The sequence below is a fragment of the Chloroflexota bacterium genome (genome assembly GCA_020161265.1).
Classification (GTDB): domain Bacteria; phylum Chloroflexota; class Chloroflexia; order Chloroflexales; family Herpetosiphonaceae; genus Herpetosiphon.
The window spans coordinates 288,357-346,027 of record JAIUOC010000008.1 but is presented as its reverse complement, the minus strand read 5'-3'; the positions used below and the strand labels follow the sequence as shown (position 1 = coordinate 346,027).

At 50.9% G+C, this 57,671-nt stretch carries 51 protein-coding genes (2 of these 51 cut by a window edge); 24 read left to right on the top strand and 27 right to left on the bottom strand.

The window, feature by feature from the left end; translation table 11 throughout:
- From LCH85_19250 to LCH85_19220, 7 genes are all read right to left on the bottom strand, one after another.
- Nucleotides 1–263, bottom strand: the 5' portion of a protein-coding gene (locus LCH85_19250; protein ID MCA0354139.1) for a response regulator. Its footprint begins 109 nt before the window's first position; only the first 263 of its 372 coding nucleotides appear in the window; its start codon is at nucleotides 261–263; its stop codon lies off the left edge, out of view.
- Nucleotides 264–640: 377 nt separating this feature from the next.
- The gene (locus LCH85_19245) at nucleotides 641–1,708 is read right to left on the bottom strand and encodes a glycosyltransferase family 4 protein (protein MCA0354138.1); all 1,068 of its coding nucleotides are present in this window, start codon (nucleotides 1,706–1,708) and stop codon (nucleotides 641–643) included.
- Between the two features lie 30 nt (nucleotides 1,709–1,738).
- Nucleotides 1,739–2,149, bottom strand: coding sequence for a cytochrome c (locus LCH85_19240; protein ID MCA0354137.1), 411 nt, complete (start codon nucleotides 2,147–2,149; stop codon nucleotides 1,739–1,741).
- On the bottom strand, nucleotides 2,149–3,549 hold the full coding sequence (locus LCH85_19235) for a PQQ-dependent sugar dehydrogenase (GenBank protein ID MCA0354136.1): 1,401 nt from the start codon (nucleotides 3,547–3,549) through the stop codon (nucleotides 2,149–2,151). The genes LCH85_19240 and LCH85_19235 overlap by 1 nt, the downstream gene beginning before the upstream one ends.
- Before the next feature lie 109 nt (nucleotides 3,550–3,658).
- Entirely contained in the window at nucleotides 3,659–5,494 is a 1,836-nt protein-coding gene (lanM, locus tag LCH85_19230) for a type 2 lantipeptide synthetase LanM (protein MCA0354135.1), read from the bottom strand.
- The gene (locus LCH85_19225) at nucleotides 5,491–8,223 is read right to left on the bottom strand and encodes a tetratricopeptide repeat protein (GenBank protein MCA0354134.1); all 2,733 of its coding nucleotides are present in this window, start codon (nucleotides 8,221–8,223) and stop codon (nucleotides 5,491–5,493) included. The genes lanM and LCH85_19225 overlap by 4 nt, the downstream gene beginning before the upstream one ends.
- A 56-nt stretch (nucleotides 8,224–8,279) precedes the next feature.
- Nucleotides 8,280–8,507, bottom strand: a complete 228-nt coding sequence (locus LCH85_19220) for a mersacidin/lichenicidin family type 2 lantibiotic (GenBank protein MCA0354133.1) — start codon at nucleotides 8,505–8,507, stop codon at nucleotides 8,280–8,282.
- Nucleotides 8,508–8,700: 193 nt separating this feature from the next.
- On the opposite strand from LCH85_19220, the gene LCH85_19215 reads away from it, so the two are divergent.
- The 4 genes from LCH85_19215 to LCH85_19200 all read left to right on the top strand — a co-directional run bounded on the left by LCH85_19215 (nucleotide 8,701) and on the right by LCH85_19200 (nucleotide 13,083).
- Nucleotides 8,701–8,901, top strand: coding sequence for a hypothetical protein (locus tag LCH85_19215; protein ID MCA0354132.1), 201 nt, complete (start codon nucleotides 8,701–8,703; stop codon nucleotides 8,899–8,901).
- A gap of 36 nt (nucleotides 8,902–8,937) precedes the next feature.
- On the top strand, nucleotides 8,938–11,100 hold the full coding sequence (locus LCH85_19210; GenBank protein MCA0354131.1) for a peptidase domain-containing ABC transporter: 2,163 nt from the start codon (nucleotides 8,938–8,940) through the stop codon (nucleotides 11,098–11,100).
- Between the two features lie 216 nt (nucleotides 11,101–11,316).
- The gene (locus tag LCH85_19205; protein MCA0354130.1) at nucleotides 11,317–12,261 is read left to right on the top strand and encodes a hypothetical protein; all 945 of its coding nucleotides are present in this window, start codon (nucleotides 11,317–11,319) and stop codon (nucleotides 12,259–12,261) included.
- 12 nt (nucleotides 12,262–12,273) lie between these two features.
- Nucleotides 12,274–13,083 carry an alpha/beta hydrolase gene (locus LCH85_19200; GenBank protein ID MCA0354129.1) on the top strand — a complete coding sequence of 270 codons (810 nt, stop codon included), beginning with the start codon at nucleotides 12,274–12,276 and terminating at the stop codon, nucleotides 13,081–13,083.
- Nucleotides 13,084–13,119: 36 nt separating this feature from the next.
- Here LCH85_19200 and LCH85_19195 read toward each other — a convergent pair whose 3' ends face one another.
- Nucleotides 13,120–13,845, bottom strand: a complete 726-nt coding sequence (locus tag LCH85_19195) for a HAMP domain-containing histidine kinase (protein ID MCA0354128.1) — start codon at nucleotides 13,843–13,845, stop codon at nucleotides 13,120–13,122.
- 240 nt (nucleotides 13,846–14,085) lie between these two features.
- Between LCH85_19195 and LCH85_19190 the strand changes: the two genes are divergently transcribed.
- Together LCH85_19190 and LCH85_19185 are read left to right on the top strand one after the other, a co-directional pair.
- Nucleotides 14,086–15,117, top strand: a complete 1,032-nt coding sequence (locus tag LCH85_19190; protein MCA0354127.1) for a ThiF family adenylyltransferase — start codon at nucleotides 14,086–14,088, stop codon at nucleotides 15,115–15,117.
- 45 nt (nucleotides 15,118–15,162) lie between these two features.
- Nucleotides 15,163–16,272, top strand: a complete 1,110-nt coding sequence (locus LCH85_19185; protein ID MCA0354126.1) for an undecaprenyl/decaprenyl-phosphate alpha-N-acetylglucosaminyl 1-phosphate transferase — start codon at nucleotides 15,163–15,165, stop codon at nucleotides 16,270–16,272.
- Nucleotides 16,273–16,322: 50 nt separating this feature from the next.
- Here the strand turns inward: LCH85_19185 and LCH85_19180 are convergent, their stop codons facing one another.
- From LCH85_19180 to LCH85_19170, 3 genes are all read right to left on the bottom strand, one after another.
- Complete coding sequence (locus LCH85_19180; GenBank protein MCA0354125.1) at nucleotides 16,323–17,996, bottom strand: hypothetical protein; 1,674 nt, start codon at nucleotides 17,994–17,996, stop codon at nucleotides 16,323–16,325.
- A 127-nt stretch (nucleotides 17,997–18,123) separates the two neighbouring features.
- On the bottom strand, nucleotides 18,124–19,305 hold the full coding sequence (locus LCH85_19175) for a glycosyltransferase (GenBank protein MCA0354124.1): 1,182 nt from the start codon (nucleotides 19,303–19,305) through the stop codon (nucleotides 18,124–18,126).
- A 2-nt stretch (nucleotides 19,306–19,307) separates the two neighbouring features.
- Nucleotides 19,308–19,943 (bottom strand): HAD family phosphatase, encoded by a 636-nt coding sequence (locus LCH85_19170; GenBank protein ID MCA0354123.1) that lies wholly within the window; start codon nucleotides 19,941–19,943, stop codon nucleotides 19,308–19,310.
- A gap of 155 nt (nucleotides 19,944–20,098) precedes the next feature.
- On the opposite strand from LCH85_19170, the gene LCH85_19165 reads away from it, so the two are divergent.
- Both LCH85_19165 and LCH85_19160 read left to right on the top strand, forming a co-directional pair.
- On the top strand, nucleotides 20,099–20,833 hold the full coding sequence (locus LCH85_19165) for a zinc-binding protein (GenBank protein ID MCA0354122.1): 735 nt from the start codon (nucleotides 20,099–20,101) through the stop codon (nucleotides 20,831–20,833).
- 13 nt (nucleotides 20,834–20,846) lie between these two features.
- Nucleotides 20,847–21,491, top strand: coding sequence for a hypothetical protein (locus LCH85_19160; GenBank protein ID MCA0354121.1), 645 nt, complete (start codon nucleotides 20,847–20,849; stop codon nucleotides 21,489–21,491).
- Here LCH85_19160 and LCH85_19155 read toward each other — a convergent pair.
- From LCH85_19155 to LCH85_19145, 3 genes are all read right to left on the bottom strand, one after another.
- Entirely contained in the window at nucleotides 21,488–22,309 is an 822-nt protein-coding gene (locus tag LCH85_19155) for a DUF92 domain-containing protein (GenBank protein MCA0354120.1), read from the bottom strand. The genes LCH85_19160 and LCH85_19155 overlap by 4 nt on opposite strands.
- Nucleotides 22,310–22,409: 100 nt before the next feature.
- The gene (locus tag LCH85_19150; GenBank protein ID MCA0354119.1) at nucleotides 22,410–23,294 is read right to left on the bottom strand and encodes a hypothetical protein; all 885 of its coding nucleotides are present in this window, start codon (nucleotides 23,292–23,294) and stop codon (nucleotides 22,410–22,412) included.
- 125 nt (nucleotides 23,295–23,419) lie between these two features.
- Complete coding sequence (locus tag LCH85_19145; GenBank protein MCA0354118.1) at nucleotides 23,420–24,730, bottom strand: WXG100 family type VII secretion target; 1,311 nt, start codon at nucleotides 24,728–24,730, stop codon at nucleotides 23,420–23,422.
- A gap of 200 nt (nucleotides 24,731–24,930) precedes the next feature.
- Here LCH85_19145 and chrA point away from each other — a divergent pair, with 200 nt between their 5' ends.
- The 10 genes from chrA (at nucleotide 24,931) to LCH85_19095 (ending at nucleotide 35,612) form a co-directional block, all read left to right on the top strand.
- Nucleotides 24,931–26,097 carry a chromate efflux transporter gene (gene chrA, locus LCH85_19140; GenBank protein ID MCA0354117.1) on the top strand — a complete coding sequence of 389 codons (1,167 nt, stop codon included), beginning with the start codon at nucleotides 24,931–24,933 and terminating at the stop codon, nucleotides 26,095–26,097.
- A gap of 284 nt (nucleotides 26,098–26,381) precedes the next feature.
- Nucleotides 26,382–27,002 carry a metallophosphoesterase gene (locus LCH85_19135; GenBank protein ID MCA0354116.1) on the top strand — a complete coding sequence of 207 codons (621 nt, stop codon included), beginning with the start codon at nucleotides 26,382–26,384 and terminating at the stop codon, nucleotides 27,000–27,002.
- 70 nt (nucleotides 27,003–27,072) lie between these two features.
- Nucleotides 27,073–27,363 carry a YciI family protein gene (locus LCH85_19130; protein ID MCA0354115.1) on the top strand — a complete coding sequence of 97 codons (291 nt, stop codon included), beginning with the start codon at nucleotides 27,073–27,075 and terminating at the stop codon, nucleotides 27,361–27,363.
- Between the two features lie 75 nt (nucleotides 27,364–27,438).
- Nucleotides 27,439–28,770, top strand: a complete 1,332-nt coding sequence (locus LCH85_19125) for a hypothetical protein (protein ID MCA0354114.1) — start codon at nucleotides 27,439–27,441, stop codon at nucleotides 28,768–28,770.
- Between the two features lie 102 nt (nucleotides 28,771–28,872).
- Nucleotides 28,873–29,958, top strand: a complete 1,086-nt coding sequence (locus tag LCH85_19120) for a glycosyltransferase (protein ID MCA0354113.1) — start codon at nucleotides 28,873–28,875, stop codon at nucleotides 29,956–29,958.
- Nucleotides 29,959–30,209: 251 nt separating this feature from the next.
- Nucleotides 30,210–30,902 (top strand): hypothetical protein, encoded by a 693-nt coding sequence (locus LCH85_19115; GenBank protein MCA0354112.1) that lies wholly within the window; start codon nucleotides 30,210–30,212, stop codon nucleotides 30,900–30,902.
- Nucleotides 30,902–31,552: a lipopolysaccharide biosynthesis protein gene (locus LCH85_19110; protein ID MCA0354111.1), complete on the top strand. Its 651-nt coding sequence runs from the start codon at nucleotides 30,902–30,904 to the stop codon at nucleotides 31,550–31,552. The genes LCH85_19115 and LCH85_19110 overlap by 1 nt, the downstream gene beginning before the upstream one ends.
- A 40-nt stretch (nucleotides 31,553–31,592) precedes the next feature.
- A complete protein-coding gene (locus LCH85_19105; protein MCA0354110.1) occupies nucleotides 31,593–32,240 on the top strand; it encodes a CpsD/CapB family tyrosine-protein kinase in 648 nt (215 codons plus the stop codon).
- A 310-nt stretch (nucleotides 32,241–32,550) separates the two neighbouring features.
- Entirely contained in the window at nucleotides 32,551–34,419 is a 1,869-nt protein-coding gene (gene asnB, locus LCH85_19100; GenBank protein MCA0354109.1) for an asparagine synthase (glutamine-hydrolyzing), read from the top strand.
- On the top strand, nucleotides 34,416–35,612 hold the full coding sequence (locus LCH85_19095) for a glycosyltransferase family 4 protein (protein ID MCA0354108.1): 1,197 nt from the start codon (nucleotides 34,416–34,418) through the stop codon (nucleotides 35,610–35,612). Before asnB ends, LCH85_19095 begins: the two co-directional genes overlap by 4 nt.
- Here the strand turns inward: LCH85_19095 and LCH85_19090 are convergent.
- Nucleotides 35,609–36,328 (bottom strand): esterase, encoded by a 720-nt coding sequence (locus LCH85_19090; protein MCA0354107.1) that lies wholly within the window; start codon nucleotides 36,326–36,328, stop codon nucleotides 35,609–35,611. The genes LCH85_19095 and LCH85_19090 overlap by 4 nt on opposite strands.
- A 126-nt stretch (nucleotides 36,329–36,454) precedes the next feature.
- On the opposite strand from LCH85_19090, the gene LCH85_19085 reads away from it, so the two are divergent.
- The gene (locus LCH85_19085; protein ID MCA0354106.1) at nucleotides 36,455–37,261 is read left to right on the top strand and encodes a glycoside hydrolase family 16 protein; all 807 of its coding nucleotides are present in this window, start codon (nucleotides 36,455–36,457) and stop codon (nucleotides 37,259–37,261) included.
- Nucleotides 37,262–37,318: 57 nt separating this feature from the next.
- Here LCH85_19085 and LCH85_19080 read toward each other — a convergent pair whose 3' ends face one another.
- Nucleotides 37,319–38,884 carry a CHAD domain-containing protein gene (locus LCH85_19080; GenBank protein ID MCA0354105.1) on the bottom strand — a complete coding sequence of 522 codons (1,566 nt, stop codon included), beginning with the start codon at nucleotides 38,882–38,884 and terminating at the stop codon, nucleotides 37,319–37,321.
- Between the two features lie 191 nt (nucleotides 38,885–39,075).
- Between LCH85_19080 and LCH85_19075 the strand changes: the two genes are divergently transcribed.
- Together LCH85_19075 and LCH85_19070 are read left to right on the top strand one after the other, a co-directional pair.
- Nucleotides 39,076–39,795, top strand: a complete 720-nt coding sequence (locus LCH85_19075; protein ID MCA0354104.1) for a twin-arginine translocation signal domain-containing protein — start codon at nucleotides 39,076–39,078, stop codon at nucleotides 39,793–39,795.
- A 164-nt stretch (nucleotides 39,796–39,959) separates the two neighbouring features.
- Entirely contained in the window at nucleotides 39,960–40,976 is a 1,017-nt protein-coding gene (locus LCH85_19070) for a hypothetical protein (GenBank protein ID MCA0354103.1), read from the top strand.
- 40 nt (nucleotides 40,977–41,016) lie between these two features.
- Here LCH85_19070 and LCH85_19065 read toward each other — a convergent pair whose 3' ends face one another.
- The 11 genes from LCH85_19065 to LCH85_19015 form a co-directional block, all read right to left on the bottom strand.
- Entirely contained in the window at nucleotides 41,017–41,481 is a 465-nt protein-coding gene (locus tag LCH85_19065; protein ID MCA0354102.1) for a barstar family protein, read from the bottom strand.
- Nucleotides 41,478–41,849, bottom strand: a complete 372-nt coding sequence (locus LCH85_19060; GenBank protein MCA0354101.1) for a ribonuclease N — start codon at nucleotides 41,847–41,849, stop codon at nucleotides 41,478–41,480. The genes LCH85_19065 and LCH85_19060 overlap by 4 nt, the downstream gene beginning before the upstream one ends.
- A 310-nt stretch (nucleotides 41,850–42,159) precedes the next feature.
- On the bottom strand, nucleotides 42,160–43,236 hold the full coding sequence (locus LCH85_19055; protein ID MCA0354100.1) for a substrate-binding domain-containing protein: 1,077 nt from the start codon (nucleotides 43,234–43,236) through the stop codon (nucleotides 42,160–42,162).
- 39 nt (nucleotides 43,237–43,275) lie between these two features.
- Nucleotides 43,276–45,096 (bottom strand): M3 family oligoendopeptidase, encoded by a 1,821-nt coding sequence (locus LCH85_19050; GenBank protein MCA0354099.1) that lies wholly within the window; start codon nucleotides 45,094–45,096, stop codon nucleotides 43,276–43,278.
- A 52-nt stretch (nucleotides 45,097–45,148) separates the two neighbouring features.
- On the bottom strand, nucleotides 45,149–46,843 hold the full coding sequence (locus LCH85_19045) for a peptide ABC transporter substrate-binding protein (protein MCA0354098.1): 1,695 nt from the start codon (nucleotides 46,841–46,843) through the stop codon (nucleotides 45,149–45,151).
- A gap of 4 nt (nucleotides 46,844–46,847) precedes the next feature.
- The gene (gene secG, locus LCH85_19040) at nucleotides 46,848–47,075 is read right to left on the bottom strand and encodes a preprotein translocase subunit SecG (GenBank protein MCA0354097.1); all 228 of its coding nucleotides are present in this window, start codon (nucleotides 47,073–47,075) and stop codon (nucleotides 46,848–46,850) included.
- A 273-nt stretch (nucleotides 47,076–47,348) separates the two neighbouring features.
- Entirely contained in the window at nucleotides 47,349–49,172 is a 1,824-nt protein-coding gene (typA, locus tag LCH85_19035) for a translational GTPase TypA (protein ID MCA0354096.1), read from the bottom strand.
- 384 nt (nucleotides 49,173–49,556) lie between these two features.
- Nucleotides 49,557–50,057 (bottom strand): GNAT family N-acetyltransferase, encoded by a 501-nt coding sequence (locus LCH85_19030; GenBank protein MCA0354095.1) that lies wholly within the window; start codon nucleotides 50,055–50,057, stop codon nucleotides 49,557–49,559.
- A gap of 23 nt (nucleotides 50,058–50,080) precedes the next feature.
- Complete coding sequence (locus tag LCH85_19025) at nucleotides 50,081–51,205, bottom strand: glycosyltransferase family 4 protein (protein ID MCA0354094.1); 1,125 nt, start codon at nucleotides 51,203–51,205, stop codon at nucleotides 50,081–50,083.
- 65 nt (nucleotides 51,206–51,270) lie between these two features.
- Entirely contained in the window at nucleotides 51,271–52,668 is a 1,398-nt protein-coding gene (gene lpdA / locus LCH85_19020) for a dihydrolipoyl dehydrogenase (protein MCA0354093.1), read from the bottom strand.
- A gap of 286 nt (nucleotides 52,669–52,954) precedes the next feature.
- On the bottom strand, nucleotides 52,955–53,407 hold the full coding sequence (locus tag LCH85_19015) for a hypothetical protein (protein MCA0354092.1): 453 nt from the start codon (nucleotides 53,405–53,407) through the stop codon (nucleotides 52,955–52,957).
- A gap of 433 nt (nucleotides 53,408–53,840) precedes the next feature.
- On the opposite strand from LCH85_19015, the gene LCH85_19010 reads away from it, so the two are divergent.
- The 3 genes from LCH85_19010 to LCH85_19000 all read left to right on the top strand — a co-directional run.
- On the top strand, nucleotides 53,841–55,544 hold the full coding sequence (locus LCH85_19010; GenBank protein ID MCA0354091.1) for an NAD(P)H-hydrate epimerase: 1,704 nt from the start codon (nucleotides 53,841–53,843) through the stop codon (nucleotides 55,542–55,544).
- Complete coding sequence (locus LCH85_19005) at nucleotides 55,544–56,848, top strand: pyrimidine-nucleoside phosphorylase (GenBank protein ID MCA0354090.1); 1,305 nt, start codon at nucleotides 55,544–55,546, stop codon at nucleotides 56,846–56,848. The genes LCH85_19010 and LCH85_19005 overlap by 1 nt, the downstream gene beginning before the upstream one ends.
- A 170-nt stretch (nucleotides 56,849–57,018) precedes the next feature.
- Nucleotides 57,019–57,671 carry the 5' portion of an MBL fold metallo-hydrolase gene (locus LCH85_19000; protein MCA0354089.1) on the top strand. Its footprint extends 28 nt past the window's final position, so the window shows 653 of its 681 coding nt (coding positions 1–653); its start codon is at nucleotides 57,019–57,021; its stop codon lies off the right edge, out of view.

Below are 57,671 nucleotides of genomic sequence, written 5' to 3'. Positions count from 1 at the left end.
TCGTTGCCACCAAAGGCCGTCATGGCAATAATTGGCACATGCTTGGTGCTGGTATTGATGCGTAACTGTTTGGCAACCGTTAAACCATCAATGCCCGGCAAGGCTAGATCCAATAACACCAAGGCTGGGCGAACTACAGGTATTTGCTTCAGGGCTTCACTACCATTGTGCGCCCCAACCACCGTATACCCATCAACCTCAAGTAAACGCGCGAGAATAATGTGAGTGTCTGGTTGATCATCAACTATAAATAAACAAGCCATACCTGCTCCAGTGTCCGTAGAGGTATGAAATCACGATCGATGCTTCGACAAAACACTCATTGGACAATAGGAATTGAGTCCCTGATTGGGTAGTTCTTTAATTAGCATGCAGGGTAACATAGATAGATATGACTGGCAAGCCTAAAATATATAAAAAAACTTAATTTTTTCTGAAAAATAAGTTCAGCTCGATTTATCACGACCTAGCCTGCTAGCTAGCTTGGTCGATTAATTGATTAGGCCATTCTAATCGGTTAAATTGGCTGTTGTGGATCTCCTATGCACTGCTAGTTTCTGCACCCAATTAAGTTCAATTAATCGCGTTTAAATTTGGCCAAAAGTATATAAATTGTTAACAATTGGTTTAAGCGCAGCAACTAAGCCCAAACTGCTGCTAAAAAGCGATCGGTCACATGCTCCCAAGCATATTGTTGAACATGCTGCAAGCCATAATCGCGGTAGCGCTGTTGTAGCTTGGGGTTTTGCAATAGCTCAATCAGCGCCTCAGCGATTGCCGTTACATCGCTTGGGGCAACTAACGTGCCAGCCTGCCCATGCGGCACAACTTCGGGAATCGCGGCAGCATTGGTGCTGACAATTGGTAAGCCGCTTGCCATCGCCTCTAAAAAGACGATCCCAAAGCCTTCTTGAACGCTGGGCAAGCAGAAAATACTGCTGCGCCCATACCAGGCTCGCACTTCAGCATCATCGGCAATCGCTCCGAGCATGCGTACTGAGCTTTCGAGATTGTAGGCTCGTACCACTCCGCGCAACAAATCGTGGTCAGGGCCATCGCCGATAATCACCAATTGAGCTTGCGGCACTCGTTCGATCACGCTGGCAAAGGCCCGAATCAAGTCAATCACATGTTTACGCGGATATTGGCGGGCCACACATAGCACCGTCCATGGATCACGCTGGCTGCTTTGGGCTTGCTCCTGCCACAAACTCAAATCAATGCCTTCGGGCACAATCCCAATCTTACTGATTGGCACAGCATAATGGGCATGAATCATCTGGCGGCAATATTCACTGGTTGAAATAACGTTGGGCGCACGCCGCGCATTGATCAATTCAATCCGCGAGAGCGACCAGAGCAACGCCCGAATAAAGCCTTGTTCATGGCGCTGTTCTTCGGCAATCACGCCTTTGATGCTACAAATATAGGGCACATTTAAGCGCTGGGCAACTCGGACTCCATCAATATCAAAGCCAACCACTAAATCGTAGTTGTGATTGGCGAGGCGACGGGGCAATTGCCAATTGTAATAAAGTCGGCGCAGGGTCAAATTACGCGGCCAATTGCCAGTTGGCACAATCCGATCAACTACATGGCCTCGGGCTTGCAAGGTCCGCGCCAAACCGCCGATTGCTGCCGCCGTGCCGCTGCCATCAACCACCGCCTGTAACCACGAATCCAAGAACGCAATTCGCAATTGCTGCATAGCACCTACATTCATTCAAAACTAACGCGCTTAATCAATGCCACTTTTTAGCGTTAGCATATAACCAATCAGATCGTTAATATCTTGGGTTGATAATTTTTGGGCATAATCGCGCGGCATAATGCCCTCTTGAAAGCCGCCCACCAGTTCTTTATCTGGCTCGGTCAATGAGAGCCGCAGATAATCGATCGCACTTGTGCCATCGGGGCGTTGCGCAGCACGATTGCCAATATTTGAGAGATTTTGGCCGATGCCTTGGCCTGCTTCACCAGCAACATCACTATGGCAATCGACACATGCTTCGAGTTGATCGAGTGTCAACACCTCGGCTCCCTGAAAAATGCGTTTGCCGCGCTCAGCATTGCCCACGCTGGTACTATCGTTGGCAGCACCACAGCCCAGCAACAGCAAGCCCACCACAAAATAGCCAAATCGTCGCATTAACGCGCTCCATTATAGGTGATTCGGTAGATTGCACTCGTACCGAAATCGGCGATATACAAGTTGCCATCGGGGCCAGTAATCACATCAATCGGGTAGAGCATACCATCAGCAAAGGTGGTTGATTTGGCCAGATAATCGCCGTTGCTGGTTTGCCCAACCTCAATATGCACGACCTCACCCGTCTGCCAGAGCGTCAAAAAGGCGCTATCACTATAGATTTGCGGATACTGATCGCCACTATAAAATGTAACTCCCGTGGGCACCGAGTGAGCGGGAAAGCTGATTAATGCGCCGCGTGTGCCGCCATCGCTGGGCGGGTCGCCAAAAAAGTAGGGGTAGCCATAGTGTTCGCCTTCGACCAAATAATTAAATTCATCTGGCGGATCATTGCCCTCAACTGAGCTAGGGCCATTATCGCCCCCAAACAGCGCCCCATCGGCATTGAAAGCAACATCAAACACATTGCCCAAGCCACGGGCATACGGACGCAAATCCGTGCCATCGGGATTGACCGATAAAACGCTGGCGGCTAATTCATTTTCCTCAAATTTACCGTCGGTAGTGCTGCCAACCCCAAAATACAAGCGGCCATCGGGGCCAAAGGCCAAGCCATTGTTGGAGTGTGGCTGCAAAATCATTGAGGGCAAATTATCAACCACAATGCGGCGACTATCGGCTACGCCATCGCCATTACTATCACGCAAGGCCTCGATTTTGCCCGAACTAGCGCAATACAACTCACCATCGCGCCAAACCAAGCCAACCAACAAATCAAAATCGCCAGCCCATTTGCTCAAACTATCGATCTGCTGATCATTATTTTGGTCGCGGCCAATCCACAAATCGCCAGCAATATCGGCGATGTATAGTTCGTTTTCAGCGCCAAAGGCAATCGCTGTGGGATTATCCATCGTGCCACGGGCGTAGACGCTCCATTCAAAACCTTCGGGCACATTGATCACCCGCAAATCGGGGTTGCGTTCACGTTCGCGCTCGGGAATGCTAGTTTGCCACATGGTGTAAAAGGCGGGTGTGGCGATTAATGGCATGCCAAAGAGCAACAATAAGGCTAAGCCTCGTCGGCGCAATTGCTGATCGATGCTGTAGCGCACTTGTTTGGCCAGCCACCATAGAACAACTACGACGACCGCCAAGGCACCAAGCACGACCGCCGCTTGGCTCAGCAAATCCCAAAATTTCACCCGAATTAATGGGTCGCCAATCCCAATTGGATAGGTGCTGAGCAAGCCTTGAAATACCAGCAAGATCAAACCTTGCACGGCAATGGCAAGGCCAATCCAGCGCCAACGGCCTGCTTGGCGCATAAGCAATAATCCGCCAATCATCGCCCCCAGCCAAAGTGATAACAGCACCAAGGTTGCAATATTCAGCAGCATCGTGATTAATCCTTTGTATGTGCACCAAAACGATGACTGGCACATGCCAGCCAAGGTGGGTTGTTTGAAGTTTCAGGGAGTTGGTAGCAGGGCTACTAGGCTCAGTATATCATGGCTGCTGGGGCGATTTGGGTGAAGCATTAGTCCCAAAAGCATGGCGAATTTGGGCGATTTGGCTTGCGCAATCTTCAAGACTCAAGCGCTCAACTGCCAGTTCAACCCGTTGCCAACTGCTTTGGGCTAAGGTAAATGGCAAGCTTTGGTCATTGGCATCCCAAATGGTTTGCGAACGTGGGGTCGTGCCAAACCATGGAATATCGCCTTGCCACAGTGCTGCTTGCTCAGTTTGCAGAAACGGTTTCAAATGTGGTCGCTCAGGGATGCTTAGCCACAAATGGTCAAACAAACAATCACGATCAATCGCATCGCGCAGCCGATTGGGATGGCTGGCATGGCGCAGCAAAATCGCGTAACTATTCGATGGGCGGGCAATTACCCGAATTGTGGTATCGGCACAAACGGCGAGAACATTGCTCAACAACTCGGCTTTGGCGCTCAACAAGGTTAAATAGGTGGTGCGAAAACCTTGCTCAACCTCAGCGGCATAATCCAATGGATCAATTTGGAGCTTGCTACAGGTTGGCAAATTGTGGGCGGCTGGCACGGCGGTTGGAGCATAGCGCAAAGCCATTTGATCAGTATTGGTCTCATCCCAAACTGGCTGGGGTAGGGGCAAGGTTTGCTCGGCATTGCCCGCGATGCCGCTCATATCGACTCCAAGATGTTGCTCGGTGGCAAAGTGCAAGCGTGGTAACAAGCCAACTTGTTCAGCCTCGATCAATTCGTTGGTATTGCTCAATAGCAGGGGATGGCACAAGCCTTCGAGGTCAATCAAGACTGGATATTCGCCGACGGCAATCACATTTTCATAGTGCACATCGCAGGCTTGTAACACCAAAAGCAAGGCCAATAAGGCTCCATGGCGTTGATAAAAACGCCGTACCGCCGCCGAATCGGCACACGGCAAGGCTTGCAGCCATTCCGTCCAGCCATAATTGCCACAATCGAGCACCTTCAAACCACGTAATTGGATGGTTTGCGGTTGTTGGTTGTGCCACGCTAAAACCTGATTAAAGGCAACTTCGGTGCTCAGTGAACGCGGTTTGTAGGCCAAATGTTGGCCGCTGGCAAAATCCAAGCGGCAAACACTCTTGCCCGCATGACAATCGCCCAAGCTTTCCAAACCTGTCCATTCGGCAAGTTCAAGCCCAAAATGCTGTTGGAGTTGCTGCCAATCGTGAGCGAGATGCTGGGCAATGTGGCTGATAAAATTAATTGTCGTTTGACATTCATGCACCAAACTCCGCAACAACACCGGATAATCAGCCAATAGATCGAGCAAATCGCTGATTTGACTATAGCGTTCGATGAAATATTCAAAACGCTCTTGGCTGGTTGCGCCGTGGAGTTGGCCACGCAAACGGGCTACATTCAGCTCAAGCACCAGCGTTTGGGCAGTTAATTGGGCTAAACGTTGCACGAGCGCCTTGCCAATCGCTGCCTGCAAGCTCGGCCAAGCATGCTTAACCTGTGCTTGCTGCAAGGCTTGTTCAATCTGAGCTAAGCAATAATCGACGATTGGCCAGAGTGGATAGCCCAAGTTTGGTTGGTTGAGCCAGCGCGGATGCGGGCGGGCTTGCCATTCGCGCCATGCTGTGAGGGTTTCGGCCCATGGCGGCGCAGCAACCACAACGGTGGGATCAAGCAAGGCTTGGAATTGCTGATCATCCAATCCATCCAGCGCCAGCCGTGCCTGCCACCAGAGCGTTTGCTCGAATGGGGCTTGCTTGCGCCAACGTTGGTAACGCGATGTGGTTCGAGCGCCAAGCTCGCTCAAACCAAGCTGCTGGCGCTCGCGTAGATTCAGGCTTGCCAACCAATTCATGTGCGCAGCTCACGCAGTTTCAGGCTGGGCATTTGGTCGAGCAATTGGGCCACAATTGGCTCGGCTGACAGGGTTGATTGATCAGGCTGCGCGAGAGCCTGTTGAATCTGTTGCCAACGAGCTTGTTGATTGTTCCAGCGGCGCAAGCCATATTCGTGGCGCAACTGATCGAGTGCAGCAACGACAGGCTCGATTGTCTTGCCATAGCCCATAGTTACCAAACAAAACGCCAAGGTTTCAAGCGCTTGAATTAAGCCTTCGGGGTTGCCGATGGTGCGATAGCCTTGAATTGCTTGGTTAATTTGCTCCAACGCTGGGCTATAGTGGCCTTGAATCGCATCGACCAGCGCCAAACCACGCAAGGCATTGGCAATGCCTGTGCCAAATTGCATGGTGCGGCCTAACTCCAAGGCTTGGGTAAATAATTGACGAGCCACCACGTATTGAGCTTGTTCGACGGCCAACTGTGCCTGCACCGCCAACACCATACACAACATATGTTTGCTACCAAGATCTTGGCTCATCTGGGCAGCTTTGCTCAAATAACAGGCGGCCTGATCCAATTCGCCTGCGGCCAGTGTGGTATAGCCTTGGTACATCAGAGCGAAACCTATCACAGTTTTATTGCTCATCTGCTCGGCGATAGCCTGACTTTCGCTAAAACAACGCTGGGCAGTAGCATAATCGCCACGATAGAGCGCCAATTTACCTTGATGTTGCAGAACCATCGAGATGCGATTTTCATAATGTTGCTGCTGACAGAGCACTTTGCTTTGTTCAAGCAACTCGGCAGCCTGGCTCAATTCACCGCGATCAAGCTGAAGTGCCCCAAGATTACAGACCAAACTACTAATCGCCATCGATAGATCAAGTTTGCGCCAAATTTGCAAACTATCGTTGAGCAAAGCCTCAGATTGGGCATATTGGCCTTGCCAATGAGCAATTAAGCCCAAATTATTGTAGACCCGCGCCATGCCAACCTGATCGTTGGCAGTTTCAATCAGTTGGCGACTTTGCGAGAAGGTTTGGGCGGCATCGCCGTAATCACCTTGATGATAGGCGAGGTAACCCGCAGCGTTGAGTGCTTCGATCCAAAGGGTTGGCTCAAGCGTGGTTTGGGTGGTTTGGGCTTGATCGATTGCTTGGGCCAGCCAACGCCGACCTTCACCAGCATAGCCGCGCAAATACCACAAATCGGCCAAACTAGTAGCAAGCTGAACATTCTGTTCGATTTGACGTTGAGTAAAGAAAAATTCTAAGGCCGCCCGAAAATTGAATAAATCATGCTCAAAGCGATCGCCAGCGGTCACATGTTGGTTATGCTGGCTGAGATCGGCTTGGAGGATTTGCGCCAACTGCAAATAATATTGGGCATGGCGTTGGGCAGCTTGGATCAATAAACCAGTGTGTTGCAACATCTCGCGGGCATATTCACGCAACACATTCAACATTTCAAAGCGCGTTTCGCCCTGTTGATCAGCCTTGGCATAGAGCAAACTTTTATCAGCGAGCGTATTTAGGCCGTCGAGCAAATCGAGCGCCCAAGCTTGCTCTGCCCCGACAGCGGCAAGTGCATCGAGGGTACAGCTTTGCGGAAAAACCCCAACATGCATAAACATCTGCTGATCGCTCGGCTCAAGCAGATCAACACTCCAACGAATTGCATCACGCAGGGTTCGTTGGCGCGGCGGATGATCAGACGATCGGCTGGTTAAGACGGTTAATTGATGCTCAAGATGGCGCAACATCGCTTTGGGGGCAAGCAACATACTGCGGGCAGCAATCAACTCAATACTCAACGGCAGGCCATCAAGCTGGCGACAAACGGCACTAATATCACGCAGACTGGTTTCGTTAATTTCAAAATCGGGATTAACGGCCTGTGCTCGCTCAACAAACAGTGCTACTGCTGGCGAAAGCGTGGCGCTTGGCTCATCGTTAGCGGGCGTTGCAATAGCCAGCGGCGCAACCGCAAAACGACGTTCACGGCGTAAGCGCAAGGCCTCGCGACTAGTGACCAAGACCTTCAGCCCATAACAAGCCTGAATCAGCTGATCGATTGAGCTAGCAGCGGGCAACACCTGCTCGAAATTATCAAGCACCAATAATAATTCGCGGTCGTACAAAAAATTTTTGAGGTCTTCGAAACTGCGCCGAATGCCAGTTTCTTTGATTCCTAGGGTTTGTGCGATTACGCTCAACACATCTTGAGGATTGGTTACAGGAGCAAGGGCTACGACAAACACCCCATGGCGGAAGCGCTCAAGTTGTTGTTGGGCTACTTGCAAAGCTAAACGAGTTTTGCCAACCCCAGGCGGGCCAACTAAAGTTAATAAACGCACATGCTCGTTGGCCAAACGCTCATTGATGGTCGCAACATCAGCATCACGACCAATCAATGGATTGGGTAAATCAACCAAATTGTGGGGTGGTTGATCGACCACAAAATTGACCCGTGCAGCACCTGGTGTTTGATCAGACCATACTGGCCCAGTGGTTGTTTCCGAACGCGCAAAATGAACAAATGCTGTATGTTCAGCTTCGGGAACATTACAACATTGGGCTAAGCGCTGAGCAATCTGGGTTGAAGGCTTAAGCGTATTAGCTTCAATTTTACGAATCGTGACCGTGGCACAGCCAACCAAATGAGCCAACTCGTCTTGGGTCAGATCGAGGGTCTTTCGGCGTTGTTTAAGCCACATTCCAAAAGAGGCATCAAGCTTAGTCATATACGCTGTCCAGTGTGCTGTGGAAGTCAGGAAAGCAAGGACATTTGGCTAATTTTCTACTGTTCGTCGGTGTGAACCACGCAGGGAACCGCACTATTGACCGAAGTCATGGTTGGGATGATACTGCAATCGACCAAGGTACCACCTTGAATTTGGCGTAATTCTTCATCGCTCAATTCAGTCATTCCGGCAGGATTCGCAGGCATTGGCTGGGGTTTAGTGGGTTCAGTCTCAGGATTTTGATCAGCATTATTCCACGCGTTGATCGTTTCTTCATGCGACATGCTGGGTCTCCTTTGATTTTTAGGGTGGGTTTAAATTGGGAGGTTGTTAGATGCCCTAGTATACGGTTAAAATATAGTTATTGGCAAGCGTAGTTTGAGCGATAGCGCTATATCGGTTTTTATATCGGTTTTGGACTAGTTGGCAAAGCCCAACTATGGTTAAATGGGGCCAGTTTCGCAGGAGGACACCCCAATGAATGACCACAGCCAAACCACTCTGATTCCAAACACTAGCCTGTTTCGCCCAGCTGCGCTAACCTCATATGTTGCTCATCATCAAGAGCAGGTTGTCCAAGAGCGGATTTCGCCGCTGTTGCTGCGTAGTTTGTGGTTGCTGGTCGCGGTGCTTTCTGTCAGCTTAGTTGTGGTTGGTGCGCCGATCGTAAACCTCTAGCCCCGGACAACCTTGCGCTACAAGCAAGGTTTGGCAATGTTGAAACGTTGGTTGGCAAGCTTCAAACGGCGACGGGTTCCTGTTTTACTCCAATTAAGTGCGATTGAATGTGGTGCTGCATGTTTGGCCATGGTGCTCTCTTATTGGGGGCGAGCAACTTCGGTTGCAGAAGCTCGCGAGGTCTGTCGGCCATCGCGTGATGGCTTGAGTGCCCAAACAATTGCTGCCGCTGGCCGGCATTATGGCCTGATTGTACGAGCCTTTGCCCTACAAAACCTCGATTTTGGCTCACTCCAACTCCCAGCGATTTTGCATTGGAATTTTAATCATTTTGTGGTGCTTGAACAGTGGTCGCCACGCGGCGCAACCATCGTTGATCCTGCCTTGGGTCGGCGTTTTGTTGAGTTAAGCGAGCTTGACCAACGCTTCACTGGGATTGTGCTCAGTTGCCAGCCTGGCCCAAATTTTGAGCAACGCCAGCGCTCCAACACCAACCAATGGCGCTTGATTCGCTCGACGCTTTTGGCCAAACCTAGTTTATTGGTGCAAATTATCGTGGCCTCAGGCTTGTTGCAATTGGTTGGGCTGGCCTTGCCATTGCTGACCAAAAGTTTGGTGCAACAGGTTACCTTGCCGAGTTTTGAGGTGTTGCTTGGGCGGGTATTAATTGGCTTGGGCTTAATCATCAGCATTCGCTTTTTGATTCAATATATGCGGAGCCTCTTGTTGATTCAGCTACAACTGCGTTTTGATACTGATTTAAGCGAGCATTTTTTAAGCCATTTGTTGCGCTTGCCCTTGGCCTTTTTTGAGCAACGCAGCAGCGGCGATTTATTGCTGCGCCTAACCAGCAACAGCACAATTCGCGAATTAATTACTAACCAAGTGCTTTCGGTCGTGCTCGATGGCGGGTTAATGTTGGTGTATGGTGGCTTGTTGTTTTGGCAAAGTGGCAGTTTTGGCTTGACTGTCGCGATCATCGCCTTGCTGCAAGTGGCAATTATTTGGCTAACTCAAGGCCGTTTGCGCCCGCTCGTCGAAACTGATTTGTTGGAGCAAAGCGAAGCCCAAAGCTATTTGGTCGAATTACTCAGCGGCATCACCACGATCAAAGCCATGGGCGTGGAGCATTATGCGTTTGGCTATTGGCAAAATTTGGCTCGTCGCCAGCGCAACACCAGCCTACGCCGCCAACGCCTAAGCGCGGTGGTCGATAGTATTTTGGGTACGCTGCAAACCGCCACACCATTAATTTTGCTCTGGGTTGGCTTACGCGAAGTGCACCAAGGCCAGATGGATTTAAGTACGATGCTGGCATTAAATGCGATTGGCACTTTAGCCCTCGCGCCGTTGGTCACATTAATTAGCCAAGGCCAGCGCTTGCAATTATTAACCAGCTATCTCGAACGATTAAATGATGTGTTGATGGCCCAGCCTGAGCCAGATGGTAGCTTCGCGCCTGAAACAAACTTACAAGGCGCAATTCGGCTGGAAAACGTGAGTTTTGGCTATAATCCGCATACTGCGCCAATTCTGCGTGATATTTCATTGCAGATTGCGCCAGGTCAAAAAGTTGCCTTGGTTGGGCGCACTGGATCGGGCAAAAGCACGCTTGCCAAATTATTGTTAGGTTTGTATCAGCCCAGCAGCGGCCAGATTTGGATCGATGAACGCCCGATCGAGGACTATGATCGCCAAGCCTTGCGCCAACAATTTGGGGTGGTGCTCCAAGATGCCTTTTTATTTAGCGGCTCGATTCGCCAAAATATCAATTTGCAACGGGCCAGCTTGCCAGCTGCCCAACTGATTGCGGCGAGCCAACGGGCTGGGTTACACAACGACATTGTGAGCATGCCAATGGGCTATGAAACCCGGGTTGGCGAGGCAGCAGGCGGAATTTCGGGCGGCCAACGCCAACGGATCGCGCTAGCCCGCGCCTTGTTGCGCCAACCTGCGATTTTAATTTTAGATGAAGCTACCAGCCAACTCGATACCCTGACCGAACAGATTGTTGAGCAACAACTGAATCAGCTTAACTGCACCCGAATTGTGATTGCCCATCGCCTGAGCACGGTCAAAAATGCCGATGTGATCATTGTGCTTGATCGAGGGCAAATTGCTGAACAAGGCACGCATGGCGAGTTAGTTGGCGCAAATGGAGTTTATGCGAGTATGGTATCCAATCAACAACCAACCTAAAATGGCCGAGTTGCCTGCAACGTTTGGCTTAATTGCTACGTCTATACACTAGATCTTTTGGCCTAGAACTTGCTCGCCAAAGCGGTTAAACCCTACCCAAAATAAACCCTTTGGTGTATTCCCAAAATCGAGGCCATATGCTATGCTGCCACTAGCAGCGCAGCATAACGATTTGAATAAACTGCGGCTGTGTGTAGACGAAGCAAAGGAGCCTGTATGTCGCGTCGCAAGGTGCGATTATTTTTTTGCCTGCTTTTAGTAGCAGTTTTGGGAGTTCATGGCTTACAGCGGAGACAAGTGATTGTAGCGGCAGCGCCCATGGTGTTCGACCAATATGCGCCACCGCAAACCCACAGTTTCTATGTACCCAATGCACCCGCGATCATCGGTTGGCCTAGTGCTAAGGCGCTGTTTTATGCTGCTGGGCGGCCTTACCCAACCGATGTGCCTGAGGCCTATTTCGACCCAAGCTTTAATTTGACCATGCTGCGCTTGCGTTCAAGCATTATTGTCAGCGCCAAACGCCATAATCGCCAAGCCATTACCAAACTTACAGATGATCAATTTGCCGTATTGATTGCGGCGCAACTCTATTTTGAATACAACAGTGCTTTGGCGACTCGTGGTAGTTTTGGGCGAGCAGTAACTCCGGTCTATCAAGAGGCTCAAGGAGTTGCCAACTCGCTGGGTTTGGGCAATTTTAGCGTGTGGCCCGCCAATTTGCGGCCTTCGGTTGGATTGAGTTTGTTGAATGGCGAAATGCCGTATGTCAATTCACTCAACGAGCCAACCAACCGCCCAATTCCAATTGCAATTTTTGGTAGCGACGTGCAAACTCGCATGCAGCGCTACAGCGATTGGCAACCAAGCGAAACCGAAGTTGCTGCCGAAATTAGCGATCCATTTTTGGCAGTCGAATATTTAGCCGCCAATTTTGAGGTTGCCAGCTATCGTGCCGAACACGATTGGGTCACAGTTAATTGGATGACCTTTGTAGCCTGGCATAATCAAGGGCTGGTCAGCCCTGGCCATATCAGCAACAATGGCCAATTGGCTAATGTGCTACCAACCTTTGAGCGCTATATTCCTGGCGCGATGGCCTTGATTTACACGCCACCCGATTTTGTACCAGGCATTGTGCGTCAGCCAATTGCCAAATAAACCGAGGATTCAATGGCGAATGATGTTGAATGTTTAACCGATTTACCCTATGGTAAGGCCGACAACTATTGGCTGTTTCTCGATTTGTATCGACCTGAGCCATTGCCAAGCCAAGCCTTGCCTGTGGTGATGTATATTCATGGTGGGATGTGGCGGCGCGGCGATAAAGCGCTGAGCAGCGATCCGTTTTTGGCCCAAACGGGCCGTTACATGGTTGCCAGCATCAATTATCGCCGCAGCGATCAGGCGATTTTTCCGGCCCAACTACACGATGCCAAGGCCGCTGTCCGTTGGCTTCGTGCCAATGCTCAACGCTTGGGCATCGATCCACAGCGCATTGGAGTTTGGGGCCACGATGCGGGCGGTCATTTGGCAAGTTTATTGGGTGTTACAGGAACTGAAGCAAGCTTAACGGGCAACAACGGCAGCCCTGAACAACCAAGCCATGTGCAAGCAGTAGTCGCCGTGGCTGCGCCCAGCGATTTGAGCAAGCTTGGCGATTGGCACGACGAGCCAGATTCGCCTGAATCGTTGTTGGTTGGCGGCGCTTTGCCGACGCGCCCTGAGTTGGTACAACAAGCCAATCCATTGAATTACCTTAATCAGCCAGCCCCGCCGTTTTTGCTGATTCACGGTGAGCAAGACCAAACCGTGCCTGTCGGCCAAAGCCTGATGTTGCAACAAGCCTTGCAAGCGGCCAATGCCGAGGTAGAATTGTTGCTTTTACCTGAGGCTGAACACAATTTTGGAGCTAATAGCCCCTATCTTCAACAGATTAACCAACGGATTTTGGCGTTTTTTGATCGGGTGTTGCAGGCCTAAAAAACAGCGCAGTCGTGATGGCTGCGCTGCATTATTTTAGCTACGACTGGTTTCTGGCTCGGCACGAGGAATCGTAAAGGCAAACACATTGCCCTTGGCCAACCGCTCAATCGCCACTTTGCCGCCGTATAGCTCAACCAACGATTTGACGACTGGCAAATCTAAGCCCAAGCCATGTTGCTCGCGTGAGAGTGGCAAATTTTGCGGCACGAAGAAGCGATCGAAAATTCGTGGTAAATCCTCGTCGGTCAGTGGCACACCTTCGACCGTAAAAACCACCGCCACGCTATCGGGCATGGTACGGGTTTGCACCACGACTGCATCGCCTGAATTGCGCACAAAGCGCAACGCTACGCTCAACAAACGCTCGATAATCAGGCGTAAATGGTCGGGGTTAGCCAAAACCAAAGGCATCGTTTCGGGCAGATCGCTCACAATCTCGACCCCACGATCATTACTTTCGGCGCGAACCTCAAGCAAGGCTAAATTGAGTGGGGGCAAAACTGAGGTTGGCTGAGCGACTTTCTCCTCGCTCAAAACCCCATACTCACCCTTGGCCAACAAAATATAATCCCGCACAAGCCGATCAATCCGAGTGCCACCACGCCGGATAATTTGTAAAAAATTGCGCAAATCGGCCTGCCCAATTTGGTCGGCATGCATCAACAAATCGGTACAGGTTTGGATCAAGGTCAGCGAGGTGCGAAGCTCGTGGTAAAACGGGTCGAGTGTGGCTCGTTCAAAGCTGCTGGCGCGGCTCATCGGTAACTCCTTGGGTGCGCCGTGTTTCCCATCTAACACGTCAAAATAATGCTAAGCGTAGCTGGGCATCATAGCAAAAATAACTTACACAGTGAGGGCTGAGTAAGCGACTGAATCAAGAGGCCATGCTACAAATAACCAACAATTAAATACGATTTTACGAGGCGGTATCAATCTCTGTCAAGTTGATACTGTCTCACCTGCGCGGTACAATGAGCCACAATGCAAATAGGGGGTTTTATGCCCAGTAGTGGGATACCATCAGCACGCTATAGTCGCCAAACACGGTTTGCTGGGCTAGGCCAAGCCGGGCAGCAGCGCTTATCCCAAGCACGAGTGGCGATTGTGGGCTTGGGTGCAACCGGTAGCAGCATCGCTCATGCCTTGCTACGAGCGGGCGTAGGCTATTTGCGGCTAATCGACCGCGATTGGGTTGAGGAACATAATTTGCCGCGCCAAAGTTTGTATACCGAGGCTGATGCTGCGCAGTTAGTGCCCAAAGTTGTGGCGGCCAAAGCCCATGCCCAGCAAATCAACAGTGCTTGCGAAATCGATGCCTTGGTGCTTGATCTGCATGCTGGCACGATTGATCAAGCGCTAGCTGGAGTCGATTTAATTATGGATGGCAGCGATAGCCTCGAAACCCGCTTGCTGATCAATCAATGGTGTGTGCGTGAACAAGTACCATGGATTTATAGTGGCGTGTTGGGTGGCCATGGCATGACTGCAGATTTTCGGCCTGAGCAAGCCTGTTGGCGCTGTGTTTTTACGACTTCGCCGGAGCCAGGCAGCATGCCAACGTGTGAAACCGCTGGCGTGGTTGGACCAGTCGTGGGGGTCATTGGCAATTTGGCGGCAACTGAAGCGCTCAAATTGCTCACTGGCCAGGGCCAAGCCAACCCCGATTTATATATGCTTGATCTGTGGGCTTGGCAATTTGAGCAACTGCCGCTGCCAACGCCACGCCCCGATTGCCCAGTTTGTGGCTTGCGCCAATTCGATTTGCTTGATCAGGATAGTGCGCCAACCCTAAGTTTATGTGGCCGCAACGCCATCCAAATTCGGCCACAGCAGCCAATCACCATGGCCTTAGCCCAATTGGCAGCCCATTTGCAGCAAGCCGATCTACGGGTAATTCAAACTGACTATCTGCTACGCTTTGCGGCTGAAACGTTACAAGCCACAGTTTTTCCTGATGGCCGCGTGATTATCAGCGGCACCGATGATCCAGTGCTGGCACGCGGGTTTTACAATCGCTGGATTAACCATTAATCGACAATTTCATGTTCAAGGTTGAACGTCTATGCTGGAGCAGTTATGATTCTGCGATTTGCGCTGGTTTTAGCCATTGGCACCAGCATCACTTTTATGTTGACTCCCTTAATTCGGGCTTGGTGTATTCGCAAGGGGTGGTATGATCTGCCCGAAGCACGACGGGTGCATCAGATTCCGACTCCACGACTAGGCGGGGCGGCCATGTTTGCGGGCTTTATGGCGGCGTTGGCAGCGGCAGTCGTCGTGCCTTGGGGTGTGCCGCAAATGCAGCGCTTCCCAATTGAAAGCTTTCGCTTGGGCTTGCTGGCTGCGGGCGCAACCCTGATGTGGGTCGTCATGACCATCGACGATCTCAAAAAACTTTCGGCTCGCTTTCGTTTGATCATTCAAATCCTAGCGGCATTGATTGCGGTTGGTCCCTATTTATGGGAATGGACACTGCATCCAGCGGTCAATGGGGTTGATGTCGGGGCACGAGGAATTATTGCGACGGCCTTTAACACGCCGTTTATGCAAGTGAATTTTCATAAAATATGGCCGCCCTTGGCAATCGGCTTCACAATTTTTTGGATTGTGGGCATGACTAATGCACTCAACTGGATCGATGGCTTAGATGGCTTGGCGGCAGGCGTAACATTTATTGCCGCGATTGTGCTGGCGATTCATACCTACTCGCTAGGCCAATATTCCTTGGTGCTCGTGCCCTTGGCTTTAGCTGGAGCCTGCTTGGGCTTCTTGCCGCATAATTTTCATCCGGCCAAAATTTTTATGGGCGATGGTGGCGCGATGGTGATTGGCTATACCTTGGCGATTTGCTCGATCATCGGTGGAGCTAAGCTTGCCACAGCCTTGTTGGTGCTGGGTGTGCCCTTGCTCGATGGCGTGTGGATGATTATCTGGCGGCGGGTGCGGGGAGCAGGGGCTAGCGTTTCAGATCGCGGCCATTTGCACCATCGCTTGCTCGATTTAGGCCTCTCGCAACGCCAAGTTGTAGCGTTTTACTACACTGTCAGCAGCTTATTCGGTAGTTTGGGCTTGCTATTGCCCGATAGCTGGTGGAAATTGGGCGCGTTGAGCATTTTGACTGGCCTGATGATTGGCCTGCTCTTCTATTTGGCTCGCAAACAGCCGCAAACCCAAAATTCGCATTAACCAAAAGGCCGTAGCACTTGGCTACGGCCTTTGATTTTTTAGGGATGAGGTTAATTTTTGAACGCGACTGGAATATAGAGCGAGCGCAAGCCAGTGGTATACCAAACTCGTGCCCCACAAAAATCGACTGTGCTGCTAGAGCTAAGCGCTGCGACACTCAACGAATGCGACACAGTGCCATTCGAAAGGTCATAGTGTGAGCCAGTATAGCTGACTAGGCTAGAAGTATAATCAGTTGATGATGGAATCGAATAGCTAAAGATTGGCGTAAACCAACTATAGCCATTATAGGCCCAATAACGCGCCAAAACCGAATCTCCGGCTGGGTTGCGATAGTAGAAGCGCACCCCACGAAGCCCGCTGTTGGGCGGTAATTGGAAGGTATAGCTCAGCTCAAGATCTGAGCCAAACGCGATACAACCATTAGCCGAGCTTTCCATACCTTGGGCACTTTCGCGCGGCACAAATGAACGTGGGGTAATAAATTGATATTCCATCGTGAGCTGTGGGCTTGCCAGTTCTTCTGGCATGCTGAGATCGACGCTACGCATTTGATTTAGTTCAACAACATTTTCGGTCAATAACATGCCACTAGCATCGCGATCGGTGCTGACTAGGTTAACAGGATTGGTGTAGGCTGGCAATTGGGCAACCTGTGTCGGCGTGTTATAAAATGTGCGGACACCACACATGCGCGTTGTTGCTGACGTGCCAGGCCGAATGTAGATCAGATAGCCTTTATTCAACTCATCAAAAATCTCGGTCGTGGTCGGCACAAAATACTCATTGGCATAGCCAGTACTGGTAGTGGTAGAAGCGAGCAATACAGCGCTTGCTATTGAACCATTGATTGATGACAAGTTTACATCCATGGTTGCACCACTGACGGTATTGTAGTAAAAAGCTCGATAGCCAGCTAATTGGCTCCCATCTGGCGCATCTACTTCGGCGGCAAGGTTGGCCCCACCGTTATGAATCATACAGCCAGCCCCGGAATAGCTATAGGAGATCGTGTCATTAATCGCCACAAAATCACTAGCGGCGGTGAAACTATAGCCACTACTGCCGCCCTGTAAAGCATCTGGTTGGTTGGCTGGGGGCATGGTAAATGGCTTTGCAACGGGGGCAGGATAGGCATATTTCACCCGCGCACCACAAAGCGCATGGTTTAGCCCAACTGCTCCACTATACCAAACTAGAGAATAGGAATAGTTAAATGAATCATAGGTGGTATTGAGATTGGTGGTATAGCTCGAGCCATGGCCGCCATTGCCACTACTATTTAATAAAGCAACTGAGGCAATTCCGCCAGCACCATCAAAACGATAGAGATATAATTGAGAATTGTTGACGGCATCAGTATCGCGATATTGAAACTCAACCCCAACGATAATTGCACCATCAGGCAGATCGAGGCGGGTGCTGAGCGCATTATTATCTATATTACTGCCATTAGCCGCCGTAATATAAGTACAGCCACCACCATAGTAGGCGTAACCAACGGTTGAATTACGCCGATGAAACGCTGTTCCAGGATAGGCGGCGGTTTCATATAAATACGCACCGCTGCTCGCACTGTTGGGGCCAGCTTCGAAATCTTGTCGAGTGCCTTCGCTCACTGGGTTCAACAACGGAGCAGCTTGATCACCTGTCAATGGGGCTTGGGCAGCGATTGGTGCAGGCTTAAGCCAAGCACTGGAAACCAGACCTAAAAAGACCAACACGAAACACACTCTTCGGATAAACCACATACACTACCTCCAAGAGTACGACGAAAAGTCCGGTAGGTTAACGATACGCCATGAAGACGACCTTGATATGACAAATCTTGCCAATTTGCATGCGTTTGAGTTACTGCGCCTTGTAGCAGGCATCGTAGCATTGGAGTAGGGTTTGGCTTTGCGTAGGCCAATTAAAAAGCTTTTCGATGCGGTTTTGGGCTGCTAGACCCAAACTCTGGCGTTGTTGTGGCTGCTGCAAGAGCTGAATCACGGCTTGCGCCAAGGCTCCACTATTGCTTGGTTCAACCAACACACCACTAGTTTGGTCGAGATATTCAGCCACCTGACCAACCGCTGCGGCCACAATCGGCAAGCCTGCCTGCATTTGTTCGGTCAGTTTGGCTGAACACTTGGCGCGATTCAGCAGAGTATCGTCCATTGGGTAGAGCGCGACATCAGCGGCAGCTAGTGCTGCATCAATCGTGCTTTGCTCACTCCAACCACGGTTATCAAGGGCATGGCTAATACCTGCTCGCTGAGCCAACAGCGTTAATTGCTGCCCCTCGCCATGTTCACCCGCCCCAATCACCAAGAGTTTTGCCGTAGGAATCTGGGCCAACACGCCAACCATCATCGCCACAACATCGCTCACTGGAAACTCCCAAAAACGGCTATAGAGCAAAATAATTGGGTCTTGGTTGAGGCCGAGTTTGGCACGGGCTACGCTGCGCTCAGGCAATTGGCGACGCGGCAAATCAACTCCATTTGGTAGATAAAGCAGCTTGTTGGTCGGCAACCCAAACAAAATCACTTGGTTGGCCAAGGTTTGCGAGGCCACCGTAACGCAATTGGCCAATTTAGGCAGGTTGCGTTCTTGCCAATCGATCAACTTTTTGATATGGCGCGGATAATCGAGCCGCTCGTTCCAGCCGCCAGTACCTTCCCAATCATCGGTATCGACAAAGATGGGCAATTTAGGCCGCAAACGCCGAATCAAGGGCAAGGCCATACCACCATAGCCTTTGGGTTTAAACAGGTGAACCAGATCAGGCTGAAGCGCCAAACAGCGTTTGAGCATCCAACTCACCGAGCGCAGCATCGCCGCACTGCCTTGACCAAAAGCTGGGCCATGCTCAACCGTGATCTGCTTAATGACGCTGGTTGAGCCAGCATCAGCGGGATAGAGATCGCTGGGAGCTAGCACATGCACAACATCGCCACGGGCAGCGGCAGCTTGAAGCATCGGCAAGGCCCGACGGCTTAATGTGGCTTTGGGGCGCAAGCCAAACGGTGCCAGCGCAACAATCCGCATGATCAAAGCTCCTCGCGCAGCATCGCCCGTTCATGTGGCTTGAGCACACCCAAAGTTCCCAGCTCGTCGATCAGCGCTGTGGTAGTGGTGAAATGCACGGTCGGTAGGCCGAAAGCACGGGCTGCTAGCACATTACGCAATTTATCATCAATAAAAATAATGTCGCGAATTTGCACGCCCAAGGCGGCAACCGCCAATTCAAAGGCATGGGGATTGGGCTTGGCCACGCCAACGCGGGCCGAATTGATCACCACATCGAATAAATTGGCAACCTGCCAGCGCTCCAAAATCGTCTCCAGATCATCGAGGGCATTCGAGAGCAAACCTGTGCGATAGCGTCGATGCAACACCTGAGCAATCCGTACCATCTGTTGATTGAGTTGTTCGCCAGCGAAAAGCTCGCCCATAAAGTGAGCCAACTCGCCGGTAACGCCCAATTTTTGCTGCATACTCGACCAATAGGCTTGGCTGGTTAATTCGCCGATGCGGGCTTGTCGCCATTCATCGCCGTTATACAACAAGGCATACAACGATTCTGCCGAATGTCCATAGCGCTGAGCAATACTACGATAGCCGTCAAGTGACTCATGTTGCGGGTTGAAAACTCCGCCCCAATCGAATAGGATGGCTTGGGTCATGGTTCTACCTCAGATCTAGACATCAGGCGACACGTTAAATAGGCCAAAACTAAATCAAGCTTTGTGCGTCTAAGTTACAGGCTCAACAACGTGGGATAATTGTAGCAGATACTAAGCCGATCTATCGGGGCAATCTAGATGAGAGTTGAAAATCGATGACAAGCCGTTTGATTCCGCCAATTCGCAGCCAACAATTACTTGATAAAAGCCAATGTGCCTTGTGTGGTCAACGCTTGTTGGGCGCATATTATTTTTTACCCGACCGCCCAGAGCGCTATTGCGAAACCTGTATCGAGCAACGCCCGCGCTGTTCTAGCTGCGCTGCGCCAGTTGGCGACGATGGCTGGACGCTGCACGATGGGCGGGTGCAATGTGGCGGTTGCCATCGCAGCGCAATTTATGATCCGCAGGAAGCTCAGGCTTTATATGCATCGACCGTCGCTTCGCTTGCCCAACACCCTGGCTTGCAAGTCCAAGTTGGGGCAAGCTTTCGGCTCGTCGATCAGCCCACGATTCAAGATTTAGCCCGCCAAGGCGCGATTGCCACCGAAGGCCAACAGATGCTTGGACTCTATTTGCGCCAAGGCCGGATGCGGGTGGTTTATGCCTTGTATGGCTTGCCACGTTGGCGTTTTCGCTTGGTAGTGGCCCACGAATTTGCCCATGTTTGGCAGGGCGAACATTGCCCATTATTAACTGATTACGATTGGGTCGAGGGCTTTGCCGAGTGGGTTGCCTACCAACATTTGCTGTTTTTGGGCGCAACCAAGGCCGCTGAAAGATTACGCAACGCTGAACACCCTTATCGCAAAGGTTTGGAGCAATGCCTCAAGCTTGAAGAACAAATTGGCATTCGCGGTGTTTTGGCAGCAATGCGTACCTTAGAATAGGTTTAGGGGAATTATGCGCTTACTAGTTGCAGCTTTTTTGGCCTTTATGCTTTCAACGACGGGCTTTTTTACCTTTTTGCCAAGTGCCGCTAAATTAACCACTCCCTTGGTTTGCAACGGCGGTACAATCATTCCACCAGCATCGATCACCCGTAAAAGTAAATTTTATTGTGAGAAAAATGGCACGCAAAGCCTGATTAACCCATTCTTATTGTTGGCAAGTGGAGCGTTGATCTACACCCCGTTGTTTTATCTACCGTTATTGTTGGTTAAGCCGAAACAAACGACGCTCGGTGGGCAACAACTCAAGCAACCTAAACAACCAAAAGCAGCCGTTGATGCCCAAAATCAAGCCCAGTTTGCTCGCTCGATCGCTACCACGGCGAAAGTTCTTGATACTGAAAAGGGTCGGCATATTTCCAGCAATAGTTTTCGCCGTGATGTTGAAGTGATTTTGACCCTCGACGTACAACGCCACGATGGCTCAAGTTATCAAGCCCAAAGCGCGTGGATGGTCGAAGAGTTGCAGTTCGCCCGCATTGCGATTGGTAACACAATTCCAGTACAAATCGATGCCGACGATCCGATGGTAATTTATCCGAGCCGTGAATTTCGCCATATCAAGTATTCGCCATGGTTCACCAGTAATTATTTTTAATTGGCTAAAACCGCGATTAATAATGCAACCAAAGCTCCCGCCCCAGTGCTGATCAAATTAACCCAATCGTTGTTGAGCCAAGCTAGGCCGCGATAATGGCGGGTTTGGTTGCCACATTTATGGATTGCACGCTCGGTTTCGCTGGCGCAGTGCTCACACCAACGCATTTGCTGCACCGTCGCGCCAAGCAAGCTATCGGCCAATGAGCCAGCAATCCCGCCAATTGTGGCGGCAACCACAAACCACAACTGTGGTTCTTGGCCATTACCAAGCCCTAAACCAGTCAAGCCCCAAGCACTTAGGCCAATCAGCAAGGCTCCAAGGCTGGTGGCGGCCATACCCAAGCCCGAAATCGCCCCTGAGCGCCCGCGTTCAACTTGCTTAAAGGTTGTTAGCATAAACGGGCGACCTTTGCTCAGGGTGCCGATTTCGGTAGCCCAAGTATCGGCGGTGGCGGTGGCGGTGGCGCCGAGTGCCAAAGCCCACCAGGCGAAATGCGGTTGCCAAGCATAGCCCAAGGCCGTTATCAACGGAATACCACCATTGGCCATTGCCTGCCACAAATCGCGGCGATCATCTTTGCTGAATTTATCGAGCGCCACGGCGGCTTTGCGACGCTTTCCTACTTTGGAAAGCAAACTTGAGCTAGCGAAGAACAAAATAATCAGCCAGCCCCAAGCCCAACTGCCACAGCCCACCGTCAACGTGCCGATCAAAACCGCGCCCAGCCAACCACTCAGGCTTAATGAGCGTCGCCAGTAGCCCAGCCCGCCCACCAGCAAACTCAAGCCAAATCCTGCTAACAAGCGTAGGAGCATGCCACTATACCTCACACCAAACCAACCAGCGGCATCATACACCAAAAAAACCCTCGCCCATTACAGTGAGCGAGGGGAGGGCGTAGAGCAATAGGAATTACTATGATTGAAGCAAATAGACACCTTGTTGGTCAAAGCCGAGCCACAGCATCGCTCCTTGGGAGTTTACAACTGCCCGACTTGGAATTAGCGAATAGTTTGCTGACTGCCAACTAGGGGGCAAAAGGTCATGGCTAGCGAAGCGGTTTTGTTCTTGACCATCAGCATCCATCCAAATAATCTCATTGGTGGTAACGAGCAAAGCTCCCCCTGTTGGCGTGGCCGATTTAATATTGGCAAACCAACGATTTAACGGCGATTGCTCGATCGCGCTGGTGGCTTGGGTAGCAAGGTTATGCCGATGCCATTGGCGGGTTTGGCTGCTTGCTTGGTAAGTCCACCACATAACAACCCCATTGTAGAGCCAAATTTGGCTTGGAGCAGGCATATTTTGGGCAAATTGTGGACTAAGTTCGCCTGTTTGGAGATTAATTTCCCAAAGCTGCCAGCCTGCACGGTTGCCAGCATAGAGCCAGACCTGCCCAGCATCTTGCAATAGCAGCTGACGTTGATCAAGTTCATCATCCAATTCAAATGGGCGATCATGCTGCCATAGCACGTTGCCACTCAAATCGAGCAATTGGATGCCGACCGTGCGCGGGCTAGCAACGGCCACAACGAAGCCTTGCATAGTTGGCATAACCGCAGTTGCATTGGCCTTGATGCTTTGGTTAATCTCCCAATAGCGTTGATCAGCGACGTTGATGATTCGCCCATCGAGCCAAAACCATGGCTGTTGTTGGCTATCTAACACAATTTCAGGAGTCATCCGGCCAAGGGGTTGATTGGGCAATGACGTTTGAATATCGATCGGCTTTAATCCGGCCTCGCCCCATGGAATAAAGCCAAGGATGCTGGTAGCTTGAGAAGTTTCGATCGTAGGCATCGCAGAACCCTCTTGTGATTGTGGCGTGGTGGGAATCGCCGCAGTGCAACTGCTTAGCAATAAACCAGCCAGCCACAGAATTATTCGTAATCGATATGGCAAGGGAATCACAACACTATCCTAAACTAATCATTTGGCCGATCACCTGGATTGGGTGCGGTGCTAATTCGGCTAGGAGCCATGTTTGCATCGATCATCGCTGCTTCTAAATCCTCAATCGTGGTTCGTTGCATTGATGAAACAGGCTGACCACTGGAATTCCTTGGCAGTGTCCATAGGCTCATAACCTCGGTTTTGCCATCAGGCGTGATTCGACCTGTCGCGATTGCAACGTGTGATAAAGGACTATCTGAACTTTCAAAAAAGACGATACTGCCAGCGACAGGCTGATCGCCTGCTTGCCATTCGGTGCGATTATCAGCTCCTAGGGCCGATTGAATCGGCTGATAATAGGCTGAATAGGCTAGTTCCAAATCAGCCTTTTGTTTTTGGGTTAATAAATCGTAAAGATGTGGGATATTTGCTTCAGTAAGGGTTATTCCATATTTGTCTGAGAAGCTGGCTAGGGCTTTATTAAATATCGTAGCAGCATTTTGATGAATTTCGCGTAATTGACTCTCGCTGATTTCGCCACTCAAATAGGCTGCATACATGGTTGCTTCCCAGCAATTCATGGTGCCGGTTGAGGGATTGGGTGGCCCTGCTTCGCCTCGCATCCACAGTGCAAAATCACTGGTTCGATTGATTAATCCATTATCAAGTGATGGTCCCGAAGGGCTTGGCCAGTGGAGCGAGCCTTCGAGCAATGCCGCGGTAAGAACATCGGCGGCTGTACCTTCGCTGATGCGAATATATTCCATTAATTGAGGATCATTTAAAATTGCTTGACGTTCTGCCGGGGTTGCCTTAGCAATTGCATCTAAAATAACATTGGGGTCTACGCATTGATCTTTGAGCGAACGGATCAGGGTTTCTAGCTCACTTGGTTGGCCTTGTCCACCACCGCTACCACTTAAATTGGTGGCAAATGCCTGCACTGTTTGATATATACCACTACTGTCGGCTTGAATGTTGCCACCACTCCCACCGACGGCTTGGGCGATACCACTTTCACCTCCAGCGGCGGCGGCAAACTCGCCTCGGAAGAGGGTAGCAGCTTCTTCTTCGGCCTGACGAAAGAGTGTTGCAATACCTTGCAGGGTACTTTGGCCTTCACCAAGGACGTTACAGAGTCGGGTATAGGCAGGGACTACCTCGGAATGAAATTCTTTGAAACATGCAGTTGCTGCATCGCCCATCCAGCCGCCGTTCTCAAGCGACTGAATCGTTTGTCTGAGGCTTTGTAAAATTGCCTGTACTTGGGCTTGTTGCTTTGAGAATCGTTGAGCTAACTGGTTGGCCTCCTGATAATCGATTTGGACGATTTCGTTACCCATACACACTGCCTCCAGAGATTTGACGAGTAGTGATTTAGGTGTTGGGGTAGGTAAAAACCTATTTGTGGGTGTTATGAAGAGAGGTTAGTGCAAAGAGGTTACCTAGTCTCAAGCTGACTATAGCATAGTACTATAAGCTATGTAAAGTACTACTTTAATATACAATGCAAGCGATTCGCTGGTTATTAAGGATAAACCATATGGCTGATGTACCAGTGGCTGCTGGCCCACCACAGGAATCGTATCTACGGCTATTTCTGCGCTTTTTGCGCTTTGGTTTTTTGGCTTGGGGCGGGCCGGTCGCCCAAATTGCCATGATTCGCCAAGAGTTGGTTGAGGAAGAGCGTTGGATCGAGCGCGAACATTTTAATCGGGTGCTGGCAGTTTACCAAGCCTTGCCTGGGCCAGAAGCCCATGAACTATGCGTTTATTTTGGTATGATTGCGCGTGGTCGAATCGGCGCAGTATTGGCGGGTTTAGGGTTTATGTTGCCTGGCTTTGTGCTGATGCTGTTGCTTTCGTGGGCTTATGTGGCCTATGGTATCACTGCTGCTGGCATTGGGGCGATCTTATTTGGCTTCAAGCCAGCCGTGGCGGCCTTAATTATTCGGGCAGTACATCGGATTGGCGAGCATGCTTTGACCAATCGCTGGCTTTGGGCAATTGCGCTTGGCGCGGGGCTTGCCACAATCCTGGGCGTACATTTTATCGCGATTTTGCTGCTAGCTGGAATATTTTATTGGTTATTGCAACGGCCTAAATTAGCCCAAACCAGTTTGCATGGCTCGTGGTTGCCGTTGTTGGCGCTGGCTATTTTGGCTGCGCCGAGTGTGCTAAGTTTATTTGGCTATGGCTTGCGCACCGGTTTGCTAACCTTTGGCGGAGCCTACACGGCCATCCCATTTTTACAGCACGATGCGGTAACCGTCGGCGGCTGGATGACCAACGAGCAATTTATTGATGGATTAGCGTTATCGGGTATTTTGCCAGCGCCGCTAATTATTTTCTCGACGTTTGTGGGGTATCTTGGTGGGGGCTTTGCTGGAGCGTTGGCCTTGACCGCAGGCACATTTTTGCCAGCATTTTTATTTACAATTGTTGGTCACCACTGGCTCGAACGGATTATCGCTAACGCTGCTACTCACGCCTTTCTTGATGCAATTACAGCGGCAGTGGTTGGCTTAATTACTGTTACCACCAGCCAATTGATTTTTGCTGCTTGGCCGCGTGAAGTGGCTCCTGCATTGCTGGCCTTGGCAATTGCCGCGCTTAGCTTGTGGGTGCTCTATCGTTGGAAGGCCAAGTGGGTCACGGCGGCGGTAGTGCTTGGTTCGGGAGTGCTTGGGCTGTTATCACTGCTGATTTAAGTTTGATTGATCCACGAAGAACACGAAGGGTTGAAACCGCGAAGGACACGAAGAATGCGAAGGATGGGAGTGTCCAACTTCCTGACCCCCGATCCCCAGCCCCTGAACCCTATGTTCTATGTTCTTTGCTCTATGTTCTAATATTCATCCCTCATCCCTCATCCTTCATCCTTTGGTCACCTGTGCTATACTGCTTAGAAATGCAACGCTGCAACGAGTGTAGAATCGTGGATGTTCTGGAGGGTGCGATGAGGCTCCTGTCGGTTAGTGACGAAGTAGTTAGCATGTTGCAAACATCGGCGCTGCGCCAACGTGTAGGGTCGATCGATGCGATCGTCGGCTGTGGTGATTTACCACCGAGTTACCTTGAGTATCTGGTTTCGATGCTCAATGTACCTTGCTTTTACGTTAACGGCAATCATGATGCGCCTGAGCAACATGAAGACGGCAGAGTTTCAGTCAAACCCCAGGGCTGCGATAACCTCGATTTGCGAGTTGAAGCGGTGGGCGGGCTATTAATTGCCGGGGCTGGCGGCGTGTTACGCTATCGGCCAGGTGAACATCAATATAGCGAAGCTGAGTGGGCATGGCGCATGACCATGCTGAGCGCACGGGTCTTTTTTGCCCAAATGCGCTACCGTCAGCGGCTTGATGTGTTAATTACCCATACGCCACCAGCAGGCTTGCACGATGGCATTGGCGCACATCGCGGGCCACAAGCGCTACGGCGCTTTATTGATCGGATTGCACCACGCTATGTTATCCATGGCCATGTGCATTTAAATTATGGTTATGGCGACCAACGGCCTTTGCAATATGGTGATACACTGATTGTAAATACCCATGGCTATCGCTTGCTCGATCTTGAGCCAATGCCGGCCTTGAGCAAGGCCCAAGCCAGTTAACCATGATCTCAAAGTTGAACAGTATGCAGCGACGCTCCCCACGGGGGCGTTTTTGCTTTGGGAGTCAGCAATGCTAACGTATTTGGTCACGCTAACCATTATCGTCGATCGGGCAATCTATGAACCACATTTGCCCGATCATTTAGCATACTTGGCCCAGCTTAAAGCCGCTGGCCACTTGTTGCTCTCTGGCCCCGCCACTGATCGTCGGGGTGGCTTTGTCTTGTTGCAGGCCGATTCATTGGCTACTGCAAGAGATCTTGTCGAAGGTGACCCATTAGTAGCGCGTGGCTTGGATTCCTACGAGATTCGCGAATGGCGAATTACCGAGGGCCAGCCCCAGCAGATTGTTCCATCGTAGTAACAAATCAATCAGGCAAACACACATTTGGTGTTCAATTCGGCCAAGCTCGCCGACACCAAGGAGGAACTTAAGATGGGCTACAATCAATGGATCGATCAGCAAGTTGATAGTGATTTTCAAAAGGCGCGATTTAGCGCGTTTTTGAATGCAATAAAAGCGCGTTTGCGCGACGAACCACAAACGCTCTTACCATTTGAAGAGGTTCGTGCTCGCCTCAATATTCGCAGCCAAACCGATCGAGGCATGCAAATTGTGCCGTTGCAATCGATTATTGGCAGCGAAGGCCGTTATAGCGATTTCGACCGCCAATTTTTGCCGCGTCACGAGGTAACCAAAGCCCGTTGGAAAAATGTTGATCGGGCACATTATAACGATGTGATGCTCCCGCCAATCGAGCTGTATCAAATTGGCGAGGTCTATTTTGTGCGCGATGGCAATCATCGAGTGTCAGTCGCTCGCCAACAGGGCCAAGATTTTATCGATGCCCATGTGATCGAATTGCTCAGCGATGTGCCGATCAAGCCAACCATGACCCAAGATGAATTAAATCAATTGGAAGAACGCTCAGATTTTTTGGAATGGACTAATTTGGCGCAGTTGCGGCCTGAAGCCCAATTTATCGAGCTAACCACGCCTGGCGGCTATTTGGATCTGATTCGGCATATCAACGGCCATCGCTATTTCAAATCGTTGGAGCTTGGCGAGGAGCCAACCAGCGAAGAGGCGATTTTGAGTTGGTACGATAATATTTATAAGCCATTAATCGACGAAATTTATGATACTGGGATTTTGGCGGCCTTCCCTGAGCGCACCGCCACCGACTTGTATCTGTGGATTATGGATCATCGTCATTATCTGACCCAGACTGAGGGGATTGATCCAGGCCCGAAAACTGCTGCGATCGACTATACCCGCCATTTTGGTGAGCGCAAAAATCGGGTTAAGCTGCCCGATCCGCCCAGCAATGCCGAACTAGAGTTTATTCAGTGGAGCAAACTCAATGTGCTGCGCCAAGATGTGCGTGTGCCACTCAGCAACGATAACGATTATGCTCGGATCAAATTACATGTGATCGATCATCAATATTTTATGGGCAAGGATCTTGATCGCGAAGTCACGTTCGAGGAAGCTGTACAAAGTTGGTACGATACGGTGTATCGCCCAGTAACCCAAGCGATCGCCCAGCAACATATTGGTGAGATGTTTCCAAGGCATACAATCGGCGATTTGTATTTGTTGATCACCGATTATTTGCATATGCTACGTGGTCAGGGCGTGGAGATTCAGCCCGTGCAAGCGGCGCGTGAATATGCCGAACGCTTTGGCAGCGAACGCGGAGCCTTTCTGACAGGCGTGTTGCATCGAGCACGGCGGCTGATGAAACGAGCCTTTGCAACAACATAGTTACATAATTGTGACCTAATTTTCAGCATTGCAGCCCTGGTTGTGCGCTATAATGACCCCACAGGATAGCCCAACCATGGGCTTTTTGTTTGAGTAGGTTTCATGCAAATAGCTTTAGTTCATGATTATTTGAATCAATATGGTGGCGCGGAACGGGTGCTCGAAGTGTTGCACGCCATGTTTCCGCAAGCGCCAATTTATACATCAATTTACGATGCCGAAGCCATGCCCAGCCACTATCGTAGTTGGGATATTCGAACCTCGTTTATGCAAAAGCTACCAGGTTGGCGCAAGCATTTTCGTAAATATTTTTTGCTCTATCCTAGTGCCTTCGAGCATTTCGATCTGAGCGCCTACGATTTGGTTATCAGCTCATCAAGCGCTTATGCCAAGGGCGTAATTACCAAGCCTGGCGCTCGCCATTTGTGCTATTGCCATACCCCAATGCGCTTTGCTTGGCGTACCGACGATTATGTCAAACGCGAGCAGATTAGCGGGATCTTTGGGGCGATTCTGCCCTTCTTTTTGACCTACCTGCGCATGTGGGATGTCCAATCGTCAAGCCGCGTCGATCGCTTTATTGCCAACTCGCGCACGGTTGCTGATCGGATTGGCCATTTCTACAAGCGCCCTTCAACAATCATCACGCCGCCTGTTGAATTGCAACCATTTGAGCCGCAACCAGCCGAAGATTTTTATCTGGCGGGCGGACGGCTTGTGCCCTACAAACGACTTGATTTGGCGATCAAAGCGTGTACCAAACTTGGTTTGCCCTTGGTGATTTTTGGCGATGGCCGCGATCGCGCCGAGCTTGAAAAAGTGGCGGGGCCAAGCGTGCGCTTCGTCGGCAAAGTTGATGATGCGACCTTGCGCAGTTTATATGCCCGTTGTCGCGCCTACCTCATGCCAGGCGAAGAAGATGCAGGCATTCAGCCGCTCGAAGCCATGGGCGCAGGCCGCCCCGTGATCGCCTACCAAGCAGGCGGCGCACTCGATAGCGTGATCGAAGGCCAAACAGGGCGTTTTTTCAGCCAACAAACTGTCGAAGATCTGGCGGCAGCCATCCTTGCTAGCCAAAACGATCACTACGAGCCAACGGCGATTCGCGCTCATGCCGAGCAATTTGCCCGTCCTTCCTTCGAGGCACGGATTCGGGCCGAAGTCGAAGCGGTATTACACGAAGGATGAAGGATGAATTATGAGGGATGAAAGTTTAGAGCAGAGAACATAGTCATTAGGGGTTAGGGGCTGGGGAAGGATGAAGGATGAATTATGAGGGATGAAAGTTTAGAGCAGAGAACATAGTCATTAGGGGTCAGGGGCTGGGGATCGGGGGTCGGGAAGCTGGATATTCACATTCTTCGTGCTCTTCGTGTTCTTCGCGGTTTCAGCCCTTCGTGCCCTTTGTGTCCTTCGTGGATCAAAATAAGGATAGATATATGGAATTACGGCGATATATTGCGATTATTCAACGCTCGTGGTGGCTGGTGCTGGGTGTGCCGCTGCTGGTGCTGTTGGTTTCGCTGATCAGCTTTCAGCCTGATCCACAGCGCTATCGGGTCAATGCCAAATTTGCCATCACCCACGCTCCAGTCGGCGGCAACGAAGTATTGCCCGATATGAATATTTACAATTCATGGCAAAGCACCCAATTTATTGTTGATGATTTGCCGAGTGTTGTGCGCACCGAAGCCTTTGCCCAAGCCGTTAGCACCTGGATCACCAGCAATCGCAATATTCAGCTTGATGCTGGCGCAGTCAAAGGCATGATTACCGCAGTTGAGCAGGAGCATCGCATCGCGACAATTATTGTCGATGCTGATACTGCTGATCAGGCGACGGCGATTGCCGCTGGCAGCATTGCGGTGCTCGATGAGCAAGGCCTGCAATGGTGGGATCGCGCTCAATGGGGCACGCTGGCGGTCGAAACGCTCGAACTACCAACCACTGCTAGTGCATTAAGTCGTTGGCCACAGCCAATCACTCGTTTGGCTTTGCGCTTGGTGTTGGCTTTAGTGGCGGGGCTGGGCTTGGCCTTCTTGCGCCACTATCTTGATCGCACCGTGCGTGAACAGAGCGATTTGGCTCAGCTAAATGTGCCAGTGCTCGTAGCTATTCCAAAGGAGTCGTAATGCTTCGACCTCAAGATTATCTGGCGATGTTGCTACGGCGCTGGTGGGTAATTGTGCTGATTGGTTTTGCCAGCGCAGCTGCTGCTTATGGATTCAGCAAATTGCAAACGCCCTTGTATCGCGCCCAAACCACCTATAACGTGATCACCAGTCGCTACGATCAAGGCTTGACCATGCAATTGCCCAGTGTCATGGGCAACTGGCCTGGCCAATTGACCGATGCCCGTTTGCAAGAAATTAGCAACCAATTACAGCTTGATCGCACGCCTGATTATTTGCGCAAATATATTGCGATTCAGCCGCAGCCCGATCAATTGCTGCTGACGATCAACGTTGATTATCCCGATGCTAAAAAAGCGGTTGAATTGGCCGATGCCTTGGGCGAAACGCTCAAAAGCGAAGTTGCTGGCTTGAATGCGCTGCGTTTGAGTACCGATGCAATTAATATTCGGGTGCAGCAGCCAGCCAAATATATTGAGTTAGCCTCGCCCAAAACCAAAATCAATGTGTTGGCGGGCGGTATTTTAGGCGGAATTATCGGTATTTTGGTGGCCTTTGCCCTAGAATATTTTGACGATCGGATTAAATCCAACAACGATATTGAACGCTGGACTGGCCTACCAACCTTGGGCAGCATTCCCGAATACTAAGCGTCGGCCTGAGCCAACCAATTAGATAGAGGTAGTTATTGTGGCATTAGATTTAATCACGTTGCGCGATCCACGGGCCGCCGCCGCCGAAGCCTATCGCACCTTGCGCACCAATATTCAATTTTCGTCGATTGAGCGCAAATTGCACACGATTTTGGTGACCAGCAGCGTACCCGATGAAGATAAAAGCAGCGCTCTCGCCAATTTGGCGGTAACCTTTGCCCAAGCCGAGCAACGGGTGATTGTGCTTGATTGCGATTTGCGCCGCCCAAGCTTACATAGCCTATTTGGGGTGAGCAATGAGCGTGGCCTGAGCCACGCCATGAACCAAAACAGCGATTTGCCAGTTCTCAAAACCGAGATCGATGGCCTACAGATTTTGCCTGCTGGCGAAACGCCGCCCAGCCCAGCCGATTTGCTCAGCTCCAAGCGCTTGGATAGCGTGTTGCGCGACCTGAAACAGCAAGCCGATATTGTGTTGATCGATGCGCCGCCCGTTTTAGCGGCCAGCGATGCAGCCTTGTTGGCAACCAAAGTTGATGGTGTGGTGCTGGTGACCAAGGCTGGCAAAACTCGCCGCGACAGTGCTCGCGAGGCCGTGGCTTTGTTGCAACGAGTCAACGCCCATATTGTGGGGGTGATTTTGACCAACGCCAAACTTGAACGCGAACGCTACGCCCGCTATTAAGCCGTATAATCAGCTAAGTAGCAACTAGACCCTTCTCTAATTGATGAGAAGGGTTTATACATTCTTACTTATTTTATCCAGCAGCACTGCTTCACCACCCTTCCGTCCCGCCTCAAGGCGGGAAACGCAGGGGGTTTTCATCCCCCTGCATCCCCTAATACTTGTCTGCTGGATTGTCATCATGGTTGTGATGAATCCAACCTTCGAAGTTGGCGGGAATGTATAAACCTGATTTGTCGATTTGAGAAGGGTTTCATTAATTTTTGCTCCAGCATTGTTCAATCACTATTACTCTCATTTGGAGCGTTGTATGTGTGGCATTACGGGCCATCTCGAATGGCATGGCACGGCGCAAACCGCCATTCTTGAGCAGCAAACCGAGGCGATTCGCCATCGTGGGCCGGATAGTGCGGGCTTTTTTTGCGTTGATCAAGTGGCGTTGGGCATGCGGCGCTTGGCAATTATCGACCTAACCAGTGGCGATCAGCCGATGTTTAGTCGTGATGGCGATTTAGCATTGGTGTTCAACGGCGAAATTTATAATTTTCAGGCTTTGCGCCAGCAATTGCAGCAACTCGGCCAACATTTCGCCACCAATAGCGATACCGAAGTGATTGTGCGGGGGATTGAGCAATGGGGTATTTTGGGCTGTGTGCAACGCTTGAATGGCATGTTTGCCTTGGCAATTTGGCAGCACCAAGCCCAACGCCTGACCTTGGTACGCGATCGACTGGGCATCAAGCCGCTCTATTGGTATGCCGATGCCCAACGCTTAGTATTTGGCTCGGAAATCAAGGCAATTTTGGCTCATCCAGCAGTGCCACGCCAAATCAATCTGCAAGGCTTGGCCAATTATCTGAGTTTTGGCCATAGCCTCGCACCGCAAACTATGTTCCAAGCTATTTATAAAGTTGAGCCAGCCCATATTTTGACATGGGATGTTGCCAGCCGTGATATGCAGCAGCAACGCTATTGGCAATTGCAGCCCAATCCAATCGCGATTACGCCCGCCGAAGCCGCCGCCGAATGCTATAGTCGTTTGCGCGAAGCCGTGCGCTTGCAACTGATTAGCGATGTGCCGCTGGGTGCGTTTCTTAGTGGCGGGCTTGATTCAAGCATTATCGTGGGCTTGATGCAGCGCTTGGGAGCAGCCCCAATCAACACATTTAGCGTGGGTTTTGAGCATGCAGGCTTCAATGAATTGCCCGATGCGGCGCTCGTAGCCCAACATTTTGGCACCAAGCATCATGAACTGCGCTTGAATGCCAACGATTTAGTCGGCGCTTTGCAAGCCTTGGTTTATCACTACGATGAGCCATTTGGCGATGCCGCAGGCTTACCGGTATACCTTGTTTCACGCTTTGCCCGCGAACATGTCAAAGTGGTGCTGACGGGCGAAGGCAGCGATGAACAATGGGCCGGTTATCGGCGTTATCAAGCCGAATTGATCGCTCGGATGGCGCAGTATTTGCCTGGGCGTAACGCAATTGCTGCGCTGATTCGCCAGTTGCCCCGTAATCGTCGCCTAAAGCAGGCAATTCGCACCTTAGATCAGCGTGATCCAGGGCGGCGCTACGCTGCATGGCTGACGATTGCCGATTTGCAACAGCGCCAACGTTTGCTGCAACCACAGATCAGTAGCGCGTTAGCCGAGTATGCGCCTGAGCAAATCTATGATCAGGTGTATCCGCGCAGCGGCGCAGCCTTGACCAATATGGGCTTGGCCGATTTGCAAACCTGGCTACCCGATACCTATTTGGAAAAAGTCGATAAGGCCTCGATGGCTGCCAGTATCGAGGCGCGGGTGCCATTTCTTGACCATACCTTGGTTGAATGGACGATGAATTTGCCGCCAACACTTAAACTGCGTGGCACAAAAACCAAGTGGTTGCTACGCCAAGCTTTTGGCGAAATGTTGCCGGAACGAACTTTGCGCAAGCCTAAACATGGCTTTGCAGTACCAACTGATCCATGGTTTCGTGGAGCATTGAGCAACTGGACAGCCGAAATTTTGTTTGATCAACGCACGCTCAGCCGTGGTTTGTTCAATCCGCACGAAGTCCAACGCATCTATCAAGCCCATCGCGATGGCAAAGAAACCGCAGATACCGTATTATGGTTACTACTGAACATCGAACTTTGGCAACGGATCTATCTTGATCGCGAGGAACGGCTATGAATCAACCTTTAGTGCTGCATATTGCAACTGCCGATATGGGCTTGCGCTTTTTACTGCTTGAACAGATGCAGGCAATTCAACATGCAGGCTATCAGGTGCGCGGAGTTGCCAGCGATGGCCCTTATCGCGCCGAGGTTGAGGCCGCTGGAATTCCGGTCGATGTGATTAAAATGCCCCGCGCAGTTACCCCAAACCGCGATTTGTTGGCGTTAACCCAGCTCGTGCGCTTATTTCGTGAACTCAAACCAACGATTGTGCATACCCATAATCCTAAACCTGGTTTGCTTGGTCAGCTAGCGGCGCGAATTGCTGGCGTGCCAATTATTATCAACACCATTCATGGATTTTATTTTCATGAGCATTCGAGCCCCAATCAGCGGCGCTTCTACATTGCCATGGAGAAAATTGCTGCTCGTTGTTCACATGCGATTCTTTCGCAAAACCGCGAAGATCTGAATGCAGCCCTCGCACTCAAGATTGCGCGGCCAGAGCAAATTAGCTTTTTGGGCAATGGTATCAATTTACAAATGTTTGATCGGCGGGCCGTGAGCCAAGCCGAAATGCAAGCCGCCCGCCAAGAACTGGGTATTCCCGCTGAGGCCCAAGTGATTGGAGCAGTTGGACGTTTGGTTGCCGAAAAGGGCTATCACGAGTTGTTTCAGGCTTGCCAACAACTGATGGCAACCCGCCCCAATTTACATTTGCTGGTGGTTGGCCCCGAAGAACCACATAAAGCCGATGGCCTGACCGCCGCAACCGCCGCCAACTATGGTATTGCTGAGCGCACCCATTTTGCAGGCCTGCGCCGCGATATGCCAGTGCTATATCGGTTGATGGATGTTTTGGCCCATCCTTCGTATCGCGAGGGCTTTCCGCGTGCGCCAATGGAAGCGACCGCAATGGGTGTGCCAGTGGTTGCCAGCGATATACGCGGTTGCCGCGAAACGGTTATCCATAGCCTTAACGGCATGTTGGTGCCAGTGCGCGATGCAGCGGCCTTAGCGCATAGCCTTGGCCGCATGATCGACGATCGGGTGTTACGTGAGGCCTTTGCGCGGCTAACCCGGCGGGTTGCTCAGCGCGAGTTTGATCAACAACGGGTATTTGATCGAGTGCTGTTGACCTATGCCAAGCAATTACAAGCCCATGGGTTGACTGTGCCCGAATCAATTCAGAGCCAAGCCTCAACTTAATCGTGGCCTTGAATATATTTGGGCAGCATTTGCTCCCAATATGGCCAATCGTGAGCCCAGCCATCCCAAACCCGCAGCGCATTGCCTACGCCATGATTCCATAAATTGCTAGAGAGCACTTCGTTGCTCTGGTAGCTGGGGTCGTCGCGGCCAATCGCCAAAATAATATCGAGTTGGCGCAAATGGGCGAGTTGTGCCGCATCGTGTAAATTGGCAGTGTACTCGGTCGGTGTATTGAAATAAACCTGCTCATCGCTGTAGCCATCCATAAATGAGCGCATGTTGTAGCGACCACTCAAGCCCAAACAACGCCGAAACAGTTGGGGGTGGCGCAAGGCAATATTAACCGCATGAAACGCTCCGAACGAACAGCCAAGGCTCATCAAAAATTGATTTTGGTTGAAATTGCGTAGCCAAGGCACAACTTCGCCAATTAAATATTGTTCATATTGCAGATGGCGGCCAATTCGTCCGCTGGGATGCGCCCATTTGCAATACCAACTTTCGGCATCAACGCTATCGACGCAAATTAGTTGTAGCCAACCACGCTCAAGGTGCTCGGCCAAAATGCCAGTCATATTGCGATCTTCAAACTCGAAAAAACGCCCCATTGAGGTGGGGAAGACCAAAACTGGTGCGCCATGGTGTCCAAATAACAACAACTCCATGTCGCGGCCAAGCGCTGAACTATGCCAACGATGATATGAACGATGCATCGGCGTTCCTCACACTGAGAACCATCACTGCGAGTATAGCATGAACCACCGCTTGCAGCTTAACAAAATTGCCAAAGCAGGCTACAATAGCACAAATATGCTATAGGCTAAGGATGGCTTTTGACCATGGATTTCACTGCTGCAATGCCCGCCAACCCGCTCGAAAAACCTGGCTACCGCCTAGATTTTCAGGATGAATTTGCTAACGAGCAGCTTGATCAAGCCAAGTGGCTGCCCTATTATCTGCCGCAATGGAGTTCGCGTGAACGCTCAACTCCCCGTTATCAGCTTGCCAACCAGCGCCTGATGCTCGAAATTCAAGCTGATCAAGCGCCGTGGTGTCCCGAATTCGATGGACAAACTCGCTGCTCTTCGGTGCAAACGGGAGTATTTAGCGGAGCATTGGGCAGCCCAGATGGGCAACATCGTTTTAACCGAGCTTGTGTGGTGCGCGAATTGCAAGATTCAGTTCGCACCTATACTCCGCAGTATGGCTATTTTGAAATGCGAGCCAAAGCCACAATTGGCCCAAATAATGTCGTCGCCTTGTGGATGATTGGCTTTGAAGATCAGCCCGAATATTCCGGTGAGCTGGCAATTATGGAGATTAAAGGCTGGAATATTGGCGCTGAGGGCTTGAAATTAGGTTATGGAATACATCCTTGGGGCGATTCGCAGCTAACTGACGAGTTTTTTGAGGATGAAGTGGCGATCAAGGTGAGCGATTATCATATTTATGCCGCCGAATGGACACCCAGCCACATCGATATTTATCTTGATAAGCGTAAATTGCGCACAATTCAGCAATCGCCCAACTATCCAATGCAATTTATGCTGGGTATCTACGATTTGCCGCAGCGCCAACCAAGCACCGCTCAGTATCCGCAGCAATTCGAAATTGATTATGTGCGTGGCTATCAGCGAGTAAGCTAGCAATCAGGGATCAGGCCAAAACCTGATCCCCAGCCCCCAACAACCGATCCCCAAAGACTACAATTTTGAAAGAATCGAGGCCAAACGTCGCCGAAAGGGCAGATCAAACAACGAGCGCAGCACTTTAGGCGCATTCAACTGAAGCTGATCATGCTCTTGCTGCTTGGCAGCTTGATAGGCCAAGAGTGCACTGTTTTCAGGGTTTTCGGCTAAACTTTGTTCAACTACCGCCAACGCTACCTCGGCATCCTGCAAATCGCCCAGATAATCTTGAGCGGTGACTAATTGCTCAAGCAGCGACTCATGTTCTTCGGCCAAAGCTGCACTAAATAGCTCAAGCGTATAGCGCAGATGCTTAATTTCAATTCGCAGGCGGTGCAAACTCTCCACTGGTGCATCATTTAAGATCACATCGTAGGCGCGAATACGCTCGTAGTGGCTCCAAACCGTGCTGCCAACCCAATGGCGCACCAAACTACGCTCGACTCGGCCCTCGCTGGTATCGGCTTCGCGCACTCCAGCGCCCGCAGTCAGCACAAAATCGGTCAAACGCTGGGCAAATTTGCTGGCTTTGCGGCTTTCCAAAAAGCTCAATAATTCAACCCGTGCTGCATCACGCTGCTGGCTGATCGACTCGATCAAGGGTGTATAGCCTGCTTGTTCTTCCTCAGGCAAGTCGGCGCGATGATCGTCGAGTTTACCCAAAAACACATCGGCATCGCGCACCGCGCCCAAAACGCTAGCCCATTGGCGCAAACCCCGCCGCAATTTGGCCACAATTTCTGGTTCGTAGAGGGTTTCGCCCAAAATTGCCAAAATTGTGCGCAAGCGCCGAGTTGCCACGCGCATCTGATGCACACCCTCGGAATCATCACCAACTACCGCGATCGGCCAAGCTTTATGTAATTTCAGCACATGTTTGGCCAAAATTGAGCGACCTGCCTCGGCCAAATTGTTGGTTGACTCCATCGGGGTGCGATCAACGGCTTGTTTGAGTTGTTCGAGATGCTCGGCATGGTTCAAGAGCAGCATTCCGCGCTGGCTCTTGGAGCGAGTTTCTGGCTCCAGCGGCAGTTGCGTGGTGTAAATCGAAGCCAACACCGCTAGATCGGCAGCAGTGCCCACGCCTTTGAGTTCAATTTCGATCTCATGGAATGGCAACGAACGCTCACCACTGACCAACGAGCCACGATCAAGCGCCAATTCGGCAATCTCTTGGCCATCGCGCTCGATCCGCCAGAGCCGTCGTCGATTGCGCACGGTCAGCATTGGCAATAATGGCTCGTCACCGATTACTGCCTGCAGCGGCTCGCGAATCTCGCTGGGCCACAATTCAGGATGATCGCGCACATTCGGCGTAATTTCGTGCTCAAATTCTTGGCGTTGATGGACAGCACCTTTAACTTTACCCGGCAGTTTCAAGGTTAGCCATAATTGTTGATCAATCCGACGGATGCGTAGGGTATAGCGCTGCTGATCGAGTTGGCGGCTGGCGGTATCCAAAATGCTATCGCGAATTTCGACGGTTACCCGCTCGCCAAGGTTAAACGGCGCGATATTAATGGCTTCAAGTTGTTTGGGGCGAATCGGTTGCGTTGCGCGGTATTTGGCTTCTTGTTCCATGGATCATCTCCGTGACAACATCATCCAGCGGTCAGTATAGCATGGGGCTTGATTTGAGCATAGAGCAAAATATCACCCCAAAGGGTGAGATGATTGATACATCCATAATGGGATATGTTGCGAATATCTACACAAGAACATCATACACATCATTGATGTTTGAATATATTTCTTGTTAGGGGGGGCAACGTATGAATGTGTCACGACGCGGATTCTTGAAAGGTGTCGGCGGTGGAATTGCGGTCGCAAGTTTTGCATCAATGTTCGGTCTGCATGATGTTTCAGCAGCCGATTACAACGCTCAAGCCCATGATGCCAAAGATACGCCACTGACGATTGTGTCGTTAGCCGCTACTGCTGAACGTCTGGCAATCACCTCGTATTACAACACGATCAAGGGCAATCCATTCGGGCTATCCGAAGCAGAATTATTGTATTTGAAGTATGCGCTTAGCTCAGAATTGCATCACCTTGAGGTTGTCGAAAGCTTTGGCGGTAAAGCACTGACCGATAAGTTCTATGTTCCCGCCAAGTTCTTGAGCGATTTTGGGGTCAACACCAACACCTTTATGGCAGCAGAAACGGCCTTTACTGGAGCATATCTGGCCGCAACTCGGCGTTTTGCTGAGCTTGGCGAACCACGTATCGCCGCAACGACCGCCCAGCATGCCGCAACCGAAGCCGAACACTTGGCGATCACCCGTGAGCTTGGTGGCTATTTGCCAAATCCAAATACCTTGCCCGCCCCAATCTACTACAACGTTTCCGATGCAGTGCCAACGCTTGGGCCTTTCTTGCAAGGCGGCGCAGGCTTCATCGGTCCAGTCGATTACCCAGGTGCTGATGCTGTGCGCATGTTGCTTGGCAAAGACATGGCCCTCAAAGTCCCACCATTCACTCAAGTCTTCTAGTATGTAACGGTTGCCTGCGATCGTTGAGCCACTGCGCTCTTTGATTTGCCCTGCGCTTGGTTTCCAGTAAGGCTGGCTGCTGTTACGGTGGCCAGCTAAACTTGCTTAATCTATATCATTTTCAAATGCTTACCATGCAATTGTACGATAGGAAGGTGATTGATATGCCAAAACGTGTCATGCTGATTTTAGGGTTATTGCTGGGGTTAACCCTTTGGCCCAAAGCAGCCTCAGCTCATGAAGTCTGCTTCCCCGAAGATCAAAGCCCGCATTGTTTGAGCGACCCATTTAGCGATTATTGGGAAGCCAACGGCGGCCTGCCCGTTTTTGGCTTCCCAATCACCACGGTCAACCGCGAACAAAATCGTGAAACTGGTAAAGTTTATCGCACCCAATGGATGGAACGCAATCGCTTTGAGTTGCATCCAGAAAATACGGGTACACCCTACGAGGTTTTGCTGGGCTTATTAGGTAAAGATCGCTTGGCTCAACTGGGCCGCCAACCTGATTCAGCAGAATCTGGGCCAAAGGCTGGCTGTTTGTGGTTCAAAGAAACTGGGCACAATGTTTGTGATCAAGGCAATGGCATTGGCTTCAAAAGCTATTGGCAAGCAAATGGCTTGAAAATCGATGGATTAGATGCCTACGCTCGTTCGTTACAGTTGTTTGGGTTGCCCTTGACTGAGCCAAAAATGGAGCGTAACAGCAGTGGCGATTTAGTCGAAACCCAATGGTTTGAGCGTGCTCGCTTCGAGTGGCATCCCAATAATCCCAATAATTTTAAGGTGTTGTTGGGCTTGCTCGGCAAAGAGGTGCGCGGAACAACCCCACCAACCACACCGCCAACCACTTCACCGCCAACGACCGCCAACTGCACTATGAACGCGCCAACGGTCACTGAAGGCGCACAGGCTTGGGTGGTTTATCCCGAAATTGCTAGCAATGCAACCCAAACGGTCTGCGTGCGCCTGACGATTAGTGCCAAGCCTAAGAGCGGAGCAACTGCCACCGTTGAAATCGATTTGGCCAGCGGAACCCAATCGCTGATTGGCTTGACCGATAGTAGCGGCATTGCCACGATTCAGTTCAAAGTTGGCAGTCAATCAAGCGGGCGACGCAATGATGTGCGGGCCAGCTTCAGCACAGGCCAAACTGCTACAACCAGCTTTGTCATCAAATAAGTTTTGTGATATTGAGCGCGTTGGGCAACTATCCAACGCGCTATGCTTGAAGATTAGGTTCATCCAAAACCTCGGCCAAATCGAGCAATTCTGGCTGGCTATATTCCAAGCCGCTAAACCAAATGCTCCACACTTGGCCTTGACTACGCCATTGCTCAACACAACTTTGGGCGATTTCACAGAAAATTTGCCAAGCGCCGTGATCATGGCGGCACAATTGATCGGCCTCATAGAAAATAATAATCAGACCTGTTGTTTCCAACCAACTTAAATCGTTTAACGCTTCTTCGAGCGCATCCCAATTGTGGCTAACATAGCTGGGGAACTGCAAGGCCTGACCACAAGCATGCAGCAAATCAGCCTTGCTGCTAATTTCGCGGCCATCAAGCTCAATAATTTGGAGTTGATGGTGTTGCACTCCCATCAACAAACGGGCAATATGCGAGGCTTGCACCCGATACAAACCCGATTGAGCGGGATCACGAGCTAGATTATTCAATTTCATTGGCGTACTCTCCGAAAACTTGCATAATGATCATCGGTGTAATACAACTCGCCATTATCGCCAGCCACAATGCGGCGTGCCCCACGATCGGCTGAGCCAGGCGTTTCGACCGTATATTCGCGATAGTAGCCGCGTGGTTTGCTCGGCAAAATTTGCTCACGATTGTTGAAAACTGCCCCATCTTTGCTATAGGGAAACGGCCCGCCCTGCTCGATTAATTCGATTGTTTCTTGAGCTTGAATTGGCAAATCGCCAAACGCCACATAGCGCAAACCAGCCGAATCGCGCTCAGGCGTGCGCGTAGCGCGGGCGGTTGGCGCAACGGTCGGGCTTGGCCGTGGTCGCGTGGTTGATTTGGCGGTCGGTATGGCCGTCTGGCGTGGCCGTGTGGTTGGTTTGGCGGTTGCCACAGCCGTTTGGCGTGGTCGCGTGGTCGCTTGTTGTGGCGTGCTCGATGGCAAGCCCCGCGAACTGATTTCGATGGTTGCAGTCAGGGTTGGGCTGGGCGTTGATTGATCGCTGCTGGGCAGATTGTTGAACCAAATCAAGCCGATTAAGATAATCAGGCCAAGGCCAAACTCCAAACCGCGACGTAAACGGGTTGACATTGCTATTTCCTCGCAAAAACACCCGACCGCACAGGCAGATCGGGTGTTGTAGTGTGATGCTGATTGTCGTTTAGGGCTTGATGCCTACTGCTTCACAAGCGGGTACTAATTTGACCGGACAAAGCTGTTGCGGCGACCAAAAATTGTCGCTCACGATTGTATCTTTGACCGTGGCTTTGGTAACCACCACTGGATTGAGCAAAATCGCCGGAACATTCATAATTCCGTTCGCCACCGTGCGATTATTGACCAAGTTGGTTGGAATTGGCTGACCAACCATCAAGGCATGAGCGATTTTGGCAGCAGCCTCGGCTTGAGGCCGAATCGCCTTATACACCGTCATATGTTGCTCGCCAGTGATGATCCGCTGCACGGCGGTGAGTTCAGCATCTTGGCCAGTAATCAAGGGCAATGGCTCAAGCTTGGCTGCTTGGACAGCAACTAGTGCGCCGCCAGCAGTCCCATCATTGGCCGCATAAATTCCGTCGATCTGATCGCCAGCTGCCAACATGCGTTCAACATATTGCTGGGCTTCGGCGGGCTTCCAATCGGGCGTATCAAACTCGCCAATAATCGTCAATTTGCCAGCAGCCACTAATGGATCAAAAACCTTTTTGGCTCCACGCTTGTACTCGCTGGCATTGTTATCACTGAGCGAGCCGTGAAGCAGCAGAATTTTGGGATTACTCAAGCCTCGCGCTGCAAGGCCGGCAATCAAGCTTTCGGCTTGTAATTCGCCGATTTTTTGGTTATCAAACGAGATATAGGCAGTAACGCCAGGCGAATTAAGAATCAGTCGATCATAGGCCACAACCGGAATCGATTGCTCAGCAGCATGATCGGCAATCGTGCGAGCATCGACCGAATCAACTGGATCAAGCACCAAAACTCGTGCCCCAGCCTTGATCGCCTCTTCGGCTTGCTGTTGTTGCAAGGTTGGATTATTTTGGGCGTTGTAGTACAACACCTGACAATCGTTGCAGAGCAAATTCATCTCGCGCTCGAACCATGGCCGATCCACAGTTTCATAGCGTTTGGTGGTTTGCTCTGGCAACAACAGCGCAATAATTTTGGCCTTGGGCGCATCTGCACCACCACATCCAACCAGCACCAGTAAAAGTACCAATAGCACAAACCTGCGTCGCATAGCTAAAACTCCTTGTGCATTGGCGGACGCTGGCTTCGTTTAGTGGGCAGTGGTATCCAACAACTGCTCGCTTAGCTCAACGAAACGGTCAATATCGGCCTTGATGGTGGCCAAACTTGCCCGCCAAAAATCGGGGGTCCGAATATCAATCCCAAAGCGTTCGGCCAAGGTTGCTGCGTCATGCTTGCCCGAAGCCGCCAATAAGTCATCGTATTTGGCCCGAAACTCGTCGGGTGTTGCCACATACTGGGCATATAAACCCAAACCAAACAGCAAGCCAAACATATACGGATAATTGTAAAATGAGCGTTCAGGGCTGTAGTAATGACCTTTGACCGCCCACATATACGGATGATAATACTGTTCGTCAAGGCCATCGCCATAGGTTTCAGCTTGGGCCTTGAGCATCAGGTCGTTAATTTCCTGCACGCTTAGCTCTCGCGCTTGACGGGCTTCGAACAGGCTTTGCTCGAAAATAAAGCGGCTGCTGATATCGACGACCAACTGACAGCTATTTTGCAATGACGATTCGATGATCGCTAATTGGGTGGCAGCATCAGCCTTAGCCAAGGCGGCGTTGCGCACAATCGTTTCACAGAAAATGCTGGCAGTTTCAGCCAAGGTCATCGGAATTTGGCGCTGCAATGGGGTGGTTTCGGCTAAGTTAAGGTTATGATAGCCGTGACCCAACTCATGTGCAAGGGTGCGCATTCCAGCAAACGAGGGCTTATAGTTGCTCAGGATGCGTGATTGATCGCCAACCAAACGCATACAGAATGCTCCATCACGTTTGCCAGCCCGTGGCTCAGCATCGATCCAGTTTTCGTCGAAGGCGCGGGCGGCATAATCACGCAAGCGTTGTGAATAGCTGCCGAAATGCTCCAAAATAAAGGCTTCCGATTCAGCGTATTCCCAAGTGCTGACATCGTTGCCAATCGGTGCAAAGAGATCGAACCATGCCAACCGTTCGCTGCCCACCAACCGCGCTTTGGCCCGCAAGTAGCGTCGGAAATCTGGAAAGGTTTCGCGGGCGGCGGTTAACATTGCATCGAGGGTTTGGCGATCAATATTGTTATCCGCCAGTGCCTCATCCAACGCTGTAGCCCAACCACGATGGCCAGCCAACGTGTTAACTTGGCCTTTGATGCTGTTGATTGCCGCTGCCATGGGCGTTTCGACCACTTTCCAGCCAGCCAATTCGGCCTCGTAAGCGCTGCGCCGAACTTCACGATTTGGATCAAACGCCAAGTTGCGCACCATGCTCATTGGCATATGCTTGGTTTCGCCAGCCTGGGTGACAGGCACGTTAAGCTGCGAGCTAACCACCGTATGCAATTTGCTCCAAGCGCTACCACCGCTCAAATTGAGTTCGACTGCCAAGACTTCTTCAGCAGGCGACATCAGGTGCAATGCTTCTTGTTTGGTTTTATGCAAAATAAAAGCATGCTCAGCGGCCAAACTTGATTGAGCAATCAATTGATCAATATCCAAGCCACCAATCCAAGCGACCCAGCGCAAACCCAATTGTTGCAATTGCATGCCTAATTGCTGCATTTCGCTAAACCGAGCTTGGGCTAGCGTATCACGGGTGTCGGTGGCGACAAAGCCCATCACATAGCTAAAATTGGTCATCATCGCATCTTGGGTTTTATTGAAGGCAGTAGTTACGCTTTCAAAGGTCGCGATCGTGGCCGAATCAAGCACTTGGTTTTCACTACGTTGGATAGCAGCTTGATCAAACAGGCTTTTGAGATCGCTCACTTGTTGCTTGATCCGTTGAAAGCCTTCGGCAAATTCAGGCGAGTCGAGGCTGGGGTAGACAACTGAAAGATCCCAGTGTGGGAGAGTTTGGGTAGTCATTTGGCTGATCCTTTCTCATCAACAACCCTAAAAAGCCGCAACGCCCCGCTGGTTAGCGTGGGCGTTCGTTTTGTGGTTCATTTCGGAAGTTGGGCAAGACTTGACGGGTAGATACTTGGTACCAATTGGCGATCCGTCGGAAGCGATCGCTATGCCGATAGAGTACTTCGGCTTGTTGGTTGATTGGAGCCAGACCGAGCACTTCGATCGATGGGCCAACCTGCTGCTCCAACAACGGCTGATAGAGCATCACCGAGGGCGCGAGGGCCAACCATTTGGCCTGAAACTCAGCATACAATTCGCGGCGGGTTTCTTGGCTGGTGGTTTGACGAGCACGCACCAACAAATCATCGATTGCTGGATCTTCGAGACCAGCAAAGTTGGCGGCGTTGACCTGCGACGAATGCCATAACTCGTAAACATCGGGGTCGCTGCCTAAATTCGACCAACCATGAATTGCCAAATCGAAGGTATGTTGGCTCAGTGTATCTTGCAAATTGCTGCTCGGAACCAATTGCAAACTGCTTGAAATGCCGACCGTAGCTAGTTGGGCTTGAATACGTTCGGCGATGGCGCTGCGTTCGGGGCTATTGGCACTAACCAAATCGAAGCGTAACAATTGGCCAGCCTTACGTCGCCACCCTTCAGCATCACGCTGCCAACCAGCTTGATCAAGCAACCCATTGGCGCGACTCTGCTCAGCGTCATCAATGTAGCCTGTCAGACCCTCAGCAACCGCCCACGACGAAGGCAAAATTGGCGAATTCAAAGGCAACGCGCGATTTTGCAAGACTTCAGTAATCAGCGTGGTTGGGTCAACTGCATAATCGATGGCTTGGCGCACCCGTAAATCATCAAGCGGCGGACGACGCAAATTAATCGTCAAGACCACATAATCAGCCAAGGGCGCACGCACTTGGCGATAGCCGATTGGCAAGGGTAATTCACCTTGCTCAGTCACATCATAGGCGAAAGCATCGACCAAATCACGGCGCAGCGCTTCGTGTGCAGCTTCCATAGTTGAGTAAAGCCGAAACTCCAGCCGCTCCAAATTGGGGCGACTATTGGGAATATTCGGGCGATAATCGGTGTTGGCCAATAGCTCGATTAAATTGCTATCGCGTTTGCCAAAGCGAAAACTGCCAGTACCAACTGGTTGCTGATTCCAAGCTTGCCATTGGTCGGGCGTGGCATTGCGCAACAGATGCGCGGGCAGAATTGGCACAGTTAGTTGGTTGAGGAAGGGCGCAAAAGCCACTGGCAAATTGAAACGCACAGTTTGCGGATTCAGCGCGGTGACAGCGATATTTTGCCAAGCCAACTTAAGGCTGGGGTCGCCATTAAATTGCGGGCTTTTGATCCAGTCGATCGTCCAGATCACATCGTTTGCAGAAAAAGGTGTGGCATCGTGCCAGCGCACATCGGTGCGCAAAGTCATGGTATAGACCAAATTATTGCTGCTGACCTGCCAATTTTCGGCGAGATCGGGCACGACCACGCCCGTTGCCTCGACGCGGGTCAAGCCTTCAAACAACAGTGCACTTAAGTCGGCCTCGGCGCGAGTTTGGGCACTACCGCGCAATGGGTTGAGATCATTGACCTCGCCGACCAAAGCCTCGCGATAGACCCCGCCAACGCCTGCTTCGCCGCCTGCTGTTGTTGCTAGCGCGAGATGCGCCAACAACAACAAAACCAGACTAGCACAAACCAACGTGGCTCCAATTTGCCAACGAATACGTCGAACCATACGCTTATACTGTTAATAAGAAGGGATGCACGAGTGCTAAAATAATTAACACGCTGGCGATCACAATCGTTACATTAAAGAGGGTTTTTTCAACGCCGCGGCGGGTGCGATAGGTGGCTGAGGTGTTGCGGCCACCCAAAACGCTCGCGCTATTGCCTTTGGCTTGTAAAAGCACCAAAGTAATCAAAGCAATCCCCAAAACAACTTCTGCCGAAAACAAATACGTTTGCACCTGGTAAACCTCCACAGTTGGCTGTGTCTAGTTAATTGTCAATAGATCGCTATTATAAACCAAGAATATAGAACGGGGGATCGGGGATCAGGGGCTAGGGATCAGATTAGGTTTTAGTTATTCCAACCCATCGCCTTCAGCCAATAGCCTTCAGCCGATAGCCTCACACCTCTGCGTTAAATTCCGATCCCCGATCCCCAACAACCAATCCCCGATAAAAAAACAACTCCCTTGCCCAAAGAACTGAGCAAAGGAGTTGAATGCTAATGAAGTTTAGCGATTTTTGGCCCATTTGCGATCGCGGCGGCGTTCGTCGGTGTTGAGGATACGCTTGCGAAGTCGGAAATGCAGCGGAGTTACTTCGAGCAATTCATCGTCGGCAAGGTATTCAATACAATCGTCGAGCGACATGTTGCGCGGTACGTCGAGGCGCAAGGCATCGTCGGCACCTGATGAACGCATATTGGTCAGTTGCTTTTTCTTACAGGCATTGACTTCAAGGTCTTCATCACGAATGTGTTGACCAATGATCATGCCTTCGTACACATCAACCCCTGAGCCAACAAATAATTGGCCGCGTTCTTGGGCGCTCGACAAGCCATAGCTGCTGGTTACACCTTGTTCCCAAGCAATCAACGAGCCAAATTGGCGGGTTTGCACGTCGCCAGCGTAGGGTTGATAGCCAGCAAACAAGCTGTTCATAATGCCTGTGCCCCGAGTTGCGGTCAGCAATTGTTGGCGGAAGCCCAACAAACCACGGGTTGGCACGTGATAGACGAATTGCACCGAACCTGAATCGCTAACACTCATGTCGCGCATGGTGCCACGGCGCAAGCCCATCAATTCGACCACTGAGCCTTGATAATCGGAATCAACTTCGATTTCGACCAATTCATATGGCTCGTGGCGCGTGCCATCAATCTCTTTATAAATCACTTCGGCTTTAGAAACTTGGAACTCATAGCCTTCGCGCCGCATATTTTCGATCAAAATGGCCAAGTGCAACTCACCGCGACCACTAACGCGGAAGGTATCGGCGTTGTCGGTATCTTCGACCTTCAAGGCCACGTCGCGCTCGGTTTCGCCATACAAGCGTTCGCGAATTTTGCGTGAGGTGACCAATTTGCCTTCGCGGCCGCTGAAGGGGCTGGTATTGACCCCGAAAGTCATCTGAACGGTTGGTTCTTCGACCTTGATTGGTGGTAAGGCGACTGGATTGTCTTTATCGGCAATCGTATCGCCAATCCCAGCATCGTTAATCCCAGTCATGGCGACAATATCGCCAGCCGTGATTTCCTCGACTTCGACCCGTTCCATGCCATAGTGGGTGAATACTTGCACCACTTTGGCGGGCTTGGGATCTTTGCCTGCGGCGATGTGAGCAACTGATTGGCCTTTGCGGATGGTTCCGCTATTCAAGCGACCAATGATGATTTTGCCTTTGTAATCATCGTACATGGTTGAAGTGACCAGCAATTGCGGCGGGCCATCGACATCAACATCAGGAGCGGGCACATATTGCAAAATCGTTTCAAATAGTGGAGTCAGCGAATCTTGCATCGCGTGGGGATCGTGACCAGCCGTGCCGGCAATCCCGCTGGCATAAACAATCGGGAATTCGGCTTGTTCTTCGGTTGCGCCCAAATCGATAAACAAATCGAAGGTTTCGTTGACGGCATAATTGGGGCGAGCGCTAGGGCGATCGACCTTATTGACGACAACAATTGCGCGATGGCCTTGTTCGAGAGCTTTGCGCAGCACGAACTTGGTTTGGGGCATTGGGCCTTCAACCGCATCGACCAACAGCAACACGCCATCGACCATGTTCAAAACCCGCTCAACCTCGCCACCGAAATCGGCGTGGCCTGGCGTATCGACAATATTAATCCGCACGCCGTTATATTCAACAGCGGTATTTTTGGCCATAATCGTGATCCCACGTTCGCGTTCGATGGCGTTGGAGTCCATCACCCGTTCAGCGACTTGTTGGTTCTCACGGAAAATCCGACTTTGCTTCAACATGGCATCAACCAAGGTCGTCTTGCCGTGGTCAACGTGGGCAATAATTGCGATATTGCGTAAATCAGTTCGTTGCATAACACACCAAAAACCTCGACCACAGGGGCCGAGGTAGCTCATTCAAACGTCAGCATGGCTATTGTACCACACGTTGTTTCGTTAATTCGTTCGCAAGGTTAGCTTGAGATACTGCGATTACAACCAACACAACCCGTGCCAATCGGTTAAACAACTCGGCGGGCTAACCCAGCCCGCCGCCCGAGCGGCTCTCCGCAACCACTCAGACCTACCTTCATGTCTCCAGCACCAAAGTAGGCAGCATCTGTTTTCCAGCAATAAGCATACCGCTAGTTGTGCGGTATCGTTATCGGCTCTAAGACTGATTTATTGGTTGATTCTTCCTGTAGAACTCTCCTTCGTGCTCTTCGTGTGCTTCGTGGTTTCGTTCCGCTAAACTCTCATTCAGCGTTTACCATAGCCAAATAAACGTAACGATTTTTCGCCTTCGTGAATAATGCCCTCGAATTGCATGCCGATCCGTTCAAGCACTTTAATTGATTGTTGATTTTCAAGCTGGGTTGTGGCGATAATTCGTGGCAGTTTGAGTGTATTAATTGCATAATTGAGCAAGGCTTGAGCTACTTCGGTGGCATAACCTTGGCCCCAATATTCGGGCAAAAAAGCGTAGCCAAGGTCAATTTCGGCTTCGGGCGAACGTTTGATCAAGCCCGCCATGCCAATTAATGTGCCAGCTAATTCTACGCCACACAAGCCCACTCCATAGCGCTCGTACATGCTCAGCGGGCCGCTGCTGAGGTAGGTTTCGGCATCATTAAGGGTATGCACATTGCGGTTGCCAATCCATTGCAGCCATGAGGGTTGATTGACTAGTTGCACAATAAATGCGCCATCGGCCAACCTAAATCGCCGAATCACTAAACGGGCGGTGTGAATTGTTTGCATGGTGCTCTCTCTTTCGTGCTTGGTTAGCGCATCGAGCGATAAACTGCTAAATGCTGCTGGGCAATGCTGGCTTGGGTGTAATGGCTCAAGGCTCGTTGGCGACCAGCTTCGGCAATAGTTTGGCGATACTTTTCATCCAGATACAGTTTGTGAATTGCCTCGGCCAGCGCTGCAACATCACCCTCAGGAAATACCAAGCCTGCGGTATCGATCACATGGGGAATTTCACCCGAATCAGAGCCAATCACGGGCACGCCGCAGGCCATGGCCTCAATCAAAACCCGCCCAAATTGCTCTTTCCAATTGGGGGTGGTGCGCGAGGGCAGCACATAGGCATGAACGCTGCGCATCGCTTCGGGCATGGCGCTGGAGGGAATCAACGGCTCAAGCGTAACCCGCCCAGCCAGCGGCGCTTTGGCGATGCGTTGTTCAACTTCGCTGCTCAAATCGCCTTTGCCAATCAGGCGACAATGAATATCGCTGGGCAAGCGTTCAAGGGCTGCCAACAAATCGAGCACACCTTTCGAGCGCATCAAGCGCCCAAAAAAGCCTACGACAAACGGCTTGGCGGGCAATGGCTCAGGCGCAGGCCTAAAAATCGTCTCATCAACCCCAAATTGCGGAATGACGCTGATCGGGCCAGTATAGCCGTGATCGCGAATGAGTTGCTTGGCCAAATGGTTACCAGCAATTGCATGGGCTGCATGGCGATAACTGTAGCGTTCGAAGAAACTAAATGGCGGTGGATAACGTCGCGCTACATCAGCCCAATTATAAAAACAGAGTTTGGCTTTGGTTTTACGAGCATGCCAAAACGCCTGAAATGTTGCCAAATTAAAGGCTTCTTCATCGGCATGCAGAATATCTGGTTGCTCAGCGGCGATTAATTTGCCCAAACCCTGCCACCAAAACGTATGATGATGGCCATTGTGACCAAGTGGCACAACATGCATTCGATAATTGCGCGGCGTTTGAACTTCCAGCGGATACTCACCAACGCCAGGCTCAAACCACATCGGTGGCACAATCGCAGTCAATTCAACATCTGGCTCAGCCGCAATCAATTCAAGCTTGCGGTGATAGGTGGCGGCGGTCAGGGCTTTCGAAATAATCAAAATTTTCATGGCAACCAAGGCTTCAATAATCACGAAGGACGCAAAGTACCAGAATTGGCGCTTTGTGTCCTTCGTCAGCTGATTCAGCGAAATTCAATTTAGAGGTGGAGTGTGCCATCAAGCAAGGCATGACCAGCTTCGTGCATAGCTTCGTACAAGGTTGGGTGAGCGTGAATCGTTGCTAACAGCGATTCGACCGTGGCTTCGTGGCTCAAAGCCAAGCCGCCTTCGGCAACCAACTCGGTCACCCGAGGCCCAATCATATGGAAACCAAGGATCTCGCCATATTCAGCGTCGGCAACGATTTTTACAAAACCATCGCGATTGCCAATGGCTGTAGCTTTGCCAACCGCAGCAAATGGAAACTTGCCAACTTTGACATTGTAGCCACGTTCTTTGGCCTGAGCTTCGGTCAAGCCAACGTGCGCAACTTCAGGCGAACAATAGACACAACTTGGAATAATATCGTAGTTGATTGGGTTGGTGTGATGGCCTGCGATATGTTCAACCGCAATCACGCCTTCGGCTGAGGCAACATGAGCCAGCCATGGCGTTGGCACAACATCGCCAATTGCATAAATATTGGCAATATTGGTTTGCATGGTGGCATTGACCGGAATATAGCCGCGTTCGTCGATGGTTACGCCGACTTCTTCGAGGCCAATATTTTTGGTCAAAGGAGCGCGACCCGTGCCAATCAACACATAATCGGCTTCTAAAGTTTGCTCTTTGCCATCTGGACCCTCAAAAACCACACTAGCACCATCGGCGCGTTTGTTGACGGCCTTGGTTTTCGAGCCAGTGTAGAGTTTGATGCCGCGCTTGGTGAAGGCTTTGGCCAATTCAGCCGAAATTTCTTCATCCTCAGTGGCAACAATCCGTGGCAACATTTCGATGATACTCACTTGCGAGCCGAAAGTGCGATACATCGAAGCAAATTCACAGCCGATGATCCCGCCGCCAATTACCACCAAATGCTTGGGCACTTCGGGCAAGCTCAAGGCTCCGGTGCTCGAAACGATCCGTTGCTCGTCGAATGGCGCGAATGGCAAAGCGCGAGGAGTCGAGCCAACTGCCAAAATCACATTCTTGGTTTCGATGATCGTTTCAGCGCCATCGTTACCTTTGACGGCGACTTTATTGGTGCCAGCCAAACGGCCAAAGCCGCGATAGAGATCGATTTTCTTCTTTTTGAACAAGCCTTCAAGGCCGGTGCGCATGGTTTTGACCACTTTTTCTTTGTGGCCCATTGCGCCTTTGAGGTCGAACGAAACTTCGCCCGTGATTACGCCAAACTTCTTGCCTTCTTTGGTTTCTTCCAGCAAGTCGGCGCAGTGCAACAGCGATTTGGTAGGAATACAGCCAATATTTAAACAGACACCGCCGACTTGTTCTTTTTCGACGACAGCGACTTTTAAGCCCAATTGGACAGCTCGCAAGGCAGCAACTTCACCGCCTGGCCCTGAACCAATAATCACAACATCATATTGAGCCATTGAAATATCAATCCTCCGTATGGTAGACGTTTTGTCCATTGTCTATGATAGCACAGGCAATGGTTTAGGCAGAAATCAAAAGTCAAAAGTCAGAAGGCAAAAGCACAGAGGAAAAGAGGGGTCAGGATTCAGGGATCAGGGGCTAGATGTTAACGCAGAGGCGCAGAGATAGAGATGAGGGATGAAGGATGAATAGTGTGGCACTAAAAGCTTTGAGATAAGAGACCTTCGTGTTCTTCGTGTTCTTCGTGGTTGCAGCCCTTCGTGTTCTTCGTGGATCGGAATTTTAACGCACATCAAAATACCGATATGGTGCAATAATCAGCATAAGTAGCTGGAGAGCCATTGGAAGCAATACAGTGCCAATATATCGGGGAGGATCGTTGTCAAGGATGAAAAAGCCTGCACTAAACCCGATTCCTATTAACAAGATTAACCCATACATGCCAAAGGCGGTTTTTTTAAGCAATATGTGGGGATTTCGCGATACCCCAAGCGCTATAATACCCCATGAAAGCAACGTAAAAAGCAGGGTTTTCCAAACAATTCGCCAACAGAAGATCAGCAATACAAACATATTCCGATAATTCAGATCATTATTAACGCTCATAAGCCATACAGTCAAACTGATAGCACAGAAAATCGAAATTATCCCACTTGACTTGCAGAGCAGTGTGAGCAGTGAATGACTGGAAAATGGTGGTTTTTTGGGCCTGTTATTAATTGGTACTGTATACATTCATTCATCCTGATTTAATTTATTTTCAAGTTATGCCAAATCATTATAAATCCTGATTGAAAACTTAAATTAGTATTTATGTAACAAATGGGTAACAAACCAAAATATCGCCGTATAAATTTAATAACAAGCCTAAATCGCCTTGTGGATCGAAATTTTAACGCAGAGGCGCAGAGATAGAGATGAGGGATGAAGGATGAATAGTGTGGCACTAAACTATTAGCTTTGGGATAAGAGACCTTCGTGTTCTTCGCGTTCTTCGTGGTTGCAGCCCTTCGCGTTCTTCGTGGTTCAGCCCAACTGATCCCTAGCCCCTGACAACTGATCCCGCGCTCGTTCTGCTAGTGTTTCGTTAATCCTTGCTAAATCGCCCATGGATTGGCTAAGCCTGTGGTGTATAATTTTCGATAGTATTAAGTGTGGTGAGGCAACGATGCCAAAAATTGTGCCTGGGTATCACATTACAACCGCTGCCCAAATTCGGGCAATCGAGCAACGCGCTGTTGACGAAGGGGCGACGTGGGCTGGCTTGATGGCTGAGGCTTCACGCGGCATGGCCGATGTTGGATTAACCGTGATCGCCAAGCAAACCAACCCCAGCGTGTTGGTGCTGGTTGGTTCTGGCAATAATGGCGGCGATGCCTTGGTGATTGCACGCCATATCAAAGAGGCTGGTTTTCCCGTTACCTGCTATTTGTATAAACGCAAGCCGCACGCTGATGATTGGCCGTTTGCTGCCGCCCAAGCCGAAGCCATTCCGATGATCTTCGCTGCTGATGATCCACAAAACCAGCAACTCCAGCAGCTTTTGCAAACAACCTCTTTTATCATTGATGGTTTATTTGGTATCGGCCTGAGTCGTTCATTGGCGGCTGAGGTAGCCCAAATTATCGATTTGGTCAATGCCAGCAAATTGCCAGTTTTGGCGGTCGATGTGCCTTCGGGCCTTGACGCTGATAATGGCAAGATTTGGGGCACAATCATCAATGCAGCCTACACTGTGGCGGCTGGCCTAACCAAACGCGGCCATCATTTGTACCCAGGTGCGGCCTATGTTGGCAAATTGGCAATCGCCCCCTTTACCCTACCAGATTCTATGGAGGAGCCGATGACTACAACTGAACTGAATCTTGCGACAATCCGTTCGCTGGTGCCGGCCCGTCCGGTTGATGGCCATAAAGATACTTTCGGGCGCGTGATGGTTGTGGCTGGCTCGTATCTCTATCCTGGCGCGGCTTGGCTTGCGGCCACGGCGGCGGCTCGTTCGGGCGCTGGGGTGGTAACCTTGGCTTGCCCACGCTCAATTTATGGCAGCACCGCCGCCCATCTACACGAAGTAACCTATTTGCCATTGCCTGAAGTCGAGCCAGGCGAGTTGACCGAAGCTGCGGCTAAGTTGGTGCATGAAAAATTAGCCAAATATAAAGCCTTACTGGTTGGTCCAGGCCTTGGCACCGAAACAGGCACTGGCGATTTTCTGCGGGCACTGATTGGCTTGGCTTCAAGCAAACGTCGATTAGGCGTAGGTTTTCTTGGCTCAAGCGAGCTTGAGTTGCCAACCAAACGCAAAGGCGGGGTTGGTTTCGGCCTAGCTGCTCGGCCCAAAGAAGAAGCCAAAGCTGAAGAAGAAGGCCCAGTCGTGCTGCCGCCGCTGGTAATCGATGCCGATGGCTTGAATATTTTGGCCACAATTGAACATTGGGAAGAAAAATTACGCGATCAGCCTGTCATACTTACCCCACATATCGGCGAGATGGCCCGCTTGTTGGGCGAGGAAAAAATCGGTGAAGATCACCCACAAATTGCACTCGAAGCGGCGGCCCGCTGGGGCGTGACCGTGGTGCTGAAATCGGCCCATACGATTATTGCTAGCCCCGATGGCCGCTTGGCGTTGCATGGTTTGGCCAACCCAGCATTGGCAACCGCCGGATCTGGTGATATCCTTGCAGGACTAACTGCTGGCTTGTTGGCGCAAGGGTTAGCCCCATTTGAAGCCGCCCAGCTGGCCGTTGGCGTGCATGGCGTTGCAGGCGCTCTGGTTCGTGAAGAACTCGGCGAACGCGGCACCATTGCTAGCGATATTCTTAATCGCCTGCCCTTGGCATGGCGAAAACTTACAGAAGGCGGATTAAAATAATGCGTGCGGTTGATCTGATTATTAAAAAACGCAATGGAGCACAGCTCTCAACCGAAGAAATTCAATGGCTGATTCAGGGCTATACCAACGGCAGTGTGCCCGATTATCAGATGGCGGCGTGGGCCATGGCGGTTGTGCTCAAAGGCATGGACGATCGCGAAACCACCGATTTAACCTTAGCCATGGCTGCTTCGGGCGATCAGCTTGATTTGCGTGATTTTGCACCCGATGCCGTTGATAAACACTCAACTGGCGGAGTTGGCGATAAAACCAGCCTTGTATTGGGGCCAATGTTGGCAGCCGTTGGCTTGCAAGTTGCCAAAATGTCGGGGCGTGGCTTGGGCTTTTCGGGCGGTACGCTCGATAAACTTGAAGCCATCCCCAACATGCGCATCGACCTCAGCGAAGATGAGTTTCGCCATGCCATGTGTGAGATTGGCATGGTGATTATGGGCCAAACCGCCGATCTCGCACCTGCCGACAAAAAGCTGTATGCACTGCGCGATGTTACTGGCACTGTCGAATGTATCCCACTGATTGCTGCCAGCATCATGAGCAAAAAGCTGGCAGCAGGAGCCAAAAGCATCGTGCTCGATGTCAAGGTTGGGGCGGGGGCGTTTATGAAAACCCTCGATCAAGCCCGCGATTTGGCTCGAACAATGGTGCGGATTGGCCAATTGGCTGGTCGTAATGTCGCGGCGATTCTTTCGTCGATGGAGCAACCGTTGGGCTTGACAATCGGTAATGCGCTGGAAGTGCGCGAAGCGATTGAAACGCTCCAAGGTCGCGGCCCCAGCGATTTGGTTGAAGTTTGTTTGACTCTTGGCTCACATCTGTTGGTCTTGGCTGGCAAGGCCCAAAACCTTGATGATGCTCGCCAACAGTTGCAAGCAAGCTTGGATAACGGCCAAGCTTGGGCTAAATTCCGTGAGTTTGTTGCCCAGCAAGGCGGCGATCTCACGGTGATTGACCAACCAGAAACCCTGCCAATCGCGCCAATTCAAATCAGTTTGCTGGCCGAGAGCAGCGGTTTTGTCCAACGCATCGATGCTGAAACCTGTGGGATTGTGGCGACCGAGCTTGGAGCAGGTCGTGCCCGCAAAGAAGATGCAATCGATCCGGCGGTGGGCTTGGTGCTTCAGCGTAAAGTTGGCGAGCCAGTTCAAACGGGCGAGGCCTTGTTGACGGTGCATACCGCCGATCAACAACGGGCAGAGGTTGCTTTGGCCGCACTCAAATCGGCAATTACAATCAGTGCTACGCCGGTTGAAGCCTTGCCCTTGGTTTTCGAAAGCGTTGCCTAGCTACGCGTTGTGAGCATGGTTGCGTTGGTAGAGTTTGCGCTCTATCAACGCATTTTTTGTGGGTTTCGGCCTGTGGCGTGGTATAATTATTAACGAAAATATGTGCTAGCATAGAGCGCTTTAGCACTGGCGAAGCGTCATTAACGAACGGGCTATCTAGGAAGGAAATCATGGCAGAAATACTGTATTTAGGGCATGCCAGCGTGCGGATTCGCGGTCGTGAAGGCATTGTGGTGCTTGATCCCTGCGATCAATCGGTGGGCTTTGATATTGGCAAGCCAACTGCCCAAATTGTTACCATCAGCCATCACAAGGCTGATCACAATAATGTCGAAGCGGTCAAGCCATTGCGCGATACGCTGTTTGTGGCCGATGGGCCAGGCGAATACGAAGTGAGCAATATCTTAATTCGTGGCATTCGTACCGCGCATACCGATGGCGAGGGCAAAAAGCATGGCCATAACACAATTTATGTGATGTATATTGATGATGTGGCCTTTTGCCATTTGGGCGATTTGGGCCATGGCCTGACTGCCAGCCAACTCGATGAAATTGGCTCAGTCGATGTGTTATTTGTGCCAGTTGGCAATGGCAATCATGTGATCAAGCCTGATGGCATGGTCGAAATTATCAGCGAAATTGCCCCCAAAGTGGTTGTGCCATTGTATAACGATAATCAACAACAACGGCTCGAAGCGCTCGATTTGGAGCCATTGAGCGTGTTTGTGCACCAGATGGGCCTCAAGGAATACGAAACCCTTGATAAAGTCGTGTTTACACCCTCGACTTTGCCGCGCGAAGACGAAGAAACCAAGATTGTGAT

Coding starts and splice junctions, on each gene's coding strand:
- LCH85_19085 (MCA0354106.1), top strand. CDS start 36,455: ATGGATTTCACTGCTGCAATGCCCGCCAACCCGCTCGAAAAACCTGGC.
- LCH85_19170 (MCA0354123.1), bottom strand. CDS start 19,943: ATGACCCAAGCCATCCTATTCGATTGGGGCGGAGTTTTCAACCCGCAA.
- LCH85_19055 (MCA0354100.1), bottom strand. CDS start 43,236: ATGCGACGCAGGTTTGTGCTATTGGTACTTTTACTGGTGCTGGTTGGA.
- LCH85_19190 (MCA0354127.1), top strand. CDS start 14,086: ATGCCCAGTAGTGGGATACCATCAGCACGCTATAGTCGCCAAACACGG.
- LCH85_19065 (MCA0354102.1), bottom strand. CDS start 41,481: ATGAAATTGAATAATCTAGCTCGTGATCCCGCTCAATCGGGTTTGTAT.
- LCH85_19150 (MCA0354119.1), bottom strand. CDS start 23,294: ATGCCTACGATCGAAACTTCTCAAGCTACCAGCATCCTTGGCTTTATT.
- LCH85_19010 (MCA0354091.1), top strand. CDS start 53,841: ATGCCAAAAATTGTGCCTGGGTATCACATTACAACCGCTGCCCAAATT.
- LCH85_19195 (MCA0354128.1), bottom strand. CDS start 13,845: ATGAGCCGCGCCAGCAGCTTTGAACGAGCCACACTCGACCCGTTTTAC.
- LCH85_19160 (MCA0354121.1), top strand. CDS start 20,847: ATGCGCTTACTAGTTGCAGCTTTTTTGGCCTTTATGCTTTCAACGACG.
- LCH85_19235 (MCA0354136.1), bottom strand. CDS start 3,549: ATGCTGCTGAATATTGCAACCTTGGTGCTGTTATCACTTTGGCTGGGG.
- LCH85_19075 (MCA0354104.1), top strand. CDS start 39,076: ATGAATGTGTCACGACGCGGATTCTTGAAAGGTGTCGGCGGTGGAATT.
- LCH85_19215 (MCA0354132.1), top strand. CDS start 8,701: ATGAATGACCACAGCCAAACCACTCTGATTCCAAACACTAGCCTGTTT.
- LCH85_19095 (MCA0354108.1), top strand. CDS start 34,416: ATGAATCAACCTTTAGTGCTGCATATTGCAACTGCCGATATGGGCTTG.
- LCH85_19145 (MCA0354118.1), bottom strand. CDS start 24,730: ATGGGTAACGAAATCGTCCAAATCGATTATCAGGAGGCCAACCAGTTA.
- LCH85_19070 (MCA0354103.1), top strand. CDS start 39,960: ATGCCAAAACGTGTCATGCTGATTTTAGGGTTATTGCTGGGGTTAACC.
- LCH85_19245 (MCA0354138.1), bottom strand. CDS start 1,708: ATGCAGCAATTGCGAATTGCGTTCTTGGATTCGTGGTTACAGGCGGTG.
- typA (MCA0354096.1), bottom strand. CDS start 49,172: ATGCAACGAACTGATTTACGCAATATCGCAATTATTGCCCACGTTGAC.
- lpdA (MCA0354093.1), bottom strand. CDS start 52,668: ATGGCTCAATATGATGTTGTGATTATTGGTTCAGGGCCAGGCGGTGAA.
- LCH85_19005 (MCA0354090.1), top strand. CDS start 55,544: ATGCGTGCGGTTGATCTGATTATTAAAAAACGCAATGGAGCACAGCTC.
- LCH85_19135 (MCA0354116.1), top strand. CDS start 26,382: ATGTTGCAAACATCGGCGCTGCGCCAACGTGTAGGGTCGATCGATGCG.
- LCH85_19045 (MCA0354098.1), bottom strand. CDS start 46,843: ATGGTTCGACGTATTCGTTGGCAAATTGGAGCCACGTTGGTTTGTGCT.
- LCH85_19030 (MCA0354095.1), bottom strand. CDS start 50,057: ATGCAAACAATTCACACCGCCCGTTTAGTGATTCGGCGATTTAGGTTG.
- LCH85_19015 (MCA0354092.1), bottom strand. CDS start 53,407: ATGTATACAGTACCAATTAATAACAGGCCCAAAAAACCACCATTTTCC.
- LCH85_19220 (MCA0354133.1), bottom strand. CDS start 8,507: ATGTCGCATGAAGAAACGATCAACGCGTGGAATAATGCTGATCAAAAT.
- LCH85_19185 (MCA0354126.1), top strand. CDS start 15,163: ATGATTCTGCGATTTGCGCTGGTTTTAGCCATTGGCACCAGCATCACT.
- LCH85_19090 (MCA0354107.1), bottom strand. CDS start 36,328: ATGCATCGTTCATATCATCGTTGGCATAGTTCAGCGCTTGGCCGCGAC.
- LCH85_19155 (MCA0354120.1), bottom strand. CDS start 22,309: ATGCTCCTACGCTTGTTAGCAGGATTTGGCTTGAGTTTGCTGGTGGGC.
- LCH85_19125 (MCA0354114.1), top strand. CDS start 27,439: ATGGGCTACAATCAATGGATCGATCAGCAAGTTGATAGTGATTTTCAA.
- LCH85_19210 (MCA0354131.1), top strand. CDS start 8,938: ATGTTGAAACGTTGGTTGGCAAGCTTCAAACGGCGACGGGTTCCTGTT.
- LCH85_19080 (MCA0354105.1), bottom strand. CDS start 38,884: ATGGAACAAGAAGCCAAATACCGCGCAACGCAACCGATTCGCCCCAAA.
- LCH85_19120 (MCA0354113.1), top strand. CDS start 28,873: ATGCAAATAGCTTTAGTTCATGATTATTTGAATCAATATGGTGGCGCG.
- LCH85_19200 (MCA0354129.1), top strand. CDS start 12,274: ATGGCGAATGATGTTGAATGTTTAACCGATTTACCCTATGGTAAGGCC.
- LCH85_19130 (MCA0354115.1), top strand. CDS start 27,073: ATGCTAACGTATTTGGTCACGCTAACCATTATCGTCGATCGGGCAATC.
- LCH85_19240 (MCA0354137.1), bottom strand. CDS start 2,149: ATGCGACGATTTGGCTATTTTGTGGTGGGCTTGCTGTTGCTGGGCTGT.
- lanM (MCA0354135.1), bottom strand. CDS start 5,494: ATGAATTGGTTGGCAAGCCTGAATCTACGCGAGCGCCAGCAGCTTGGT.
- chrA (MCA0354117.1), top strand. CDS start 24,931: ATGGCTGATGTACCAGTGGCTGCTGGCCCACCACAGGAATCGTATCTA.
- LCH85_19165 (MCA0354122.1), top strand. CDS start 20,099: ATGACAAGCCGTTTGATTCCGCCAATTCGCAGCCAACAATTACTTGAT.
- LCH85_19225 (MCA0354134.1), bottom strand. CDS start 8,223: ATGACTAAGCTTGATGCCTCTTTTGGAATGTGGCTTAAACAACGCCGA.
- LCH85_19050 (MCA0354099.1), bottom strand. CDS start 45,096: ATGACTACCCAAACTCTCCCACACTGGGATCTTTCAGTTGTCTACCCC.
- LCH85_19175 (MCA0354124.1), bottom strand. CDS start 19,305: ATGCGGATTGTTGCGCTGGCACCGTTTGGCTTGCGCCCCAAAGCCACA.
- LCH85_19115 (MCA0354112.1), top strand. CDS start 30,210: ATGGAATTACGGCGATATATTGCGATTATTCAACGCTCGTGGTGGCTG.
- LCH85_19110 (MCA0354111.1), top strand. CDS start 30,902: ATGCTTCGACCTCAAGATTATCTGGCGATGTTGCTACGGCGCTGGTGG.
- asnB (MCA0354109.1), top strand. CDS start 32,551: ATGTGTGGCATTACGGGCCATCTCGAATGGCATGGCACGGCGCAAACC.
- LCH85_19205 (MCA0354130.1), top strand. CDS start 11,317: ATGTCGCGTCGCAAGGTGCGATTATTTTTTTGCCTGCTTTTAGTAGCA.